The sequence below is a fragment of the Gordonia sp. GONU genome (assembly GCF_024733855.1).
GTDB classification, from domain to species: Bacteria; Actinomycetota; Actinomycetes; order Mycobacteriales; family Mycobacteriaceae; genus Gordonia; species Gordonia amicalis.
The window spans coordinates 1-57,112 of record NZ_JANRHB010000031.1 but is presented as its reverse complement, the minus strand read 5'-3'; the positions used below and the strand labels follow the sequence as shown (position 1 = coordinate 57,112).

The 57,112-nt window shown below is 67.3% G+C and carries 55 protein-coding genes and 1 pseudogene (1 of these 56 cut by a window edge); 17 read left to right on the top strand and 39 right to left on the bottom strand.

What is annotated here, in order from left to right; all coding sequences use genetic code 11:
• Window positions 1-732 carry the 5' portion of a class I SAM-dependent methyltransferase gene (locus tag NWF34_RS20610; RefSeq protein WP_024499792.1) on the bottom strand. The gene continues 15 nt to the left of window position 1, outside the view, so 732 of the gene's 747 nt are visible here — the first part of the coding sequence; its start codon is at window positions 730-732; its stop codon lies off the left edge, out of view.
• Between the two features lie 209 nt (window positions 733-941).
• Here NWF34_RS20610 and NWF34_RS20605 point away from each other — a divergent pair, with 209 nt between their 5' ends.
• The 6 genes from NWF34_RS20605 to NWF34_RS20580 all read left to right on the top strand — a co-directional run bounded on the left by NWF34_RS20605 (window position 942) and on the right by NWF34_RS20580 (window position 5,182).
• Window positions 942-1,541, top strand: coding sequence for a hypothetical protein (locus NWF34_RS20605; RefSeq protein WP_258325984.1), 600 nt, complete (start codon window positions 942-944; stop codon window positions 1,539-1,541).
• A gap of 219 nt (window positions 1,542-1,760) precedes the next feature.
• The gene (locus NWF34_RS20600; RefSeq protein WP_258325983.1) at window positions 1,761-3,008 is read left to right on the top strand and encodes an alkane 1-monooxygenase; all 1,248 of its coding nucleotides are present in this window, start codon (window positions 1,761-1,763) and stop codon (window positions 3,006-3,008) included.
• Complete coding sequence (locus tag NWF34_RS20595; RefSeq protein ID WP_024499789.1) at window positions 3,005-3,172, top strand: rubredoxin; 168 nt, start codon at window positions 3,005-3,007, stop codon at window positions 3,170-3,172. Before NWF34_RS20600 ends, NWF34_RS20595 begins: the two co-directional genes overlap by 4 nt.
• Window positions 3,169-3,348: a rubredoxin gene (locus tag NWF34_RS20590; protein ID WP_006437844.1), complete on the top strand. Its 180-nt coding sequence runs from the start codon at window positions 3,169-3,171 to the stop codon at window positions 3,346-3,348. Before NWF34_RS20595 ends, NWF34_RS20590 begins: the two co-directional genes overlap by 4 nt.
• Window positions 3,345-4,583 carry an NAD(P)/FAD-dependent oxidoreductase gene (locus NWF34_RS20585; protein WP_258325982.1) on the top strand — a complete coding sequence of 413 codons (1,239 nt, stop codon included), beginning with the start codon at window positions 3,345-3,347 and terminating at the stop codon, window positions 4,581-4,583. The genes NWF34_RS20590 and NWF34_RS20585 overlap by 4 nt, the downstream gene beginning before the upstream one ends.
• Entirely contained in the window at window positions 4,580-5,182 is a 603-nt protein-coding gene (locus NWF34_RS20580; RefSeq protein WP_258325981.1) for a TetR family transcriptional regulator, read from the top strand. Before NWF34_RS20585 ends, NWF34_RS20580 begins: the two co-directional genes overlap by 4 nt.
• Window positions 5,183-5,190: 8 nt before the next feature.
• Here the strand turns inward: NWF34_RS20580 and NWF34_RS20575 are convergent, their stop codons facing one another.
• Window positions 5,191-6,678 (bottom strand): phospholipase D-like domain-containing protein, encoded by a 1,488-nt coding sequence (locus NWF34_RS20575; RefSeq protein ID WP_024499786.1) that lies wholly within the window; start codon window positions 6,676-6,678, stop codon window positions 5,191-5,193.
• A 125-nt stretch (window positions 6,679-6,803) separates the two neighbouring features.
• Here NWF34_RS20575 and NWF34_RS20570 point away from each other — a divergent pair, with 125 nt between their 5' ends.
• From NWF34_RS20570 to NWF34_RS20550, 5 genes are all read left to right on the top strand, one after another.
• Complete coding sequence (locus NWF34_RS20570) at window positions 6,804-7,427, top strand: CHAP domain-containing protein (RefSeq protein ID WP_258325980.1); 624 nt, start codon at window positions 6,804-6,806, stop codon at window positions 7,425-7,427.
• A 22-nt stretch (window positions 7,428-7,449) separates the two neighbouring features.
• A complete protein-coding gene (locus NWF34_RS20565) occupies window positions 7,450-8,082 on the top strand; it encodes a DUF2461 domain-containing protein (RefSeq protein ID WP_024497908.1) in 633 nt (210 codons plus the stop codon).
• Between the two features lie 360 nt (window positions 8,083-8,442).
• Window positions 8,443-9,435 carry an antibiotic biosynthesis monooxygenase gene (locus NWF34_RS20560; protein ID WP_024497907.1) on the top strand — a complete coding sequence of 331 codons (993 nt, stop codon included), beginning with the start codon at window positions 8,443-8,445 and terminating at the stop codon, window positions 9,433-9,435.
• 46 nt (window positions 9,436-9,481) lie between these two features.
• Complete coding sequence (locus tag NWF34_RS20555) at window positions 9,482-10,879, top strand: amidohydrolase family protein (protein WP_238063540.1); 1,398 nt, start codon at window positions 9,482-9,484, stop codon at window positions 10,877-10,879.
• 4 nt (window positions 10,880-10,883) lie between these two features.
• Window positions 10,884-11,828: a hypothetical protein gene (locus tag NWF34_RS20550; RefSeq protein ID WP_024497905.1), complete on the top strand. Its 945-nt coding sequence runs from the start codon at window positions 10,884-10,886 to the stop codon at window positions 11,826-11,828.
• Window position 11,829: 1 nt separating this feature from the next.
• On the opposite strand, the gene NWF34_RS20545 is transcribed toward NWF34_RS20550, so the two are convergent.
• Window positions 11,830-12,237 (bottom strand): YchJ family protein, encoded by a 408-nt coding sequence (locus NWF34_RS20545; RefSeq protein WP_024497904.1) that lies wholly within the window; start codon window positions 12,235-12,237, stop codon window positions 11,830-11,832.
• 91 nt (window positions 12,238-12,328) lie between these two features.
• Here NWF34_RS20545 and NWF34_RS20540 point away from each other — a divergent pair, with 91 nt between their 5' ends.
• Entirely contained in the window at window positions 12,329-12,541 is a 213-nt protein-coding gene (locus NWF34_RS20540) for a dodecin (protein ID WP_024497903.1), read from the top strand.
• 18 nt (window positions 12,542-12,559) lie between these two features.
• On the opposite strand, the gene NWF34_RS20535 is transcribed toward NWF34_RS20540, so the two are convergent.
• On the bottom strand, window positions 12,560-13,447 hold the full coding sequence (locus tag NWF34_RS20535; protein WP_024497902.1) for an alpha/beta fold hydrolase: 888 nt from the start codon (window positions 13,445-13,447) through the stop codon (window positions 12,560-12,562).
• A 75-nt stretch (window positions 13,448-13,522) separates the two neighbouring features.
• On the opposite strand from NWF34_RS20535, the gene NWF34_RS20530 reads away from it, so the two are divergent.
• Window positions 13,523-14,143, top strand: a complete 621-nt coding sequence (locus NWF34_RS20530) for a TetR/AcrR family transcriptional regulator (RefSeq protein ID WP_238063532.1) — start codon at window positions 13,523-13,525, stop codon at window positions 14,141-14,143.
• On the opposite strand, the gene NWF34_RS20525 is transcribed toward NWF34_RS20530, so the two are convergent.
• From NWF34_RS20525 to NWF34_RS20505, 5 genes are all read right to left on the bottom strand, one after another.
• Window positions 14,117-14,791, bottom strand: coding sequence for a TetR/AcrR family transcriptional regulator (locus NWF34_RS20525; RefSeq protein WP_024497900.1), 675 nt, complete (start codon window positions 14,789-14,791; stop codon window positions 14,117-14,119). The genes NWF34_RS20530 and NWF34_RS20525 overlap by 27 nt on opposite strands.
• A 95-nt stretch (window positions 14,792-14,886) precedes the next feature.
• Entirely contained in the window at window positions 14,887-16,032 is a 1,146-nt protein-coding gene (locus NWF34_RS20520) for an acyl-CoA dehydrogenase family protein (protein WP_238063530.1), read from the bottom strand.
• A gap of 22 nt (window positions 16,033-16,054) precedes the next feature.
• Window positions 16,055-17,731, bottom strand: a complete 1,677-nt coding sequence (locus tag NWF34_RS20515) for a class I adenylate-forming enzyme family protein (protein ID WP_238063525.1) — start codon at window positions 17,729-17,731, stop codon at window positions 16,055-16,057.
• A 46-nt stretch (window positions 17,732-17,777) separates the two neighbouring features.
• A complete protein-coding gene (locus NWF34_RS20510) occupies window positions 17,778-18,527 on the bottom strand; it encodes an SDR family NAD(P)-dependent oxidoreductase (RefSeq protein WP_238063518.1) in 750 nt (249 codons plus the stop codon).
• A gap of 21 nt (window positions 18,528-18,548) precedes the next feature.
• Window positions 18,549-19,343, bottom strand: coding sequence for an enoyl-CoA hydratase-related protein (locus NWF34_RS20505; protein WP_024497896.1), 795 nt, complete (start codon window positions 19,341-19,343; stop codon window positions 18,549-18,551).
• 232 nt (window positions 19,344-19,575) lie between these two features.
• On the opposite strand from NWF34_RS20505, the gene NWF34_RS20500 reads away from it, so the two are divergent.
• Window positions 19,576-20,985 carry an ethanolamine ammonia-lyase subunit EutB gene (locus NWF34_RS20500; protein ID WP_238063516.1) on the top strand — a complete coding sequence of 470 codons (1,410 nt, stop codon included), beginning with the start codon at window positions 19,576-19,578 and terminating at the stop codon, window positions 20,983-20,985.
• Window positions 20,982-21,791, top strand: coding sequence for an ethanolamine ammonia-lyase subunit EutC (gene eutC, locus NWF34_RS20495; protein ID WP_238063514.1), 810 nt, complete (start codon window positions 20,982-20,984; stop codon window positions 21,789-21,791). Before NWF34_RS20500 ends, eutC begins: the two co-directional genes overlap by 4 nt.
• 21 nt (window positions 21,792-21,812) lie before the next feature.
• Here eutC and NWF34_RS20490 read toward each other — a convergent pair whose 3' ends face one another.
• The 25 genes from NWF34_RS20490 to hisD form a co-directional block, all read right to left on the bottom strand.
• On the bottom strand, window positions 21,813-22,148 hold the full coding sequence (locus NWF34_RS20490) for an SHOCT domain-containing protein (protein ID WP_238063512.1): 336 nt from the start codon (window positions 22,146-22,148) through the stop codon (window positions 21,813-21,815).
• A gap of 40 nt (window positions 22,149-22,188) precedes the next feature.
• On the bottom strand, window positions 22,189-22,638 hold the full coding sequence (locus NWF34_RS20485) for a DUF6325 family protein (RefSeq protein ID WP_238063510.1): 450 nt from the start codon (window positions 22,636-22,638) through the stop codon (window positions 22,189-22,191).
• The gene (locus NWF34_RS20480) at window positions 22,638-24,473 is read right to left on the bottom strand and encodes a long-chain fatty acid--CoA ligase (protein ID WP_258325979.1); all 1,836 of its coding nucleotides are present in this window, start codon (window positions 24,471-24,473) and stop codon (window positions 22,638-22,640) included. Before NWF34_RS20480 ends, NWF34_RS20485 begins: the two co-directional genes overlap by 1 nt.
• A gap of 109 nt (window positions 24,474-24,582) precedes the next feature.
• The gene (locus tag NWF34_RS20475; protein WP_258325978.1) at window positions 24,583-26,562 is read right to left on the bottom strand and encodes an ABC transporter ATP-binding protein/permease; all 1,980 of its coding nucleotides are present in this window, start codon (window positions 26,560-26,562) and stop codon (window positions 24,583-24,585) included.
• 189 nt (window positions 26,563-26,751) lie between these two features.
• On the bottom strand, window positions 26,752-27,216 hold the full coding sequence (locus NWF34_RS20470) for a hypothetical protein (protein ID WP_258325977.1): 465 nt from the start codon (window positions 27,214-27,216) through the stop codon (window positions 26,752-26,754).
• A gap of 10 nt (window positions 27,217-27,226) precedes the next feature.
• On the bottom strand, window positions 27,227-28,105 hold the full coding sequence (locus NWF34_RS20465; RefSeq protein WP_006437818.1) for an acyl-CoA thioesterase II: 879 nt from the start codon (window positions 28,103-28,105) through the stop codon (window positions 27,227-27,229).
• A gap of 52 nt (window positions 28,106-28,157) precedes the next feature.
• Window positions 28,158-29,582: a pyruvate kinase gene (gene pyk / locus NWF34_RS20460; RefSeq protein WP_006437817.1), complete on the bottom strand. Its 1,425-nt coding sequence runs from the start codon at window positions 29,580-29,582 to the stop codon at window positions 28,158-28,160.
• Between the two features lie 193 nt (window positions 29,583-29,775).
• The gene (locus tag NWF34_RS20455; RefSeq protein ID WP_258325976.1) at window positions 29,776-31,281 is read right to left on the bottom strand and encodes a glutamate synthase subunit beta; all 1,506 of its coding nucleotides are present in this window, start codon (window positions 31,279-31,281) and stop codon (window positions 29,776-29,778) included.
• Window positions 31,274-35,845: a glutamate synthase large subunit gene (gene gltB / locus NWF34_RS20450; RefSeq protein WP_258325975.1), complete on the bottom strand. Its 4,572-nt coding sequence runs from the start codon at window positions 35,843-35,845 to the stop codon at window positions 31,274-31,276. The genes NWF34_RS20455 and gltB overlap by 8 nt, the downstream gene beginning before the upstream one ends.
• Window positions 35,846-36,183: 338 nt before the next feature.
• A complete protein-coding gene (gene lgt / locus NWF34_RS20445) occupies window positions 36,184-38,073 on the bottom strand; it encodes a prolipoprotein diacylglyceryl transferase (RefSeq protein ID WP_375295695.1) in 1,890 nt (629 codons plus the stop codon).
• A gap of 178 nt (window positions 38,074-38,251) precedes the next feature.
• A complete protein-coding gene (gene trpA, locus NWF34_RS20440) occupies window positions 38,252-39,061 on the bottom strand; it encodes a tryptophan synthase subunit alpha (protein WP_258325973.1) in 810 nt (269 codons plus the stop codon).
• On the bottom strand, window positions 39,058-40,392 hold the full coding sequence (gene trpB, locus NWF34_RS20435; RefSeq protein ID WP_024498860.1) for a tryptophan synthase subunit beta: 1,335 nt from the start codon (window positions 40,390-40,392) through the stop codon (window positions 39,058-39,060). The genes trpA and trpB overlap by 4 nt, the downstream gene beginning before the upstream one ends.
• A 61-nt stretch (window positions 40,393-40,453) precedes the next feature.
• The gene (gene trpC / locus NWF34_RS20430; protein WP_024498859.1) at window positions 40,454-41,272 is read right to left on the bottom strand and encodes an indole-3-glycerol phosphate synthase TrpC; all 819 of its coding nucleotides are present in this window, start codon (window positions 41,270-41,272) and stop codon (window positions 40,454-40,456) included.
• Between the two features lie 197 nt (window positions 41,273-41,469).
• Window positions 41,470-42,240, bottom strand: coding sequence for a TIGR02234 family membrane protein (locus NWF34_RS20425; protein WP_258325972.1), 771 nt, complete (start codon window positions 42,238-42,240; stop codon window positions 41,470-41,472).
• Window positions 42,237-43,829: an anthranilate synthase component I gene (locus NWF34_RS20420; RefSeq protein WP_258325971.1), complete on the bottom strand. Its 1,593-nt coding sequence runs from the start codon at window positions 43,827-43,829 to the stop codon at window positions 42,237-42,239. Before NWF34_RS20420 ends, NWF34_RS20425 begins: the two co-directional genes overlap by 4 nt.
• Window positions 43,826-44,005: a tautomerase family protein gene (locus NWF34_RS20415; protein ID WP_005196179.1), complete on the bottom strand. Its 180-nt coding sequence runs from the start codon at window positions 44,003-44,005 to the stop codon at window positions 43,826-43,828. Before NWF34_RS20415 ends, NWF34_RS20420 begins: the two co-directional genes overlap by 4 nt.
• A gap of 39 nt (window positions 44,006-44,044) precedes the next feature.
• Window positions 44,045-44,416: a phosphoribosyl-AMP cyclohydrolase gene (gene hisI / locus NWF34_RS20410; protein WP_024498856.1), complete on the bottom strand. Its 372-nt coding sequence runs from the start codon at window positions 44,414-44,416 to the stop codon at window positions 44,045-44,047.
• Window positions 44,417-44,435: 19 nt separating this feature from the next.
• Entirely contained in the window at window positions 44,436-45,209 is a 774-nt protein-coding gene (gene hisF, locus NWF34_RS20405; RefSeq protein ID WP_258325970.1) for an imidazole glycerol phosphate synthase subunit HisF, read from the bottom strand.
• A 110-nt stretch (window positions 45,210-45,319) separates the two neighbouring features.
• Window positions 45,320-46,141 carry an inositol monophosphatase family protein gene (locus NWF34_RS20400; protein WP_258325969.1) on the bottom strand — a complete coding sequence of 274 codons (822 nt, stop codon included), beginning with the start codon at window positions 46,139-46,141 and terminating at the stop codon, window positions 45,320-45,322.
• Complete coding sequence (gene priA, locus NWF34_RS20395; protein ID WP_159405619.1) at window positions 46,141-46,884, bottom strand: bifunctional 1-(5-phosphoribosyl)-5-((5-phosphoribosylamino)methylideneamino)imidazole-4-carboxamide isomerase/phosphoribosylanthranilate isomerase PriA; 744 nt, start codon at window positions 46,882-46,884, stop codon at window positions 46,141-46,143. Before priA ends, NWF34_RS20400 begins: the two co-directional genes overlap by 1 nt.
• A 64-nt stretch (window positions 46,885-46,948) precedes the next feature.
• Window positions 46,949-47,260, bottom strand: a complete 312-nt coding sequence (locus NWF34_RS20390) for a hypothetical protein (protein ID WP_258325968.1) — start codon at window positions 47,258-47,260, stop codon at window positions 46,949-46,951.
• Window positions 47,257-47,898 (bottom strand): imidazole glycerol phosphate synthase subunit HisH, encoded by a 642-nt coding sequence (hisH, locus tag NWF34_RS20385; RefSeq protein ID WP_006437803.1) that lies wholly within the window; start codon window positions 47,896-47,898, stop codon window positions 47,257-47,259. Before hisH ends, NWF34_RS20390 begins: the two co-directional genes overlap by 4 nt.
• Window positions 47,895-48,518, bottom strand: a complete 624-nt coding sequence (gene hisB / locus NWF34_RS20380; RefSeq protein WP_006437802.1) for an imidazoleglycerol-phosphate dehydratase HisB — start codon at window positions 48,516-48,518, stop codon at window positions 47,895-47,897. The genes hisH and hisB overlap by 4 nt, the downstream gene beginning before the upstream one ends.
• Window positions 48,515-49,678, bottom strand: coding sequence for a histidinol-phosphate transaminase (locus NWF34_RS20375; RefSeq protein ID WP_258325967.1), 1,164 nt, complete (start codon window positions 49,676-49,678; stop codon window positions 48,515-48,517). Before NWF34_RS20375 ends, hisB begins: the two co-directional genes overlap by 4 nt.
• The gene (gene hisD / locus NWF34_RS20370; protein WP_024498849.1) at window positions 49,675-51,018 is read right to left on the bottom strand and encodes a histidinol dehydrogenase; all 1,344 of its coding nucleotides are present in this window, start codon (window positions 51,016-51,018) and stop codon (window positions 49,675-49,677) included. Before hisD ends, NWF34_RS20375 begins: the two co-directional genes overlap by 4 nt.
• A gap of 285 nt (window positions 51,019-51,303) precedes the next feature.
• Between hisD and NWF34_RS20365 the strand changes: the two genes are divergently transcribed.
• Complete coding sequence (locus NWF34_RS20365; RefSeq protein WP_035760451.1) at window positions 51,304-51,759, top strand: hemerythrin domain-containing protein; 456 nt, start codon at window positions 51,304-51,306, stop codon at window positions 51,757-51,759.
• 56 nt (window positions 51,760-51,815) lie between these two features.
• Here the strand turns inward: NWF34_RS20365 and NWF34_RS20360 are convergent, their stop codons facing one another.
• From NWF34_RS20360 to NWF34_RS20340, 5 genes are all read right to left on the bottom strand, one after another.
• On the bottom strand, window positions 51,816-52,844 hold the full coding sequence (locus NWF34_RS20360) for an ABC transporter substrate-binding protein (RefSeq protein ID WP_024498847.1): 1,029 nt from the start codon (window positions 52,842-52,844) through the stop codon (window positions 51,816-51,818).
• A 102-nt stretch (window positions 52,845-52,946) separates the two neighbouring features.
• Entirely contained in the window at window positions 52,947-53,318 is a 372-nt protein-coding gene (locus NWF34_RS20355; protein WP_024498846.1) for a ferredoxin family protein, read from the bottom strand.
• A complete protein-coding gene (locus NWF34_RS20350; RefSeq protein WP_024498845.1) occupies window positions 53,315-54,928 on the bottom strand; it encodes an FAD-binding protein in 1,614 nt (537 codons plus the stop codon). Before NWF34_RS20350 ends, NWF34_RS20355 begins: the two co-directional genes overlap by 4 nt.
• Window positions 54,921-55,676, bottom strand: a complete 756-nt coding sequence (locus tag NWF34_RS20345) for an ABC transporter ATP-binding protein (RefSeq protein WP_024498844.1) — start codon at window positions 55,674-55,676, stop codon at window positions 54,921-54,923. Before NWF34_RS20345 ends, NWF34_RS20350 begins: the two co-directional genes overlap by 8 nt.
• Window positions 55,677-55,679: 3 nt before the next feature.
• Window positions 55,680-56,555, bottom strand: coding sequence for an ABC transporter permease (locus NWF34_RS20340; protein WP_024498843.1), 876 nt, complete (start codon window positions 56,553-56,555; stop codon window positions 55,680-55,682).
• A 273-nt stretch (window positions 56,556-56,828) separates the two neighbouring features.
• On the opposite strand from NWF34_RS20340, the pseudogene NWF34_RS20335 reads away from it, so the two are divergent.
• Window positions 56,829-57,112 (top strand): annotated as a pseudogene (locus tag NWF34_RS20335) (HNH endonuclease); the annotation flags it as partial.

The window sequence follows — 57,112 nt, the reverse complement described above, 5'->3', positions numbered from 1 at the left end:
AGCGGCCCACGCGGTGGCCGAGACGGTGAACGGCCCGTCGCCCAGACGACCACGCGCGACCGTTTCGAGTTCGGTTCGGGCACCGGCGTCTAGCGTCGTCACGTACTCGCCCGCAGGACCGACGCCGAAAGTGTAGGGCTCCCACCATTCTTCGAAGGTCGGATGCACGACGTCGACGGTGATCGGCTCCTCGATGACGTTCCGCAGCCCGGCCGTCTCGAACAGTTCGGTGAGGTGACCGCGGTGGGCGCCGGAGAGGAGCGCCTCGTCCTGGGCGTCGGGATCGAGAACGTGCACCGCATCCCAGAAGGGCGCGAGCGCTCCGGTGGGTCCGTCCCACACACATGCCGCGACGATCCCCTCCGGCCGGGTCACCCGCGCCATCTGCGTGATGCCGCGAACCGGGTCGGTCATGAAGTGGACCACCAACTGCGCGAGGGCGTGGGTGAATTCGTCGGCGTCGTACGGCAATTCCTCGGCCGTCCCACGACGAACGTCGACATCGGGGAATCGCTGGTGGATCGCGTCGACGAACGGCGGGGACGGATCGATCGCGGTGACTGCGGCCCCTCGCGACAGCACATGGGCGGTCAGCGCCCCCGGGCCACACCCGACGTCGAGGACACGCGCGTCGGCACCGACCTCCGCGAAGGTCGCGAAGACCTCGGCGAGAGGGTCGGCGTAACGGCCCATGAAGCGCCCGTAGGCGTCGGGCGGGACGACGAAACCCACTCGTCCATGTTAGGACGCGGTGTGATGGGGGTCACCGTTGTCATCCGTTCGTACCAATGGCGCGGGACAGAGCACACATGGTCGTGAGCCGATGCAAGAATCACACCGCTTGAACCCGACAACGCGCTCGGACCGGCAGCAGGCGGCCTGAATGTGGTCACCGGAGGTGACGGCGACCAGTCGCCACACAGACGAAGTGGAGATCAACGATGAGACGTTTCCGCCTTCTCAGCGTCACGACGTTGGCTGTCGCGATGCTCACGGTGTCGTTCGGCACCGCTCACGGAACGCCCGCGCCGGCGGCGCCGTCACATCTGTCGGTGGCATCCGCGGACGGCACATCCATCTCCTCCGCCCTGAAGAACGCCACATTCGTCTCCGCCGGCGACGAGCTCCGCGTCGTCGATCTCAACGGCCGAACGCTCGAGCGTGTCGCCCTGACACTCCCGCTGAACGGGGTGAATGTGCCGTTACAGACGCGGATCAGCGCAGATCGCACCCAGGCGACCTTCACCCCGCTCCTCACACCGGAGGCCCGGGCCGCGATCGCCGCCGGTGTCCGCCCGGCGTCGGCGAAGAAGGACCGCGCCTATCAGCAGATGATCTGGCACATCACCAACGGCTGGAACCGCGGTGGCAACGTGACGACCGCCATCGGCGCGCTCGCCGGTCTGATCATCGGCTGTCTGGTCATCGTCGGATGCATCTGGGGCGCCGGGGTCGGCGCCGCCATCGGTGCGGCCATCGGTATCGGCAACGGCGATCCCGCTGCCGCCCAGTCGATCCTGAACTGGATCAACACCCCATGACCGAGGGGTAGAACCCCCTCGATTCCGGATGCGGCCTTCCCCCGCCGCCCCGGAGTTCCCCCAGGAAGATCCCTCGCGCCCTCCCCCGACAGAAACGCGCGAGGGATCTTCTTTGCGAAAGACTACTTTACAAACCAGTGGATTTGTCTAGACAACGTACATTGTCTCGGTTAGTGTCTAGTGCGGCAAGTCACAGTCCTTCTCGTGAGAGGAGCGTGCATGAGTACCGCACCGCTCGAATCCACCCCTGGCACCCCACCCCTGGAATGGCGCGACAAGAAGCGCCACCTCTGGCTGCTCGGCCTCATCCCGCCGACGTCGGTCTTCCTGGCGATGGCATTCGTCGCCGCCTTCAACGCGATCGGCCACGGTTTCGACGCCGTGGCCCCCGTCTGGTGGTGGATCGGACCGATGCTGGTCTATGTCCTGCTGCCCATCCTGGACGTCTTCTTCGGCCCCGACGGCTCGAATCCGCCGGAAGAGCTGATGGAGCAGCTGGAGAACGACAAGTACTACCGCTGGTGCACCTACATCTACATCCCGTTCCAGATCGCCAGCCTCGTCATGGCCTGCTATCTGTGGACCGCCGACGATCTCAGCTGGCTCGGCATCGACGGCGGACTGGGCCTCGCCTCCAAGATCGGTCTCGCCCTGTCGATCGGCGTGATGGGCGGTATCGGCATCAACACCGCACACGAACTCGGCCACAAGAAGGACGATCTCGAGCGGTGGCTGTCGAAGATCACGCTCGCTCAGACCTTCTACGGTCACTTCTACATCGAGCACAACCGCGGACATCACGTCCGTGTCGCCACCCCCGAGGACCCGGCGAGCTCGCGTTTCGGTGAGACCTTCTGGCGATTCCTGCCGCGCAGCGTGTGGGGCAGCCTGAAGTCGTCGATCGAGCTGGAGCGCAAGCGACTCGACCGTGTCGGCAAGCCGTTCTGGCATCCGAGCAACGACGTCCTCAACGCCTGGGCCATGTCGATCGTGCTGTGGGGTGTGCTCGCGGCGGTGTTCGGGTGGCAGGTCCTGCCGTTCCTCGTCATCCAGGCCGTGTACGGGTTCTCGCTCCTCGAGACCGTCAACTACCTCGAGCACTATGGTCTGATGCGCCAGAAGACCAAGACCGGCCGCTATGAGCGGTGCACCCCGGAGCACAGCTGGAACTCCGACCACATCTGCACGAACATCTTCCTGTATCACCTTCAGCGACACAGTGATCACCATGCCAACCCCACCCGCCGATACCAGACGCTGCGCAGCTTCGACGGCGCGCCGAACCTCCCGAGCGGGTACGCCAGCATGATCACGCTCGCCTACTTCCCACCCATCTGGCGTGCGGTGATGGACAAGCGGGTCCTCGACCACTACGACGGCGACATCGAGCTCGTCAACGTCGCACCGCATCGTCGTGAACGCATCCTCGCCGCGCACGGTGTCGCCGGGAAGGACGGCGACCGATGAGCGCCTACCGTTGTCCGGTCTGTGATTTCGTCTACGACCAGGCGGCCGGCGCACCCCGTGAGGGATTCCCGGCCGGCACCGCGTGGTCCGACATTCCCGACGACTGGGCGTGTCCGGACTGCGGCGTCCGCGAGAAGATCGATTTCGAAGAGGTGGCGAAGTGAAGTTCAAGCTGTTCCGCTGCGAGGTCTGCGGATTCGAATACGACGAAGAGCTCGGGTGGCCGGAGGACGGCATCGAGCCGGGGACCCGCTGGGACGACATCCCCGACGACTGGAGCTGCCCCGACTGCGGTGCCGCGAAGGCAGATTTCGAGATGGTCGAGGTGGCCCGCCCGTGAACTCCGGGCCCGCCCACGCCCCATCGGTGGTGATCGTCGGGACCGGGGTCGCGGGCATCACGGCAGCGGAAACCCTGCGGGCCAACAGGTTCGACGGGACGATCACCGTCTTCGGCGAGGAACCCCACCTCCCCTACCGACGCACCGCGCTCAGCAAGGGCATCCTCGACGGGGACCTCTCCGATCCCAAGATCACCCTGCGGCCCCCGGGGTACTGGGAGGAGCGCGGCATCCACATCGTGCCGTCCGTCCGGGTCACCGGCATCGACGCCGTGTCCCGAACCGTCGAACTCGCCGATGGTTCGGCGGTCGGCTATGACGCGCTCGTCCTCGCGACCGGCGGCACGGCGCGCCAACTGCCCGGCGCGTCGCCGGACCTCCTGTCGCTGCGCACTCGCCGCGACGTCGAACGTCTCCGTGCCCGGATCGACTCGGGTCCGGTCGTCATCGTCGGCGGTGGACTGATCGGCCTGGAAATCGCCGCCGCAGTGTCGTCCTCCGAGCAGCGGGTGGACTCCGCCGGACAGATCACCGTTCTCGAGGCCGCCGCGTCGTTGCTGTCGCGGGTGGTCCCGGACAGCGTTGCGGAGGCCGTCGCCGCCCTGCATCGGGATCGCGGCGTGCGGGTCGTCACCGACTCCCGGATCACTGCCGCCGAGACCGACGCGGTGACGCTGGCAGACGGCACCCGGCTGACCGGAACCGTGATCAGCGCCATCGGGATGCAACCAGATACCGCCCTCGCGGAGGCGGCGGGTCTGTCGGTGAGCCCCGCGGGCATCGTCGTCGACGAGACACTGCACACCTCGACACCCCGGATCTATGCCGCCGGCGACGTCGCAGCACGGCCCCATCCGCTGACGGGTGAGCCGATGCGGGCCGAGCAGTGGCTGACCGCGACCGAGCACGGCAAACTGGTGGCCATGACCATCGCCGCCGATCTCGGCCTCGCCACCGGTCCCTCGACCCCCGTCCCGCGCGTCCCGCTCGCATGGTCGATGCAGTACAGCAGCAACATCCAGATGGTCGGGTGGCCGACCATGGCCGACCGGTTCGACGTGGATCTCGACACCAGCACCGGGACGGGCACCTGCGCCGACGGGTTCGCCACCACCGTCCGCTGTTTCGCCGACGAACGCCTCGTCGGCGCGGTGTGCATGGGTCGCGGCGGTGCCGGACGTGCACTCCGTACCGAGATCGAGAAGACGCTGGAGCCGGTCGGCGCGGCGGGATGACCACGCGTAACTACGCCCAGGACAGCAAGGCGCTGCTGCGTAACTCCCTGCTCGACGGGTTGCACGATCTGCTGATGGACCGGGACTGGTCGGCGATACGGATGTCGGACGTCGCCGCCACCACCGGTGTCAGCCGGCAGACCGTGTACAACGAGTTCGGGTCGAGGTACGGGCTCGCGCAGGGATATGCGGTCCGGCTGGCGAGCCGTTTCGCCGGCCATGTCGCCGACTCCCTCGCCGAGCACGTCGACGACGTGACCGGCGCGCTGCGCACCGCGTTCACCGAGTACTTCACCGGCGTCGCCACCGATCCCCTGATCGCCTCGCTGCTCTCCGGCGAGGCGAAACCGGATCTGATGAAACTCATCACGACCGATGCGGCACCGATCATCGCCACGGCCGGCGACCGGCTCTCCCAGGCGTTCCGCGAGTCGACGTGGTTGTCGATGCCCGACTCCGACATCGAACGCATCGCGCGCGCCATCACCCGCATGGCGCTGAGCTATGTCGCGATGCCGCCGGAAGGCGATCGCGACGTCGCAGCGGATCTCGCCGAGATCATCGCTCCGGCCATCGAGACCGCGCGGCTCTCCGACTGAGGAAACCCTCAGCGCGGCAGTCGTTTCCCGACCCCGCGCCGGATCACCCCGCGGTAGATCCGCTCGACCAGCGGGGTGCGCGCACCCTCCGGGTCGACGAGTTCGTTCTCGGCGATGATCGATGCCTCGTCGTCGATCACGTCGCGGTCGAACAGTTCGAGCGTGCGGCCCGGGGTGGCCAGCGACTCGATCGCCCCGATCAGCGACTGCTTCTCGCGCACGGTGTCGTCGAAGACCTCGGCATCGACGTCGAGATGTTCCGACAGCAGCCGGGTACGCATCGATGTGATGGTGTCGCGAAGTCCCGCGTCGTCGGGGTCGTCGCGGCGTGCCTCGATGGCCACGTCGCATTCACTGTCGAAGCCCAGCGACCGGTTGTTGAGATTCGACGAGCCGATGCGCAGCAGGACGTCGTCGACCACGAGCACCTTGGCGTGCACATAGATCTCGTCACCCTCCGAGGTCACCGGATAGTAGGCACGGAACCGATCGTGGACGTCGGCACGCCACAGCATCCGGAGCAGCTTGTGGCGTGCGCCGTCCATGGCCAGTCGTTCCACCGGGCTGTCGGCGTTGCGTGGGAGGACCACGACGATCTCCGGACCGTCGGGTTCGGCGAGTCGCTCGGCCAGGGCCTCCGCGATCTCGCGGGCGGCCAGATACTGGCTCTCGACGTAGATCGTGCGGCGGGCGGCGGCGAAGGCCGCCCGGTACAACCGGCGGATCTCGTCGATCTCCGGACGGTCGTTGTAATGAGGGATGGTCCGGGCGACCCCGACCTCGCAGTCCGCGAACGTCACGTCGAGACCCTTCGGCCAGATGTCGGGGCCCTCGGTGTCGACGAGGGGTGCCAGACGCTCACCGGTCGCCGCCTCCCACCGGTCGACGGCGACACTCGCGACGACGCGTGCGGCATCCCCGTCCAGTGCGACGGTCACGTCGTGCCACGGACCATGTGGTTCACCGTCGGGGTCGCGACGGAAATCGTTGTGCGACAGATGTTCTGAGGTGTCCCAACGGTCCACGGTCATGTCGATGCCGCCGCAGAACGCGAACTGGTCGTCGATGACCGCGATCTTCTGGTGGTGTGCGGCCGACACCGGATGCGCGGCATCGATCCGGTAGTGCAGACGACGCCCCGTGAGGAGGTCCTGGACGAACGGCGGCGCCACCCCGCGAAGCATCCCGGTGAACGCACCCGTGCTCCAGCGCAGCACGTAGATCTCGAGGCCCGACCGGTGCTCGATGAGCCATTCGAGGAAGTCGCCGAGCCGGTCGGGGATCTCGTGGTCGGATGACCGCGGATCGAGGCTGATCCGGGTGTCGACGTCCCAGCCGATCAGGATGACCCGGCGTCGTGCCTGGAGCAGTGCCGACTTGGCGTGCAGAAAGTAGTCCGCCGCGTCGACGATGCAGGCGACGCGGTCGGCGGTGGCGATCTCCCGACAGGTGTCACCCGCACGCAGGATCGGCTCGTGTCCCGACTCGTCCGCCATGTTGTCCTCTGCCTCGTTCTCGTCACCCGTTGTCGTTGTCAGTCCCCCCGTCAGCCCGTCATTCTGCCAACACGCGTCGGTCGCCATGGCACCCCCACCTCGGGGCGGTCCCTACACTCGTCGAGGTGACACCCGAAGCCGCGCACGACCTCGACGAACAGCCCACCCGACGTCGACGACGCCGGCCGTTCGCCGTGGCTGTCGCGATCGCCGTGGTCCTGCTCCTGGGTGCCGGGCTGGTCGCGTGGCGCACCGTTCCCGAGCGGTGGCTCCCGTGGGACACCGCGGAATTTCCCCAGGTGGACGCCTCGCAGCTGTCACCGGCACAGAACCGGATCGTGGAGTTGCTCCGTGCCGAGCACGCTGCACAGCGGCCGGGCATGTTCTATTCCGAAGGCGTCGACGAGCCGTGGTGCGCGAACTTCGTCAGCTGGATCATGCGCGAAGCCGGGACCCCGTTCGCCAACCCCCACTCGGGGCACTGGCGAATCCCCGGAGTGTTCACCCTGCAGGAGTACTTCCAGGACACCGGGCGCTTCGAACCCGCCGGCGACTACACGCCCCGCGTGGGCGACGTCGTGATCTACGACCGGTCGTCGGCGCTGGGCCAGCACACCAACATCGTGGTCGGGGTCGACGGTGACGAGGCGACCACGGTCGGGGGCAACGAGATGCGCAGGATCCGGGTACACGATCTGGACTGGAGGTCCGACGGCGGCGTCGTCGGATTCGGACGGAGCATCGGATGACCAGTGCCGGCATGGTGACGTCATGAGCTTCGACGGATTTCCCGAAGCCGCCCTCGACTTCTACGACGATCTCGAGATCGACAACTCGAAGTTCTTCTGGGAGCAGCACAAAGAGACGTATCGCACGGCGGTCGCGGAACCGATGTCGGCACTCGCCGAGGAGCTCGCCGACGAGTTCGGCACCGCCAAGCTGTTCCGGCCGTATCGCGACGTCCGGTTCTCGAAGGACAAGACGCCTTACAAGACACATCAGGGAGCTTTTGTTGCCGTGGCCCCGGCCACCGGCTACTACATCCAGATCGGCGCTCCCGGTGTCCGCGTCGGGGCCGGGTTCTACGAAGCCACCCCGGCACGGCTCGCCGAGTTGCGCAAGGCCATCGACCATGACCGGCACGGGCCCGAACTGGAGAAACTCGTCCGTAGGCTCACCAGAGCCGGATGGGAGATCGGCGGCGACCGGTTGAAGACCGCTCCACGCGGCTACGACGTCGATCATCCGCGCATCGACCTTCTGCGTCACAAGTCGCTCTTCGCCGGCCGTGACTACGGCTTCGACGAGGTCATCCACACCCCGGCACTCGTCGACCGGGTCCGCAAGGACTGGCGCGCGACGACCCCGCTCGTGGAGTGGATCGCGCGGCACGCGGCCACCTGAGCTGCCGGCATCGGCGATACGGCACCGCTGTGGTCTCCTGAAACGAATTCTGGGACCACTTCCCGGTCTTTCGGCGCGCGCCTGAATCCGCCGTGGTCATACTGGCGCGGTCCAACGTCGACAACGACCTCGAATGACCGAGACAGCCGATGACAGCGCTCGACCACGGTATCGCCGAACTTCTCGAGGCCGCCATACCCGGCCGTGTCCACCCACCGGATTCGGCGGATTACCGGGATTCGTTGGCACGCATCTTCTTTCCCGACGCTTCCCGACGCCATCCGCCGTGCGTCGTCCACCCCCGGGATTCCGCGGACGTAGCGCTCGTGCGCCGACACGTACCGACTCCAGGAGTAGTCCATGACCAACGAGACATCTCAGCACACCGGTCGGTCGGCCGGGATCGCCGACGGCGCTGCGACGCTCATCTTCGGGCAACGCGTCCGTGAGGGATTCGACGAGTCGTTTCGCACGTGGCATGCCTCGATCTCCGGCGCTGCCGCCGACTTTCCGGGCTTCCTCGGCGTCGAGTTGCGGCCTCCGACGGACACCCATGCGGACTGGCTCACCATCTACGGCTTCGACTCCGTCAGCCATCTCCAGGACTGGCTGAACAGCAGTGTCCGTCTCGAACACGTGCGCGCCGGCGCGGATCTCATGGACGGCCCCGCCACCGCGCAGGTCCTCGCACACGACGCCAAAGAACCCGACACACTGGTCACGGTCGTGATCACCCACCGTGTCGCCGACTCCAAGGTCGACGAGTTCCTCGCGTGGCAGAAACGGGTGGATGACGCCGAGCACCTATTCGCGGGCTTCCGCGGGTCCGAACTCTTCCGGCCCATCGAGGGGGTGCAGGACGAGTGGACGATCTCCTACCGCTTCGACACCGCCGAGCATCTCGAGGCCTGGCTGACCTCGCCGGAACGTCGTGCGCTGCTCGCGGAGGCGGAGGAGTTCGGCGAGTTCACCCTGCAGACGATCGACCACTCGTTCGGCAACTGGTTCTCCCACGGCGACCCCGATGCCCCGCCTCCGTCCAACTTCAAGACCTCGGTGGCGGTGTGGGTCGGCCTCTACCCCACCGTGGTGTTCCTGACGTTGATGACCGCACCGTTGGGCATGCCGCTGTGGCTGGGCATGTTGATCGGTAACCTGTTGTCCAGCTTCGCGATGAGTTATCTGACGATGCCGTACTACGTGAACAGGGTTCTCGGTTGGTGGCTGCAACCGAAATCCACCGCGCCACAGCCCCGCACGAACGTGAACGGAGGCCTGTTCATCCTCGCCCTGAACGCGGTGTGGGTGGCGATCTTCTACCTCGTGACCGTCCAATTCTGGTCGTTGCCATGACGATCCGTCCATCACCGACAAGCTCACCCCGAACCGAGGAGCACCGATGACCGACCACGTCCATCACGGCCACATCTTCCACCTGGCCGGACGTCCGAAGATCACCGAGGCCGTCGACGCCTTGGTGTCGATCCCCGACGGCGCGCTCGTGATCGGGGATGACGGGAAGATCAAGTACGCGGGTGAACGGTCCGGGCTACCGACCGAATTCGCGTCGGCCGAGAAGCACGATCATCCCGGCGGGTACCTGATCCCCGGCTTCGTCGACACCCACATCCACTTCCCACAGACCTATGCGGGTGACTCCTACGGCGGCGGACAGCTTCTCGAATGGCTGAACCTCTGCATCTTCCCCTCCGAATCGAAGTTCGCCGATCCCGAGTTCGCCCAGGCCGCGGCGGTCGAGTTCACCAGACGCCGCGTCGCCGCCGGCACCACGGCGATGATGGTGTTCGGTTCGGCCTATCCCCACGCGCAGGATTCGCTGTTCACCGAGACCCGCAAGGCGGGTCTGCGCATCGTGGCCGGTCGCGGTATCCAAACCGTCGGCGGCGACACGGCCAAACCCCTCCTCACCTCCGAGGAGGAGGCGATCCGCCTGACGCGGGCGGAGATCGAGAAGTGGCACGCTGCCGACACCGGCGACTTCCGCACCGCGCTGCTGCATGTCGCGATCATCCCGCGATTCTCGTTGTCGGTGACCACCGAGACGTTGCGCAATCTCGGCGAACTCTACGACGAGTACCGCGATCTGGGCGTCTACGTCCACTCGCACCTCAACGAGAACAACCGTCCGGGCACGGGCGAGATCGACACCACCAAGGAGGTCTACCAGGTCGATTCGTACCTGGACACCTACGACGGCAAATTCCTCCCGGGTTCCCAGGTCGGGGGCAAGAGCCTTCTGGGTCCACGAACGATCCTGGCCCACAGTGTGCACTGCCAGGACGTCGAACTGGCCCGGATGGCCGAGACCGGTACGTCCATCTCCCACTGTCCCGTGTCGCAGCTGTTCCTGGGTTCGGGGACCATGCCGTGGAAGCGCACTGTCGCGTCGGGGGTGAACATCTCGGCGGGAACCGATTTCGGCGGCGGCGACGAGTGGCTCATCCCGCGGGTGCTCGGCGACGCGTTCAAGCAGCACATCACCGAACCAGGAGACGCGGGGGTGTCGATGCATCCCGCCGAGATGCTGTTCATCGGAACCCTCGGTGGCGCCCGTGCTCTGGACATGGAGGCCCGCTTCGGCAACTTCGACGAGGGCAAGGAAGCCGACTTCCTCGTCATCGAACCGGCTGACGCGCTCAAGGGAGTGCTCGAGAACGCGGTCCGCGCCGAGGACGACGACCTCGCCCGCGACCAGACACTGTTCGGACTTCTCATGGGGTTGCGTGAATCCTCGATCGCCGAGGTCCATGTGCAGGGCCGGCGAGTTTCCCTCTGATGCCGTGATCACGACCGTGTCGGTGTTCCACCCCGTCTCACAGACCGGGTTCGCCGACTGGGCCGCACTGCTCGCCGCGTCGGCGGCCGACAGCGAGGGCTGCCTGAGCGCGCGTGTCTCGACCGTCGCGGATGGCCGTTTCGAACCGGCGGTGGCCGCGACCTTCGTCGACGAGAAGGCCTGCGACCGCTGGGTCGACAGCCCCCGGCGGGCCGAGATCCTGCGGGACGGGCGTGTTCACGGTTGGATGGCATCGGCGCCGATGCTCGAACTGGTCGACGGCGTACCGCCCCCGCCCGGCGTCGGCGCCTTCCGCCACGACATCGTGTCGGGCAAGGTCGACGCTTTCATCGACGCGCAGCGCGACTTGACCGGCGCCGCAGGAGAATTCAGCGGTTACGAGGGCACGTCACTGTTCGTCGACGAGGACCGCGAGACGGCGTTGTCGGTGCTGCGGTTCCGTACCGACCGGCAACTCTCGGCGTGGGTGTCGTCTCGCGAACGCAGCGCCGCCCTCTCCGGACTGCGTTCGAGTCTGACCCACGACTTCGAGACGATGTCGAGCACCACCGCGTTCGGCACCACCGTGCGGAACGACCACGGCCGTATCCGCCAGACGCCGAACTGGAAGTCGGCGATGATGGTCCTGCTGGTGCTCTACCCGACGGTGATGGTCCTGTCCCGTTTCCTCGGGCCGGTTCTCGACCGCATCGGAGCCCAGCCGTGGCTGGCGTTGTGGCTGAGTCAGGTCGTGAGCGTCGGATTGATGCAGTGGTGGCTCATGCCGTGGGCGGCGAAACCGTTCCGCCGCTGGCTGGATCCGGTGGACGGCAACAGCCTCCGCAGCAATCTCGCCGGCGCCGGGGTGATCCTGCTGGTGTACGTCGGATGCCTGGCGATCTTCGCGAACGTCACCTGGCTCCAGTTCTGGGATTACGTGGACTCCTGAGTCAGCCGACGACACCGTCGAGGTAGACCCAGCGCCCGTCGTGTCGGGTGAAGCGACTGCGTTCGTGCAGCGTGCCACGCTCCGAGCCGGTCTTGTAGTACGCGGTGAAGGTGACCTCGCCCTCGGTGTCGAACGGCGATCCGCCGTTCGTCGATTCGATGTCGAGGCGGTACCACCGCATCGCATCGTCGAGTTCGAGATCGTCGGGACGCGTGTCGGGGTGCCAGCTGAGCAGCAGGTGATCTCGATCACCGAGGGCGAAAGCGGTGAAGCGCGATCTCATCAGCGCCTCGGCGGTCGGCGCGTCGCGCTCACCGGCGAGGATGGTCCCGCAGCATTCACCGAACGGCAAGCCGGACAGACACGGACACCGCGCGCCGGGATCACGGTTTGCCGATTCGATGTTCATTCCCCGCATCTTAGGCGTAGACAGAAACGAGGTCACCCATGAGGCGGTCCGGTCACCCATGGCCGGACCGGCGCCAACGGAGGGAGAATCGTTGTCCGACAACGTGTATCGAGTCATCGAGGTGGTCGGTTCAGCCGCGACCGGCACCGACGACGCCATCCGGAACGCGATCGCGCGTGCGTCGCAGACGGTCAATCATCTCGACTGGTTCGAGGTGACCGAGACCCGCGGACACCTCGAGGACGGCCAGATCGCACACTTCCAGGTCACCCTGAAGGTGGGCTTCAAGATCGAAGGTTCCTGACCCTCGCGGTCGACATGACTATCCGCGGGACGCGGTCGCGGTGAGAAACGCGCCGATCTCGCGGGCGACGGCTTCCGGCTCGTCGAGCATCGACAGCACCGCCGCACCGGGGATCTCGGCATAGCGGCCACGCGGCGCCAGCTCGGCGAGCCGAGGGCCGTGCGCCGGCGGCATCACCCGGTTGTCGGGCGACCACAGCACGAGCACATCCCCGTCGAACCCCCTGAGCGCCTCCGTCTTTCGAACGAGCTCGGCGGGATCGAACGATGTGGTCGCGTATTTGGTGACGTCCCGCCGGATGCGCGGGTCGGCGAGGACGGGGTCGGTCCATCGGCGCATCCGCTCGTTGTCGACGGGCTTGTTGATCATCCAGCCCCAGAGAATGGGAAGTCGTCGCAGCCACCCGATCCGCAGCTGACGTGCGGCGAGGGTGATGCCCCCGGGCAGGCGCACGGCCAGCGTTGCCATCTTGCCGGGAAGTCCCGGCGGGAAGTTCTCGAAGGCCTCACACGGCAGGATCACCATGCGGGCGACACGCTCGTCGCGGCCGAGCGCGGTCAGGAACAATGAGCCGCCCCAATCGGAATGGACGAGGGTCACGTCGCGCAGGTCGAGGGCGTCGAGGACGTCGGCGACGAGACCCACCATCCCGTCCATCGAGAGATCCGCATCCTCGTGCAGCGGAATTCGGTGAGACCCGAGCGGGAGCACCGGCCGGATGTAGCGGAAACCCTTCGGCAACAACGGGATCACGTCGTCCCACACCGTGTGGTCCATGAGCAGGCCGTGCAGGAGGACCACCGGCGGCCCGGTTCCGTCCTCCGCGTACTCGACAGTGCCGGCCGGGGTCTCGATTCTCTTGACGGCGCCCGCCTGCGGGCTTCCCATCTGGTTGAGCTGGGTCATGTCACGCGCTCCTCACCTCGGCCGGGAGACCGCAACCGGCCTCTAGAACGATCACTCTAGAATATCTGCTCTAGAATGGCCAGGGTGAAGACCGACGAACGCATCGTGGTGGCGATGGCCGAGCTCCTCCGCAGGCAGGGCTATGCGGCGACCGGGATCAAACAGGTAGTCGAGACGGCCGACGCCCCCATCGGATCGATCTATCACCACTTCGGCGGTGGTAAGCGCGACGTCGCGGCCGCCGCTCTCCGGCAATCGGGCGCCGCCTACGGCGAGTTGATCGGCTTGCTACTCGCGCCGTACGACGACCCCGCGGAGGGAATCGAGGCGGCGTTCGTCGCCGCGGCGGGCACCATCGAGCAGGGTGGTTGGCTGAACATGTGCCCCGTCGGGACCGTCGCCGGCGAGGTCGCCGATGCCGAACCCGCCCTCCGAGAGGTCGCCGACGAGGTCATGTCCGCGTGGATCGACGCCGGCACCGCACTCTTCGCCGCGCGCGGACTGACCGACGCGGATGCCCGCTCGCTGATGTACGCGGTGGTCTCGGCACTCGAGGGCGCGTTCATCGTCGCCCGGACCCAGCGCTCCACCGATCCGATCCTCGCCGCGGGTCGCGCGATGGGCAGCTATGCGCGGGCACTCACCTCCCCGGTACGGGCAGGGGCACCCTCAGAGCCGGGCGAGATACGTCGGTAGGGCGTCCTCGACGACGAGGGACTGCAAGGCGAACCGAAGCTGGGCCGACACGTATCGGTCCAGGTCGTACCCGGGCGCGAAATGCCAGTGCTTGAGCGCCCATCCATGGGCGAGCATCATCAGGTCGAAGACCACGAGGTCGGCGTCGACGTCGACGATGAGTCCGGCTGCCGTCCCAGCGGTGACCGCCGCCCGCATCGGTGCGGAGGTCTCGACCTCGAGTTCCTTGATCCGCTCCCGTCCAGCGGCGTCGAGCGTCCGGCTCTCCCGATACGTCAGCACGACGGCGTCACGGTTCTCGTCGACGATGGTCGCGTACTGACGGAAACCCGCGATCAACTGCTCGACGGGATCGTCACCGGCGCGGTCCATGGCGGGCTGGAGCTGATCGCGGAAGGCCTCGAGGATGTCGACGATCGCGGCCAGCAGGATCTCTTCCTTGCCACCGAAGTACTTGTAGAACAGGCCGACGCTGACCTGGGCCTCCTCGGCGAGTGCCTGCATCGACATCTGGTGAAAACCGGTGCGTTGCATGACCTTCACGGCGGCGTCGAGCAGCTGCCGGCGGCGGGTGGAGACACGCACCGCGCGCACCGCTTCCTCGACGGCCAGGTCGGCCGACGACCTCGCCGTCGCAGATTTCGCCATCCCACTTACTTCCTTCTGATCCGTTCGTGCCTGTGTTCATCGAGACCGCCCCACGACCGCCTCGACGAATCAGCGCTGGAGTCACTCTACAAGTCCTATAGACCGAGGTCCTTGGCGACGATCGTCTTCATGATCTCGGTGGTGCCGCCGTAGATGGTCTGGATGCGGGCGTCGACGAACGCCCGCGACACCGGATACTCACGCATGTAGCCGTAGCCGCCGTGCAGTTGCAGGCACCGGTCGGCGGTGCGCACCTGCAGCTCGGTGGCCCACCATTTGAGTTTCGCGGCGCGGGCCGGCGTCAACCGACCGGCGATGTGTTCGGCGATGCAGTCGTCGAGGAACGTGCGGGCGATGTCGAGTTCGGTCGCCAGTTCGGCGGCGACGAACTGCGTGTTCTGGAACGACGAGATCGGCGACCCGAATGCCGTGCGCTCCTGCACGTACTCCAGGGTGCGCGCGAAAGTGCCCTCGGCAGCCGCAACAGCACCGATGGCCAGTGACAACCGCTCCTGCGGGAGGTTGCGGACGAGCTGATAGAAGCCTTCGCCCTCCCCGCCGAGACGGTTGGCCGCGGGGACGCGCATGTCCTCGAAGGACAGCTCACCGGTGTCCTGCGCGTGCAGTCCGATCTTGTCGAGTCGGCGGCCCCGGACGAACCCGGGCGTGTCCGCTTCGACGACGAGAAGCGTGAGCCCCCTGTGCTTCTCGGACCCCGTCCGGGTGGCGACGACGAAGAGGTCACCGTTGCGACCGTTGGAGATGAAAGTCTTCGCGCCGTTGACCACGTAGTGGTCGCCGTCGCGGACCGCCGAGGTGCGGATACCGGTCAGGTCGCTGCCCGCACCGGGTTCGGTCATCGCGATACCCAGCACGGTGTCGCCGCCGACGACCCCCGGCAGCCAGCGAGCCTTCTGCTCGTCGGTCGTCAGCTCCGTGAGGTACGGCAGTACGACATCGTTCTGCAACGAGAAGGCGATGGCCTCGGCGGCGGCACCGGTGCGCGCCACCTCGTCGATCAGGATGGCGTTGTACCGGAAGTCGTCGACGCCGGGACCACCGAACCGTTCGGGCACGGGGAAGCCCAGGAGTCCGTTCTTGCCCGCCTCGACGAAGAGGTCGCGATCCCATTGCCCGGCGTTCTCCCAGTCGGTGTGCACGGGGGTGATCTGTTCGGCCACAAAGCGTCTGACCGTCTCGCGAAAGTGCTTGTGTTCGAGGTCGTGCGTGAGTGAGGACATCGATTCTTCCGTTCGGGGTGAGTCAGCCGTGGACGCGGTCGGGGGCCGGTGCGCGGAACGCGCCGTCGGCCATCTCGCGCGCGGCGGACTCGGTGGCTTTGTAGTGCAACTTCTTCCCGGTCGCCGAGACGGGGAGCGACTCGACGATGCGATACGCGCGAGGACGTTTGAAGCTCGACAGCATCGGGTGCGAGCGACAGTAGGCGTCGAGGTCCTCCGGCGTCGGGGCCGCCCCGTCGGCGGGCACGACGTAGGCGACGACGAGACTTCCCCACTGTTCGTCCGGGACACCGACCACGAGCGAGTCGACCACGCCCGGATGGCCGTTCAGTGCTTCCTCGACCTGAACCGGGTGGACGTTCTCGCCGCCGGACAGCAGCATGTCGTCCTTACGACCGACGATGGTGACGAACTCATCGGCGTCCCAGGTGGCCAGATCACCGATGTGCAGCCAGCTGCCGTTGTACTTGGCCTTCTCCTGCCGGGGGGAGTCGTAGTAGGCGGCCGCGCATTTCGGCGACCGGATGATGACCTCACCGACTTCCGCACCATCGTGTGCGACGACCTCGTCCGGGCTCGCCAGATGCCCGTCGTCGTGGACCCGGACCACGCGGACGTCGTCGTCGATGCACGCGCGTCCGGCAGTTCCGGCGTGTTCGGGGAGATCGTCGGGTCGCAGAAAGGTGTTCCAGAATCCCTCGGTGCTGCCGTAGCCGTTGAAGATCCGCGGGGTGAGCACCTGCTGGTAACGCAGTGCCGCCTCGCGTTCGAGCGGTGCCCCCATCGTGACGATGCCGCGCAGACTGGAGAGATCGCGCGGGTTCGCCGACTGCGCGCCGGCAAGCATCGCCAGGTTGGTCGGCGCACCGATGAGAAAGGTCAATCGATATCTCTCCACCCAGTCGAGGGTCAGCTCGGGATCGAAGGTGCGCATCGGGACGACCGTGGAACCAAGGTAGAACGACGGATTGGGACCGGCGCAGTAGAGTCCGCCGCGATGGAACCACGGCGTCATGTTCAGTGTCCGGTCGTCCGGGGACAGCGGGAAGTGCATGATCACGTCGTGCGCCGAGAAGATCTCGATGGCCGAGTTCATCGGCACCGCCTTGGGCATGCCGGTCGTACCCGAGGTGTACAGCCGAGTGGTCTCGTCGAAGACGCCGCGCGACACCGTCGGCGGCACACCGCGGGCGACGGGGAGGTCGGCGAAGCGGATCGACCCGGCGACGAGGTCTCCCTCTCCGACGCCCACCAGTACTTCGGGAGTGTGCCCGGCAAGCGAGATGGCCTCGTCGACCGTGGCGCTGAGACTGGTGTCGTAGACGTAGACCTTCGGCCGGCTGATGTCGAGGATGACGGCCGTCTCCCCCGCCGCGAGCCGGAAGTTCACCGGGGATCCGACCGCTCCGGCCGCCTGGGTCGCCAGGTAGAGCTGCGCGAACTCCGGGCCGTTCAGCAACTGATAGCCCACCACGGCGCCGTCGGTCACCCCGCGATCGGCGAGACCGGCCGCGAGTTCGTCCACCGCCGAACCGAGTTCGGCGTATGTCCACTGCCGTTCGGCGAGGGGGTCGATCATCGCCACCTCGCCGCCGTAGCGGGCGACGTTGCGGCGGAAACCGTTCAGATAGGTGAACTCGTGCTCGAAGAAACTGCGGTACGCGTGCGCGTCGTAGACGTAACTCGTGTCTGAGGTCATGTCGGTTCCCTGACTCATCTCGGTCCGGAGGGGTGGCGGCGGCCGGTCAACCGGCCATGGTGAGACCGCCGCTGACGCTGATCACCTGACCGGTGATGAACGACGCCGCGGGTGAGGCGAAGAACAGGACCGGTGCGGCGACCTCGTCGGGACGTGCGAGTCGCCGGAACGGGATCGCCTTCACCAGAGCTTCTTTCAGCTTCTCGGGTTGCGCCTGGAACAGCGGGGTGTCGGTGGGTCCGGGGCAGACCGCGTTGACGGTGATCTGATACCGGGCCATCTCGCGTGCGAGCGACTTCGAGAGGGCGATGACGCCGCCCTTCGCGCCGGCGTAGATCGTCTCACCCGCCGAACCGACCCGCCCGGCGTCGGAGGCCAGGTTGATCACGCGGCCACCCCGCCAGCCGTCGGACTTCGACGCCTCCACCATGCCGGGCAGGAACGCGCTGGCCATGTGCACGGGGCCGAGGTAATTGATGGCCACCACTTTCTCGGCGAATTCGGTGGTGGCGTTCAGGAACTGATCGGTGCGGTCCCAGCCGGCGGCATTGACGAGGATGTCGGGGACACCCACCTCCGCCTGCACCGCGTCCCGCAGCTCGTCGACCTTCGCACGGTCGGCAACATCGACGACCATCGGCACGATGGAACCCGCCTCTCCCGCGGTGCGCTTGGCGGCATCGAGATCGAGATCGGCGGCGACCACGGTGGTCCCCTCGGCCGCGAAGCCCAAGGCGATCGCCTTCCCGATGCCTGATCCGGCGCCCGTCACGACGGCGATACTGTTGGAGCTCATTGGTTTCGGTGTCCTTCCGAATCAGATGGCGGCGAACTTGTTGAATTCGGGCATGCGCTTCTCGGCGAAGGCCCGCGCACCCTCGGCACCTTCTTCGGTGTGGTGGGTGAACAGGTCGAGGGCGCTCATCGCGAGATTGGACAGACCGGCCTGGTGGTCGGTATCGGCGTTGAAGCTCTGCTTGAGGAAGCGCAGTGTGGTGGGCGACTTCTCGGCGATCTCGGCGGCGATCTTCTTCGCCTCGTCGAGCAGATCGGCCGCCGGGACGACCCAGTTCACCAGTCCCCACCGTTCGGCGGTCTCGGCGTCGTACTGGCGGCACAGGTACCAGATCTCGCGGGCACGCTTCTCCCCCACGACGCGGGCCAGGAACGCCGAACCGAATCCGGCGTCGAAGGACCCGACCTTGGGCCCGGACTGACCGAAGCGTGCCGTGTCGGCTGCGATGGTGAGGTCGCACAGCACGTGCAGGACGTGTCCGCCGCCGATGGCGAGTCCGTTGACCGCGGCGATGACCGGCTTCGGGATGTCGCGAATGGTCTTGTGCAGGTTGCCGATCTCGAACATGCCGCTCTCGCTGGGCCCGTAATCGCCGGTCTCCGCACGCTGTTTCACGTCACCACCGGTGCAGAACGCCTTCTCCCCGGCTCCGGTCAGGATCACCGTCTGGACTCCGTTGTCGGCCCAGGCACGACGGAAGGCGTTGATCATCTCCTCGACCGTCTTGGCCCGGAAGGCGTTGTACCGATGCGGCCGGTTCATCGTGATGATCGCGGTGGGGCCCTCGACCGTGTAGTCGATGTCTTCGTAATCCATCTTGATCTCCTTCTGCTGGGAATCGCCTCCAGGCACATCCATATGGGCGTGTCTGCAGTGGTCAGCGATGATTTCTTGCTCGAGCGGAGCCCCGCTGTGAACATCTATTCCGGTACGAGTGAACGTACATTCATTCATCTGGATGTGTCAAGGGTCACTCCGTTGCCGGCGTCAGTGCAGGTGGTTCGTTCGTCATGCGCGGCGGATCGGCCGAACCTAGACTTCGGGGACCATGAGATTCACCCAGACCATCTCCGGCACGTCCTATGAGTTCGACGGCCTCGTCGAACTCATGGCGAAGGCCACCCCGCGCCGCTCGGGTGACGAATTGGCCGGTTGCGCCGCCACGTCCGACGCCGAACGTGCCGCTGCGGCATGGCAATTGGCCGACGTTCCCCTGTCATCTTTTCTCGAGGATCTCCTGGTCCCCTACGAGTCGGACGAGGTCACCCGACTCATCGTCGACACGCACGATCGCGCAGCCTTCACCGAGATCTCACACCTGACCGTCGGCGGGTTCCGCGACTGGCTGCTCGAGATCTCCACCCGCTCCGACGCGGCCGAACGCATCGCACGCATCTCCCCCGCCGTGACGCCGGAGATGGCGGCCGCCACGTCGAAGATCATGCGCAACCAGGACCTCATCCTGGTGGCATCGGCCATTCGGGTGACCTCGGCGTTCCGGACCACCATCGGGCTCCCGGGCCGCATCGCCACCCGCCTGCAGCCCAACCATCCCACCGACGATCCGCGCGGGATCGCCGCAGCCACCCTCGATGGTCTGCTGATGGGCTGCGGCGACGCGGTGATCGGGATCAACCCGGCGTCGGACTCACCGCAGGCGACCACCGACCTGCTCCACATGCTGGACGAGATCCGTCAACGCTTCGAGATCCCGATGCAGTCCTGCGTGCTCTCGCACGTCACCACCACGGTCGACCTGATCGGTCAGGGCGTCCCCGTGGACCTCGTGTTCCAGTCGATCGCCGGGACCGAAGGAGCCAATGCGGGATTCGGTGTGAATCTCTCGATCCTGCGTGAGGCCAACGAGGCCGGCCGGTCCCTGCGCCGCGGCACGGTCGGCGACAACGTCATGTATCTGGAGACCGGACAGGGATCCGCGCTGTCGGCGGGCGCGCACCTCGGCACCGGTGGCAAAGCCGTCGACCAGCAGACCCTCGAGACGAGGGCCTACGCGGTCGCGCGCGCCCTGGACCCGTTGCTGATCAACACCGTCGTCGGATTCATCGGCCCCGAATACCTCTTCGACGGCAAGCAGATCATCCGCGCGGGACTCGAAGACCACTTCTGCGGGAAGCTCCTCGGACTCCCGATGGGCGTCGACGTCTGCTACACCAACCATGCCGAGGCCGACCAGGACGACATGGACACGCTGCTGACACTACTCGGCGTCGCCGGAGCGGCCTTCGTCATCGCGGTGCCCGGCGCCGACGACGTCATGCTCGGCTACCAGAGCCTGGCCTTCCACGACGCGTTGTACGTGCGACAGGCACTCGGATTACGTCCCGCACCCGAATTCGAGGCGTGGCTCGCCCGACTCGGGATGTGCGACGCCGACGGCCGAATCCTGCCGGTCGATCCGGCGACTTCGCCCCTCCTGCCGTTGGCGGCCGGCCGATGAGCACATCGGAGCAGTCACAGCCGGCGGAACTCGCCGACGGCGACGACATCTGGGCGTCGATGCGTCGAACCACGCAGGCGCGCATCGGTCTGGGGCGTGCCGGTAACTCGCTGCCGTCACGTCGCGTCCTGGAGTTCCAAGCCGCACACGCAGCAGCACGGGATGCCGTCCACGAACCCCTCGACGCCGACGCCATCGCCGAGTCGCTCGCCGAACTCGGCCTCGGTCGTCCGGTCATCGTCACGAGCCGGGCCTCGGACCGCGGCGAGTATCTGCGCAGACCCGACCTCGGCCGGACACCCGAGGACCTGTCGGCGCTCACCGAATCCGCCACCGACATCGGCATCGTCATCGCGGATGGCCTGTCCCCGCGCGCGGTCGCCGGTCACGGACACGGTCTGGTGGCCGCACTCGTCGATGCCCTCGACGGCCGCTACACGATGGCGCCGCCGGTGATCGCCACGCAGGCGCGCGTCGCGCTCGGCGACCACATCGGCGAGGCCCTCGGTGTGACGACCCTCATCGTGATCATCGGTGAGCGACCGGGACTCTCGGTTGCCGACAGCCTCGGCATCTACCTGACCCATCTACCCCGGCCCGGACGCACCGACGCCGACCGCAACTGCATCTCCAACATCCACCCGCCGGACGGATTGCACTACGACGTCGCCGCGCGGATCACCGCGGCCCTCGTCGACGGCGCCCGGAGACTCGGCCGATCAGGGGTGGCTCTCAAGGACACCTCACGTCCGGGCGCACAGGAGAACATCGGCGACGCAGACGATCTCACCATCGAGACCTCGTGATCCCGCGATCGCTCCCCGCCCTCACATCCCGAGGATCTTCGCCTTCTGCGCGGCGAACTCCGCCTCCGTGAGGATGCCCTGCTGGTAGAGCGCACCGAGTTCCTTCAGCGCCGCGATCGTGTCCATACCGGTCGACTGCGCGGGCGGTTGCGGTGGTTGCGGCGGTGGCGGTGATTCGGGATACGGCGTCGGGGCGTACTGCGGTTCGGGATATCGCTGCGCACTCGGGTCCTGCTGGGTGACAGTCCCCTGTTGCGCCCAGCGGCTAGCCTGACGCCGCGACACCCGGTTGCTCACCGCGGTGGCGGTCCCGGAGATGACGGCCGTGCGCGCGACCCCGCGGATCAGACCTGGCATGACACTGTTCCTCTCTGACCCGTCAGGGCTGTCGAGACGATCACGATCGCTCGATCGCGTCGAGCGATTCGAGGAGCGCGTCGACCGGAATCCGGCCCGATGCGACCACGCGCCCACCGTTGTTGCGCAACGCCGTGGCGAACGGAGCGGCCCACAGGTTCTCCCACACGAGAACCGCTGCACTGGAACCCGGTTCGATCGCAGTGGCCGCCTCGGCGATGTCGGTCTCATCGAGAATCGACGTCGCCGCTCCGTCGAAGATCGCGAACTCCACACCCAGTTCCCCGATCTCGACCTCGGCGACGGCTCCGTCGGCCCCCTTGGTCAGGAAGACGATGTCGATGAGACGCACGATCCCGCGGTCGATCAGGTCCATCAGGTAGGGCAACGCCTCACCGGTGGGTTCTCGCCCGGCCCATTCGACGACGACGTAGTCGACCGGACCCAGTTCACGATCAGGGGCCTGATCACGATCGGCGGCGGCGGTCATTACCGCAGATCCACTACGGCGTCACCCGGCTGCGGTTCGTACAGGGCACCGATCTCGGCCGCGTACTTCGTGGCGATCGGAGCGCGGCGCAGCTTCATCGTCGGTGTCAGTTCATCCCCGCCCGGATCCCACGTGACGGGGACGATGGTGAACCGCTTGACCTGCTCCACGCGGGACAGCCTTTTGTTGGCAGTACGAATGGCGGTCGAGACCTCGTCCACGACCTCGGGATGCACGGACAGTTCGGTGAGGTCGGCGTCGGGCAGATTCAGCTTCTCGGCGCGCGCCGCCACGACCTCCGGGTCGAGCACGACCAGCGCGGAGACATACGGCTTCGCATCGCCGATCGCGGCCACCTGACTGATCAACGACGACGCCGCCTTCATCGCGTTCTCGATATTGGTGGGCGACATGTTCTTTCCGGACTCGTTGATGATGAGTTCCTTCTTACGGTCGATGATGATGACGTTGCCGTCGTCGTCGATCTTCGCGATGTCACCGGTCGACAACCAACCGTCGGCGTCGATCGCCTCCGCCGTCTTCTCGGGTTGGCCCCGGTATCCGCGCATCACCACGGGGCCGCGGACGAACAGCTCACCGTCGTCGGCGAGTCTGACCTCCATGCCACGTATCGGTGGGCCGACGGTGCCGATCTTGAGGTTGTCGGGCGTGGTCATCGTCGACACACCGGTGGTCTCCGACATCCCCCACACCTCGAGAATCGGGATTCCCAAGCCCAGGAAGAACTTCAGCACCTCTGGTGGGATCGCTGCGGCACCCGAGCCGGCGAACTTGATCTGGTCCAGTCCGAGCGCGGCACGCACCTTGTGCAGCACCAACCGGTCGGCGAGGCCACGCTGAGCCCTGGCGAGGACACCCAGCCCCTTGCCGTCGATCTGTGCCTGAACACCGGCTGCTCCCACGCCGAAGGCCCAACCGGCGAGCACTCTCTTCACCGGACTGGACTCCTCGGCGACCTTCGCCTCGATGCCGGCCCGGATCTTCTGCCACACCCGCGGGACCCCGAAGATGAACGTCGGGTGCACTTCGGGCAACGCCGCGGCGATCTCGCGCGGGTCCGACACCGTGGTGATCTGCATGCCGCGCATGATGTTCGCCGCATGCGACGACACCCGATCGGCGATGTGCGCGGACGGCAGATAGGAGATCGAGCGGTCGTCGAACCCCACGTCGACCTTCTCCGTCAGCGCGGCCATCTCCGCGACGATGTTGCGGTGGGTGATCTCGACGCCTTTCGGAGGTCCCGTGGTCCCGGAGGTGTAGATCAGGGTCGCCAGGTCTTCGGGTTCCACCGCCCGCCACGACGCGGTGAAATCGAACCCATCGGGCGGCGGCGTGCGGGCGACGTCGTCGAGCGAGATCGCGTCGGCGGCCACCCCATCGACGACGATGATGCGTTCGACGCCGGTGTTCGCCGATGTGATCACCGGCAGGAACTTCTGCTCGGTGATCACCACCGAGTTCCCGGCGTTGCCGAACAGGTACTCGATCTGGTCGGACGAGCTCGTGTTGTAGATCGAGAACGGGACCGCACCGAGGTGCACTGCCGCGGTGTCGACCAAGTGGAACTCCGGCCGATTGGTCAGCATGAGGCCGATGGTGTCGCCGCGCCCGATGCCGAGCGCCGCGAGTCCACCGGCGATGGCCTCGACCCCGGTGGCGTACTGCGCCCAGGTGATCTGCCGACCGCCGCCGGCGGTACGGATGGCCACGGCGTCCGGACGGACCGTGACCGTCTGCTGGAACGCGGCCGGGATCGTCGACACGTCGACGCCGGTCTCATGGGGAAAGGTGATCAGGTCTGGAGCGCTCATCTGGTCCTCTAATCGCCAGTGCGATGGTTGTGCTGCACATCACACTAGCGAGGGTAACCGTGGCGAGGATCGGTTCACGCCAAACGGTGACCAGATCGAAAACTGCAGGTCAATACTGTTTGTCTAGCGAAAGACTCGAGTCGACCGGCGACAGCGTCCACGCCCCTCCACCGGTCAGTTCCAGCACTTCGGTGTGGTGCTGGTCGGTGGTGCTCCGGTGGCTGACCGACACCAGGATCGTCTCTGGGAGCTCGGTCCGGATCAGTTGGTACAGCGCGTATTCGAGGCCCTCGTCGACCGCCGAGGTCGCCTCGTCCATGAACACCGCCTGCGGCTTCGTCAGCAGGATGCGAGCGAACGCGACGCGCTGCTGCTCGCCCGGCGAGAGCACTTTGGCCCAGTCCTCCTCATCGTGCAGACGGTCGACGAGATGCGGCAGGAACACCTTCTCCAGGGCCCGCTTGACGGCGTCGTCGCCGACGTCGTCGGGAAGCGCCGGATAGGCGACCGCGGTCCTCAGATCACCCAGCGGGATGTAGGGCATCTGCGAGAGGAACAGGGTGTGGTCACCCGGCGGACGGGCGAACTCGCCGTCGATGAACGGCCACAGGCCGGCCAGTCCCCGCAGGAGAGTGGTCTTGCCCGAACCCGAACGACCCTTGATGACCAGCGCGTCACCGGGATCGAGAGAGACGTTGAGTGCGCGGATCAGCTCGTCGCCGCTCGGGGTGTTCACGTCGATGTCGGCGAGACGCACTGCGCGTTCCCGATCGGTGGTCGTGATCTCGGGCATGGCTCGCGACTTGACGTCGGCGTCGGCCAACCCGTCGAGACGGATGATCGACGCGCGCAGACCGGTGAAGTCGTCATACGCGGTCCGGAAGAAGGAGAGTGCGTCGTGCATCTCGCCGAAGGCCGACGCCGTCTGCTGCATGTCGCCGAGCTTGATCTGGCCGTCGAAGAACCGCGGGATCTGCACCAGATACGGGAACACCACCGCGAGCTGGCTGACGCTGAAGTTCCAGCCGACGAAGGCCATCCGGACATGGACGATCTGCCAGTAGTTCCTGATGACCGCCGCGAACCGGGACATCAGTCCGGAGTGTTCGACCCGTTCTCCGCGATAGAACGCGATGTTCTCCGCACTGTCGCGGACCCGGACGAGCGCGTAGCGGAAATTCGCGGTGAGCCGCTCGTTCCAGAAGTTGAGACGGATGAGCGGTCGACCGATGGCGAACGCCACGACGCTCGTCACCAGCACGTACACGAAAACCAGCCACATCATCATCCGTGGGATCTCGACACCGAGGAGCGTCACCGGCCCCGACAGATCCCAGAGGATCTTCGAGAAGGACACGATCGAGGCGACCGCCGTGAGCACACCGTTGGTCGACGAACCGCCACCGCCCCAGAGCAACGACGATCCGACGGACGCGACGTTGGTGATGTCGGCCTGGATGCGCTGGTCGGGGTTGTCGACCCCGGGATGGATGTCGGTCGGCCTGCTCGAGGGCTCCGATGTGCGGCGGAACCACCTCCGCCGCATGAGTCCCGCACTGAGGTCGACGAAGCGATTGCGGTAGAAGGCGCGTCCGTTCATCCAGTCCGCCGATGCCCCGGCGGTCATCCAGCGGCGGAGGTTGATCTCGAATGCGGCCCCGACGTAGATCTCGATCATGGTGCGCACCACGTGGAGCGACGCGAGGATCGCGAACACCATCATGGAATGCCAGAACGCATCCTTGCCGGCCTGAAGCAGGTCGGCACCCTGCGGACCGCCTGCCAATCCCTCGGCAGCGGTCTGCAGGCCGGTGAAGAGGTCATTGCTGAAGTACGAGAACAGCACCGTCACCCGCACACCCATCAGTGCGAGCAGGGTGAGCGCCGCGGCCAGCCCCCAGGCCCGCAGTCGCGTGCCGGGCTCGGTGAAGAATCCGCCGATGACGCGCCACAGCGGCCTGCCCCACCGGCTGAAGCGGGCGAGCAGGAATCCGATGACGAGAATCGACGCCGCGGAGATCCCGAATGCGATGGCCAGCCACTTCAGGCTGGCCCACACCTCGTTGCCCCAGTCGATGCTGTACTCCACGCACACTCCCTTACCGTCGGACGTCGCAGCCGGGAACGCCGGGCGACATCGCGGCCCGTCTGCACGCGGAGCGTCGGAGATGCAGTCGACACAACGGGTCCGGGCCCAACAATGATCCGGCGCAGTTTAACCCGGCGTTCACCGGCTGTCCGGACAACTGCGGCCCATGTCGCGACGGGTCGGCGGAACTCAGGCGAGGGACCGGAGCACCGCACCCTGTTGGAGGGCGGACGTGGAGACCGGTTGGGAGAAACGATCGCCGATCCGGACGACATAGCCGGCGTCGGTGAACGTCACGCCGTCGACCTCGAAGGTCAGTTGGCACCCGTCATCCGCGCGCAGGAAGCGGTCGAGCGAGGTGACGGCGACCTCACCGCCGGCGGCGTCGTAGATCGCGACCTGCGCGCCGCGGACGATGCGTCCGCCGTCGGGCAGCGCCGCGACCTCCGTTGCGCAATCGGCGACGACGCCGCCCTTGGCCGTGAACGTCTGGGTGGTCAGGAGTCCGACCAGCAGGGCGCCGATCACAACGGCGGCGAACAGCACCATCGCAAGCGTGGTTCCGACGATGACCGGTCGACGCGTCCTGCGCTGCCAGGTCCGGCGTGGGAGGGGCGGGCCGGGATCGAGCCACATCTCCTGGGCTGCAGTCATTTCGAAGAAGTCACTTCTTGGGCGGGAAGTACTTGATCAACGCTTCCTGCACGACCGACGTCGCGAGGGTGCCGTCCCGCATCCAGAATCGTCCCGACCCCATGCCGCGCGAACCCGTCGCCACCGGCGAACGCGTCGCGTACAGCAACCAGTCGTCGAATCGGAACTCGCGATGGAACCACATCGAGTGGTTCACGGTCGCCGCGAACAGCCGGTCGATGCCCCACGACAGTCCGTGAGTGGTGATGATGGAGTCGAGGACCGTGGTGTCGGAGGCGTAACACATTGCGGCGACGTGCATCACGGGGTCGTCGGGCATCACGCCGTCGGCCTTCATCCACACCCGGTTGTCGGTGAGCTTGTGCCCGGCCTCCTTGGCCTTCCAGCTCGGATCATTCGCGAAGCGGATGTCGACCGGATGCAGGGCGTTCACGAAGGTGGCGATCCGGTCCTCGAATCCCTTGAAATGCTCTCCGAGAGTTGGCAATTCCTCCGGGTAGGGCACCTGCGGAATCTCCACCGCGTGCTCGAGTCCGGCGGCGTTGTCCTGGAAGGCCACCAGCATCGTGAAGATCTCTTCGCCGTTCTGCTTGGCGGTGACCTGACGATTGGCGAAGGACTTGCCGTCGCGGAACCGGTCGACGTGGTACTCCATTGGTTTGGTGACGTCGCCGCCGCGGATGAAGTGTGCGTGCAACGCGTGGATCGGCGGGTTGCCGCGCGTCAGGCTGCGGGATGCGGCCACCACTCCCTGCCCGAGGAGCTGCCCGCCGAAGGTGCGTGCGGTGACCTGCTCCGGGTGGTGTCCGATGAACACGTCCTCGTCGCGACGTTCCACGTCGAGCAGTGCGAGCAGCTTGCCGAGATCCCCGGTCTGTTCCACGGTCATGGCCTTCACCCTAGTGACAGACCGGGGACCTCGGTGTCGGTGGTCGTGCTTGTCAGTGGTCCTGCTCGCCGATGCGGTGGACGTGGATGAGGTTGGTGGAGCCGACGGTGCCGGGCGGGGCGCCGGCCACGATGACCACCACGTCACCCTCGGACAGTCGCCCGATGCGCAGCAACTGATGGTCGACCTGGTCGATCATGTGGTCGGTGGTGTCGACGTTGTTGACGATGAACGTCTCCGTGCCCCAGCTCAGTGCGAGCTGACTCCGTACCTCCTGCGTCGGCGTGAAGGCCAGCAGCGGCAGCCGCGAATGCAGCCGGGCGAGGCGCCGGACGGTGTCGCCGGACTGGGTGAACGCGACGAGTGCCTTCACCTCGAGGCGTTCGCCGATGTCCCGGGCCGCGTAGGAGATGACGCCTCGCTTGGTGCGGGGCACATGCGACAGCGGCGGCACGTCACGCGGACCGGACTCGACGGCCCGGCAGATGCGGTCCATCGTGCGGACGGTCTCGAGCGGGTACTTCCCCACCGAGGTCTCGCCGGAGAGCATCACCGCGTCCGCACCGTCGAGAACGGCGTTGGCCACGTCGGACGCCTCGGCGCGGGTGGGTCGCGAGTTCTCGATCATCGAGTCGAGCATCTGGGTCGCGACGATCACCGGCTTGGCGTTCTCACGGGCCATCTGGATGGCCCGCTTCTGCACGAGCGGCACCTGCTCGAGCGGCAGTTCGACGCCGAGGTCGCCGCGGGCGACCATGATGGCGTCGAAGGCCAGGACGATGGCCTCGAGGTTCTCGATGGCCTCCGGCTTCTCCAGCTTCGCGATGACCGGCACCCGGCGGCCCACCCGATCCATGACCTCGTGGACGAGTTCGATGTCGGACGGGCTGCGCACGAACGACAGCGCGATCATGTCGACACCGAGACCGAGTGCGAACTCGAGGTCCGCGATGTCCTTCTCGGACAGCGCGGGCACCGAAACGCTCATACCCGGCAGCGACAGACCCTTGTTGTTGCTGACCGGGCCACCCTCGGTGACGGTGCAGACCACATCGTTGCCGTCGATCGACGAGACCGTCAGTCCGACCTTGCCGTCGTCGACGAGGAGCCGGTCGCCCGGGCTCGCATCCTCCGACAGCTGCTTGTAGGTGGTGGAGACGCGATCGTGGGTGCCCTCGACATCGTCGACGGTGATCCGGATCTCCTCACCCGTCTCCCAGACGGTCGCCCCGTCGCAGCCGTCGAAACGACCGAGCCGGATCTTGGGTCCCTGCAGGTCGGCGAGGATGCCGACGGCCTTCTCCGCCGCATCGGAGGCCTTGCGGACGCGCGCGTAGACGGCAGCATGGTCCTCGTGCTTGCCGTGGCTGAAGTTCATCCGGGCCACATCCATACCGCTGGCGACGAGTTCCTTGAGGCGTTCGTCGCTGGAGGTGGCCGGACCCATGGTGCAGACAATCTTGGTTCGCCGAGTCACACCAACACCTTAGTCCCGTCGGTGGAGCATCTCCACGCGCCGTCACAGACGTCATCCAGTGGTCACGTGGTGTTGTCGCAGGTGACGGTCCACTACTTCCCGGTACGCAGTTCGAGTCACACAGGCAGCTCGCGCGTGTTCGCCGTCCCCGCCGTTTCGGTCGGCGACCGCGATGCTCCGTTGGCTCCACTCCTCAGCGCACGGAGAGCGGCAGGGCCGCGGGCCGGACCGGAGAGGGTAGGTCGGATTCACCGACGAGGTACTCGTCCACCGCCCGCGCCGTCGACCGGCCCTCGGCGATCGCCCACACCACCAGCGATGCACCGCGATGTGCGTCCCCACACACGAAAACGCCGGGAGCGTCTGTCTGCCAATCACTTCCGCACGAGATGGCGCCCCTCTTGTTGGGTTCGATCGCCAGTCCCGACAGCAGTTCGCCGCGCTCCACACCGGCGAAGCCGATCGCGAAAAGTGCCAGCTCACAGGGGATCTCGAACTCCTCCCCGACCGGTTTGATCTCGCGTCGACCGTCGGCGTCTCGTCGTACCTCGACCTCCGCGAGGACCATGGTGGTGACGTTGCCCTCCTCGTCGCCGAGGAAACGCTGGACGGCCACCTGGTACCTGCGTTCACCGCCCTCGGCGTGCGCACTGGAGGTCCGCATGACCAGCGGCCAGGTCGGCCACGGCGAGCGCGTGTCGTCGCGTTCGTCGGGGAGTTCGGGGTTGTAGTCGAGCTGGACCACCGAGGCCGCGCCCTGCCGGTGGGCGGTGCCCAGGCAGTCCGCGCCGGTGTCGCCGCCGCCGATGATGACGACGTGCTTGCCGGCCGCGGTGATCGGCGACGGGCCGTCGCCCTCGCACTCCCGGTTGGCGGGCACGAGATGTTCCATTGCCAGGTGGACCCCGTTGAGCTCGCGACCGGGCACCGGGTTGTCGCGGGCCTGCATCGCGCCGATGGCCAGGACGACGGCGTCGTGTCGCGCCTGCAGGTCGCCGACGGACAGGTCGGTGCCGACGTCGCAACTGGTGGCGAACTCCGTTCCCTCGGCGCGCATCTGGGCGATACGCCGATCGATGTCGGACTTCTGCAGCTTGTACTCGGGGATGCCGTAGCGCAGCAAGCCACCGAGCCGGTCGTCGCGCTCGTAGACGGTCACGTCGTGCCCGGCACGCGTGAGCTGTTGCGCCGCGGCGAGTCCGGCCGGACCGGAACCGACCACCCCCACCGACTTCCCGGTCTTGGACGCCGGCGGTTCGGGTCCGATGACGCCCTCCGCCCACGACTCGTAGGCGATGGTCTTCTCGATGCGTTTGATGGTGACGCTGCCGCCGGTCGCGGACTCGGAGATCGACAGGACACAGGCGGCCTCACACGGCGCCGGGCACACCATCCCGGTGAACTCGGGAAAGTTGTTGGTGGCGTGGAGCCGGCTGCTCGCCGCGTCCCAGCGGCCGCGACGGACGAGGTCGTTCCACTCCGGGATCAGGTTGCCCAGCGGGCAACCCGCGGAACCGGAGTGGCAGAACGGGATACCGCAGTCCATGCAGCGGCGCGCCTGGGTACTGACCTCCTCGAGCACCTTCACCGGGTTGTCGGCGTGGACGTAGACATCGTCCCAGTCCTGGACGCGCTCGGCGACCGGACGGTACTTCGCTTCTTTCTTCGGGACTTCCAGGAACCCGCGCGGATCAGCCACGTGCCGCCTCCATGATCGCTGAATCGACGTCGCGTCCCTCGGCCTCGGCCATCCTGGCCGCGTCGAGCACGCGCTTGTAATCGGTGGGCATCACCTTCGTGAACGCCAGGCAGCGGCGGGGCCAGTCCGCCAGGATCGAGGCGCCCATCGCCGACCCCGTCAGGTCGGTGTGTCTGGCGACGGTCTCCTTGAGCCATGCCAGATCGTCGGGGTCCGGGCGCATGAGCTTGACCATCGCCATGTTGACCTTGGTCCGGTCGAGGTCGTGCACGTAGGCGATACCACCCGACATCCCCGCCGCCAGGTTGCGTCCCGTCGGTCCGAGGATCACCACGCGCCCGCCGGTCATGTACTCGCACGCGTGGTCACCGACACCCTCGACCACCGCGGTCGCACCCGAGTTGCGAACCGAGAAACGTTCGCCCACGCGGCCTCTCAGGTACACCTCACCCGAGGTCGCGCCGTAGAGGATGGTGTTGCCGGCGATGACCTGGTCCTCGGCCACGAACCACGAGTCGGGATGCGGGGCGACGACGATCTTGCCGCCGCACAGCCCCTTCCCGACGTAGTCGTTGGTGTCACCGGTGAGCTTGATCGTCACGCCGGGCGGCAGGAACGCGCCCAGCGACTGGCCGGCCGAACCCTCCAGCTTCACCACGATCGTGTCCTCGGCCAGGCCCTCGGCGCCATAGCGTCGCGTGACCTCGGCCCCGAGCAGGGTGCCCACGGTCCGGTTGACGTTGCGCACCGGCAGTTCGAGCGTGACCGGGTGGGCGTCCTCCAGCGCACCCTCGGCGAGCTGGATGAGCGTCTGGTCCAGTGCACGGTCGAGTGCGTGGTACTGCTCCCGCACCCGACGGCTCGGACCCTTGTCCTCCACCTTGCGGAAGATCGGGGACAGATCGAGTCCTTTCGACTTCCAATGCGCGACCGCGGCGTCGGTGTGCAGACGCTGCGACTGCCCGATGGCCTCGTCGAGGGTCCGGTACCCCAGCTGCGCCAGATACTTCCGCACGTCCTCGGCGATGAAGCGGAAGAAGTTGACCAGGTGATCGACCTGGCCGGTGAACCGCGACCGCAGCTGCGGGTTCTGGGTGGCGACACCCACGGGGCACGTGTCGAGATGACAGACGCGCATCATGATGCACCCGGCCACGATCAGGGGCGCGGTCGAGAAGCCGTACTCCTCGGCGCCGAGCAACGCCGCCATGATGACGTCTCGGCCGGTACGCAGTGCACCGTCACACTGGACGGTGATCCGGTCGCGAAGTCCGTTGAGCATCAACGTCTGCTGGGCGTCGGCGAGTCCGATCTCCCACGGGGTGCCGGCATGCTTGAGCGAGGTCAGCGGCGACGCACCGGTGCCGCCGTCGTGTCCGGAGATCAGCACGACGTCGGCATGCGCTTTCGACACGCCCGTCGCGACCGTCCCCACGCCCACCGCGCTGACCAGCTTGACGTGGATGCGCGCTTCGGAGTTGGCGTTCTTCAGATCGTGGATCAGCTGGGCGAGGTCCTCGATCGAGTAGATGTCGTGGTGCGGCGGCGGCGAGATCAACGCGACACCCGGCGTCGAATGCCTGGTCTTGGCGATCCACGGGTACACCTTGTACGCCGGAAGCTGGCCTCCCTCACCGGGTTTCGCGCCCTGGGCCATCTTGATCTGGATGTCGGTCGCGTTGATCAGGTAGTCGCTGGTGACACCGAACCGCCCGGACGCGACCTGCTTGACGGCGCTGCGGCGTTCCGGGTCGTAGAGACGGTCGACGTCCTCGCCACCCTCACCCGAGTTGGACCGGCCGCCGATCCTGTTCATCGCCATCGCGATGGTCTCGTGGGCCTCGGCAGAGATCGAGCCGTAGCTCATGGCACCGGTGTTGAAGCGCTTCAGGATCTCCTCGACCGATTCCACCTCCTCGAGCGGGATCGGTTCGCGCGCATCGAGATCGAATTCGAAGAGACCGCGGAGCGTGCCGCCTTCGCGAGACAGCCGGTCGACCTCGTCGGAGTACTTCTGGAAGATCTCGGCCCGCCCGGTCTTGGTGGCGTGCTGCAGCAGGAAGACGGTTTCCGGGGTGAACAGGTGCAGTTCCCCGTCCCGGCGGTACTGGTACTCGCCGCCGGAGTCGAGACGGCGGTAGACCTGTTCGGTGGGATTCTCCGGGAAGGCGCGGTGGTGACGTATGCGCACCTCCTCGGCCAGTTCGTCGAGTCCCACGCCCTCGATGCGCGACACCGTGCGGGTGAAGTACTCGCGCACCACCTCCGACGACAGGCCCACGGCCTCGAAAGCCTGTGCGGCGGTGTAGGAGCTGATCGTGGAGATACCCATCTTGCTCATCACCTTCAGCACACCCTTGCCGAGCGCCTCGAGGTAGTTGCGGATCGCCTTCGACGGTGTGACGCCGGTCAGTTCACCCTCGGCGATGAGGTCCTCGATCGTCTCGAGCGCCAGGTACGGGTTGACCGCGGCCGCCCCGAAACCGATGAGCGTCGCGATGTGGTGGACCTCGCGGGCGTCGCCGGATTCGACGACCAGTGCGACCCGGGTTCGCTCCTTGGTGCGCACCAGATGGTGGTGGACGGCCGAGGTGGCCAACAGCGACGGGATCGGCGCGTGGTCGGAGTCGGTGAGCCGATCCGAGATGACGAGGGTGGTGTGTCCCTCGGCGATCGCCTGGCTCGCCCGCTGACGCAGATCCTCCAGCGCGGCCGCGAGACCGGCTCCGCCCTCGGCCACCTCGTACAGCGCACGGAGCAGCTTGGCCGACGACCCCGGATGATCGCCGTCGTCGTTGATGTGGACCAGCTTGGCGAGGTCGGCGTTGTCGAGGACCGGCCAGTGCAGCATGATCTGACGGCACGACGCGGCGCTGGGATTCAGCAGGTTCTGCTCAGGACCCATCACGCGGCCCATCGAGGTGACGATCTCTTCGCGGATCGCGTCCAGCGGCGGGTTGGTGACCTGCGCGAACAGTTCGACGAAGTAGTCGTAGAGCAGCCGCGAGCGCTGTGACAGGACCGCGACCGGGGTGTCGGTGCCCATCGAGCCGAGCGGTTCGTACCCCGACGCCGCCATCGGCGTGAGCAGCACCCGCAGGTCCTCTTCGGTGTATCCGAAGGACAGCTGCCGGCGGACGACGGTGTCGTGGTTGGGCTGGAAGACCGGGCGTTCGGGCAGCGTGGCGATGTCCACGAGCCCGGCGTGCAACCACTCGTCGTACGCCTCGGCGTTCATCAGCTCGCCCTTGATCTCCTCGTCCGGGATGATCCGCCCCTGCGCCGTGTCGACGAGGAACATGCGGCCCGGCTCGAGGCGGCCCTTGCTGATGACATCGTCGATCGGGACGTCGAGGACACCCGCCTCGGAGGCGAGGATGATCCGGCCGTCGCGGGTCTGCCACCATCGCCCGGGGCGCAGGCCGTTGCGGTCGAGGACCGCGCCGACGACGGTGCCGTCGGTGAAGGTCACGCACGCCGGCCCATCCCAGGCCTCCATCAGCGACGCGTTGAACTGCAGGAACGCGCGGCGCTTGGGATCCATGTCGGGGACGTTCTCCCACGCTTCGGGGACCATCATCATGACCGCGTGGGGCACGCTGCGACCGCCGAGATGCAGCAGTTCGAGCACCTCGTCGAGCGAGGCCGAGTCCGAGGCCTCGGGGGTGCAGATGGGGAAGGCACGCTTGAGGTCGCCGGGGATGAGCTCGGTCTCGAGCAGGGCCTCCCGGGCGCGCATGCGATTGCGGTTGCCGCGCACCGTGTTGATCTCGCCGTTGTGCGCGACGAACCGGAACGGATGCGCGAGGGGCCACGACGGGAACGTGTTCGTCGAGAACCGCGAATGGACGATCGCGATGGCGCTCTGGCACCGGTCGTCGCGCAGATCCGCGTAGTACAGCGGCAACTGCATCGTGGTGAGCATGCCCTTGTAGACCATGGTGCGGCTCGACAGCGACGGGAAGTACAGGCCGGTACCCGCCTCCTCGACCTCCGGCGTGACCCGCTCGGCCTGCTTGCGGAAGGGGTAGATGAAGCGGTCGAGGGCCACGCCGCCGATGCGTTCGGCACCCGATTCGGGATCGACGGTGACGAAGATCTGCATCATGTACGGCATACACGCGACGGCGGTCCCGCCGATGTCGGCGTGCTCGTGATCGACGGGCACATCGCGCCAGCCGAGGACCGTGATTTCTTCGTCGGCGGCGAGCGCCTCGACCCGTGCGATCGCCCGCTGTCGCAGGTCCGGGTCCATCGGCAGGAAGCACGTGCCCGCCGCGTAGGTGTGGGAGCCGTCGGCGGCCGGCGCGGGAAGCTCGAAGTCGGTGGTGGCACGCAGCAATTCGTCGGGCAGCTGGATCAGGATGCCGGCGCCGTCACCGCTGTTGGTCTCGGCTCCGGCGGCCCCGCGGTGCTCGAGGTTCTCCAGTGCCAGAAGACCGTCGGCGACGATCGAATGCGAACGCCGGCCGTGGATGTCGGTGACCATCGCGACGCCACACGAGTCGACCTCGGCCTCCGGGTCGTACAGGCCCTGCTTGGCCGGGAGCGCAGAAAACAGCATCACTACCTCCACTCGATCCGGAAACGGATCGCTGCTGAGTGTCCACTGGGACAGCACTGGCCCGAGGAGTATTGCGCGGCGAGCGAGTGACCGTGCCGAGATCGGTACCGGGCTGATTCGAAACCGTCGCGACCCCGAGGGTCGTGGTGGTCGGTACCGGGCGGTCGGAGATCGCGCGTCGTGAGATTCGATCGTATCCGAACACCACGGGGCACGCCGGTGCTCGAGTCCTGTGATCCTCACGACCGGAATCCGCCCCGGAAAACCACCCTCGACAGAGGCGCCGACGACAATATGTCGTCGGCGGCTCTCTGGAGGGCGCTTTACTGGGGTCTATTTCAGGGGCGACGACGACCGAATCTGGAGGCGACCCGGCGACGGAAACTGCTCGTGGAGTCGGTCTCCCCGGCGTCTGGCCGGTCTGCGTCGGTCGCTTCCACGTCGGCTTCATCTGGGGCAGCAGATTCTGCGTCACCGGTTTCGGCAGACGACGACCCGCTTTCGGCGACGTCGCTTGCTGCGTCCTCGGATTCGGCGACGCCGCCCACCTCGGATTCCGTGATCCCGGACCCCGTGGTCTCGGAGTCGGTGGTCTCGGAGTCGGTGGTCTCGGAGTTGGTGACCCCGGAGTCGGTGGTCTCAGTCTCCGGCTCGGGTGCGTCGGACTCCCCTGCGTCCGAGTCGACCGTGTCGGATTCGGCGGTGTCGGACTCCCCTGCGTCCGACTCGACCGTGTCGGTTTCGGCGGTGTCCGACTCGACGGTGCCCGACTCGACGGTGCCCGACTCTTCCGCGTCAGACCCGACCGCCTCCGAATCAGCCGTGTCCGAATCAACTGTGTCCGACGCAGCTGTGTCCGGCTCAGCTGTGCCAGGCGCCGTGTCGCCGGTTGGCTGCACGTCGGCGGTTGGCTGCACGTCGGCGGACTCAGCGTCGGCTTCCGTGACCGCGGTTTCGTCGAGCGCGGTTTCGTCGAGCGCGGTTTCGTCGAGCGCGGTTTCGTCGACCGCCGATTCGGCAGCCTCGGTGTCGTCGCCGTCCGCGGTCTCGGTGTCGGCCTGCGAGTCGTCCACCGTGCTCGGCTCGGCGTCCTCGGCCGCCTCATCGGCAGATTCGCCGTCCTGTGCTGTCGCTGTCTCGGCCACCACCGGTTCGGCACTTCCGGTGGTCTCGGTCGTCTCCGCGTCCTCCACCGCCTCGGCCTCCTTTGCCTCCTCGGCGATCTCGTCGTCGAGGACGTCCAGGGTGGTAGAGCCTGCTGCCGGCTCGGCCTTCTTGCCGTCCAGGTCGTCGAGATCTTCGTCGTACCAGTCGTCGACGTATCCGGCGACGCCCTGCTCCTCGAGTTCGGCGGCACGTTCGGGGTGGTACATCTCCAACCCTTGTTCACGTCCCTTGGGCGCGACCACGAAGTAGACGATGGCGCACACGAACACGAGCGCGGCCGTGAAGAGGTTCGGGCGGATCCCGGCGATGTCGTTGGCGACGGCGGCACGGTCGTCGCGCAGCATCTCGATGAAGAACCGGCCGAGGCAGTAGCCCGCGATGTAGAGCGCGAACAGGCGACCGTGACCGATGCGGAACTTGCGGTCGATGACCACCAGCAACACCACGATCAGCACGTTCCACAGGAGTTCGTAGAGGAACGTCGGCTGGACGATGGCGACGACGACGCCGTTGGACTTGCCGTCGATCAGGCCCGCGTCGGAGTAACCGGCCTCGTTGACGCGCTCATAGATCTTGAGACCCCAGGGCAGCGTCGTCTCACGGCCGTACAACTCCTGGTTGAAGTAATTGCCGAGCCGGCCGATGGCCTGCGCCAACAGGATCGGCGGGGCGATCGCATCGCCGAAGGCGGGCAACCGGATGCCGCGGCGTCGGGCGCCGATCCACGCCCCGACCGCACCGAGGGCGACCGCACCCCAGATTCCGAGACCGCCGTCCCAGATTCGCAGGGCGTCGAGCGGTTCTTTGGGGGCGTCGGCCCCGAAGTAGGTCTTCCAGTCGGTGATCAGGTGGTAGAGACGACCGCCGAGGAGACCGAACGGCACCGCCCAGATCGCGACGTCGAGGACCTCGCCTTCCTGTCCCCCGCGGGCGATCCACCGGCGATTGCCCCACCAGACCGCGACGATGATCCCCGCGATGATGCACAGCGCGTAGGCGCGCAGCGGGAACGGTCCGAGATCCCACACGCCCTGAGGCGGACTGGGGATGTAGGCGAGCATCGTCGAGGTCGGCGCGTTCACGGTGCAACCCTATCCGACCGGGCCACTCACGCCCGTCCGGTCCGGGTGCCGGGTGACGCGCCTGGCCTCGATACGGCCCTCGGGTGGCCCCCGGCCTCACTCGACCAGCAGGACACGCAGGAGACGGCGGCGAACGACTCGCGCAGCAGGTCCGGCGTCAGACGGCGGCGTGGCGCGACCGCACGCCCTCGGCGAGTTCTGCGGTGAGCGACGCCAGTCGGTCCTGGCCGGCCTTGGCCGCGGTCACGAGTGCCGACCCGACGATGACGCCGTCGGCATAGGACGCGATCTGGGCGGCCTGTTCGCGGTTGCGGACACCGAGGCCGACGCCGATGGGGATGTCGGAGTACTCACGGACGCGGGCACACAGCTCGGGAGCCATGTCCGACACCGCGTCACGCGCACCGGTGACGCCCATGGTGGATGCGGCGTACACGAATCCGCGGGATGCGTCGACGGTGTATGCGATGCGTTCGGTGGTCGACGACGGCGCGACCAGATAGATGCGGTCGAGCCCGTGCTCGTCGGAGGCCGCGTGCCATGCGGCCCCTTCCTCGGGGATCAGGTTCGGCGTGATGAGACCGGCGCCGCCGGCGTTGGCGAGATCGCGTGCGAACTTGTCGACGCCGTACTGCAGCACCGGATTCCAGTAGGTCATCACGACCGCGTTGCCGCCCGCCGCGGTGATCGCCTCGACTGCCGTGAACACGTCATGGACGCGGACGCCGTCGGTGAGGGCGAGATCGGCGGCTTCCTGGATCGTCGGACCGTCCATCACCGGATCGGAGTAGGGCACGCCGACCTCGATGATGTCGCAACCGGCGTCGACCATCGTGCGGAAGGACGTCAGCGAATCGTCGACGGTCGGATAACCCACCGGGAGGTAGCCGATCAGGGCAGCGCGGTTCTCCGCGCGGCACTTGGCGAACACCGGTCCGGTTTTCGACGGGATCGTGTCTGCGCTCATGCCTGCTCTCCCGGTTGCCCGCTGGTGGTCTTCGCCTCGTCCTGTGACGGCGGGGGGTCGAAGAGGCCGAACCAGCGCGCCGCGGTGTCGACGTCCTTGTCGCCGCGTCCGGAGAGGCTGACGACGATGATCGAGCCCTCGCCGAGTTCCTTGCCCAGCTTGAGCGAACCGGCGACTGCGTGGGCCGACTCGATGGCCGGGATGATCCCTTCCCGGCGGCTCAACAGCGCCAGTGCGTCCATCGCCTCGGTGTCGGTGATCGGACGGTACTCGGCCCGGCCGGTGTCCTTGAGATAGGCGTGCTCGGGGCCGACGCCCGGGTAGTCGAGACCGGCGGAGATCGAGTGGGATTCGATCGTCTGACCGTCCTCGTCCTGCAACAGGTATGAGTACGCGCCCTGGAACGCCCCCGGCGTCCCGCCGGTGAAAGTCGCTGCGTGACGGCCGGATTCGACACCCTCACCGGCTGCCTCGAAACCGACGAGGCGAACGTCCTTGTCGTCGATGAACGGGTGGAATATCCCGATCGCGTTGGAACCACCACCGACACAAGCGGTCACCGCGTCGGGCAGGCGTCCGGCCTTGTCCAGGATCTGGGCGCGAGCCTCGAGACCGACGACGCGCTGGAGGTCACGGACCATGACCGGGAACGGGTGAGGTCCCGCGGCAGTGCCGAAGCAGTAATACGTGTTGTGCGCGTTGGTGACCCAATCGCGCATCGCCTCGTTGATCGCGTCCTTGAGGGTTGCCGAACCGTTGTCGACGGCGATGACCTCGGCGCCGAGCAGGCGCATCCGAGCGACGTTCAGCGCCTGACGGTCGGTGTCGACGCGACCCATGTAGATCACGCACTCCAGACCCAGCAGCGCACACACGGTGGCGGTGGCGACACCGTGCTGACCGGCACCGGTCTCCGCGATGATGCGGTTCTTGCCCATCCGCTGAGCCAGAAGCGCTTGTCCCAGAACGTTGTTGATCTTGTGCGAGCCGGTGTGGTTGAGGTCCTCGCGTTTGAGGAAGATGCGCGCTCCCCCCGCATACTCGGCGAGACGCTTCGCTTCGTACAGCGGCGACGGCCGTCCGGCGTAATCACGCTGCAGACGGTCGAGTTCGGCGAGGAAGTCGTCGTCGGAGCGGATCTTGTAGAAGGTTGTGGTGACCTCGTCGATGACGGCCATCAACGCCTCCGGCACATGCCGTCCGCCGTAGACGCCGAAGTGACCGCCCTCGTCGGGTTCGATCGACGTACGCGTGGTCAGTCCGGTGCTGGCCGGCGGAAGCACCGTGCTCGCGGAAGAATCAGGATGGGCCGAATCAGGATGGGCGGTCACTACATCTCACAGTCGATCGGGCCGACGACGACATGGACCGAACACGGCCCGAAGGCGTATGTCAGCGAACTGGTTTCGGGCACGACGGATGGGTACCCGCAGTGACCAGCTCACGCACGGCGGCGCGGGGGTCACCACTTGTCACGAGTCCCTCACCCACCAGGACGGCGTCGGCGCCCGCTCCGGCATAGGCCAGCAGGTCGGCGGTTCCACGTACGCCGGACTCCGCGATGCGGATGATCTCGGTCGGCAGGCCGGGGGCGATCCGCGAGAAGGTGTCCCGCTCGACCTGCAGGGTCTTCAGGTTTCGGGCGTTCACGCCGACGACCGACGCGCCGGCCTCGAGGGCACGGTCGGCTTCTTCCTCGGTGTGGACCTCCACGAGGGCGGTCATGCCCAGGCTCTCGGTGCGGTCGAGCAACGAGGCGAGGACGTTCTGTTCGAGGGCCGCCACGATGAGCAGGATGACGTCGGCGCCGTGGGCGCGGGCCTCGTGGATCTGATACGGCCCGACGATGAAGTCCTTGCGCAGGACCGGGATGTCGACCGCTGCACGAACGGCGTCGAGGTCGGCGAGTGATCCGTGGAAGCGACGCTCCTCGGTCAGGACGCTGATGATGCGGGCGCCGCCCTGTTCGTAGGCCTTGGCGAGCTCGGCGGGATCGCCGATCGAGGCGAGCTCCCCCTTCGACGGACTGGCGCGCTTGACCTCGGCGATCACACCGATGCCGGGCTGGCGGAGCGCCGCCATGACATCTCGGGGAGCGGGAGCCTTCGCCGAGGCGGCCTTGACAGCAGCGAAGTCGACCACCGCTTCACGTGCGGCGACGTCGGCTTTGACTCCCTCGATGATCGACTCGAGAACGTTGGGCATGCTCACAGCGACTCCGCTCCCTTCCGCTCGTCGTGTGGTCTCAGGGTAGACCGATCGTCTCGGCGGCCTGTCGTCGGGTTGGCCGAATCTCCACAAACCTGCAACGGTCCTCGACTGTTACGCATGTCTCAGTACGCATATCTCGGCCTGTCGGGTGCGTCTCACGGAGAACTTCGGTTCGGGTCATTGCGCGCCCGGAGCGGTCAGCGCTCGTCCGGATCGGACGACTCTGTCGGGTCGATCCCGGTGTCGAGCGCGTCCCACATCATGCGCTCGTTCGCGTCGGGATCGTCGCCGGACCGGCCGTCCTTCCCGCCGGTCTCGACCTCGCCCGTGGCCGGGGCGTCCCCGGTCGTGGCGTCCGCCGCGGCCGCCTTCTTCCTTCGCTCGTAGTCGGCGAAGATCTCGGTCTCGAGCTCCTCCCGCCGGGCGGCGGGAGTCTTGTACTTGGACGACATCCTCGCACCCTTGGCCACCCGGAGCAGCACAACGGCGGCGGCGACCGCGCACACCGTGCCGAGCAGCACGAGCGCTGCAGGCGGCCACTTGGTGTCGGTGTAGAGCACGATGTACCGGTCCGGGATGTCGCCCGCGTCGGCGGCGTACTCGGAGTCGGTGCCGCCGGTGATGAGTGAGATCGCCGGGAACGCGGCCAGCACACCGCCGGCAGCGACCAGTAGTGCGACGAGGCGCAGGCCCCAGCCCCGCACGGACAGCACCGCGGCGATACCGGCGAGATAGACCAGGGCGAGCGGCGTCAGCCAGGGGCTCCAGTCCGATCCCTTGACGTCGAACGCGCGCTGGGGAGAGAGGCCGTCCTCGGCCGAGACCGTCGCCCACGTCAGCCGGCTCGCACCCCAGAACGCGGCGGCGGTGGCCGCCATCAGGATCGCGGCGATGATCTGCGGACGGCGCGACGACTTCGGCCGGGACTTCGGCGCGGCGCCGGCGGCCGGCTGTTCGGCTGAGGTCACGACGTCTCCCCTCCAGGTGTCTCCCCGACCCTGCTCATCGTCGACGCGGCGGCGACGGCATTGAGCACCGCGGTGGCCTTGTTGCGTGCCTCGTTGTACTCGTATTCGGGTTCGCTGTCGGCGACCACGCCGCCACCGGCCTGCACGTAGGCGTGCCCGCGCGCGAGGAGCGCGGTGCGGATGGCGATGGCGGTGTCGGCGTTGCCGGCGAAGTCGAGGTAGCCGACGATGCCGCCGTACAGGCCGCGTCGTGTCTTCTCGTGTTCGTCGATCAGTTCCATCGCGCGTACCTTGGGCGCTCCGGTGAGGGTTCCGGCCGGGAAGCAGGCGGTGACCGCGTCGAGCGCATGCTTGTCCGTTCGGAGGGTTCCCGAGACCGTCGACACCAGGTGCATGACGTGGCTGTACCGCTCGATGTGGCGATAGTCGCTGACCTTCACCGTGCCCGGGACGCAGACGCGACCGAGATCGTTGCGGCCGAGGTCGACGAGCATGAGGTGTTCGGCGTTCTCCTTCTCGTCTTCCAGAAGGCCCTTGCCGAGCAGCTGGTCCTCTTCCTCGGTGGCGCCACGCCAGCGCGTTCCCGCGATGGGGTGCGTGGTCGCGACCCGGTCGGACACGGTGACCAGCGCCTCCGGGCTGCTGCCGACGATCGTGAACGGCTTGCGTGCGATCGCATCGGGGGCAGCGGTGTCGCTGTTCGCCTCGGTCCCCGGCATCCGCAGCAGGTACATGTACGGGCTGGGGTTCGACGCGCGGAGCACGCGGTAGACGTCCAGCGGATCGGCGTCGGTGTCCATCTCGAAACGCATCGAGGGGACGACCTGGAAGGCCTCGCCCGCCTCGATCTCGCCGACGAGGCTCGTGACGATCTCGCTGTACTCCTCCAGGGAGCGCTGCGCGGTGAAGTCCGGCTTGGGCCGGTCGAAGGTCGAGACGGTCGAGGACGCCGGTGCGGCGAGCGCCTCGGTCATCCGGTCCAGCCGCGCCACGGCGTCGGCGTAGGCCTCCTCGACGCGTTCGTCGGAGCCGTCCCAGTTCACCGCGTTGGCGATCAGCGTGATCGTGCCCTCGTGATGGTCGACGGCGGCGAGGTCGGTGGCCAGCACCATCATCATGTCCGGCAGGCCGAGGTCGTCGACGGTGGTCTCGGGGAGGCGTTCGAGACGCCGGACCATGTCATAGGCCATGAACCCGACGAAGCCACCGGTCAGCGGCGGCATACCCGGCAACGGGTCGGTCCGCAGGACGCGCAGCGACTCGGCCAGCACCTCGAGCGCGTCTCCGCCTTCGGGCGCGCCCACCGGCACCGATCCCCACCAGTGCGCCTGACCGTCGACGACGGTCAGCGCCGATGGCGCTCCGGCCCCGATGAAGGACCAGCGCGACCAGGAGCGGCCGTTCTCCGCCGATTCCAGCAGGAAGGTGCCGGGACGGTCGCCGGCCAGCTTGCCGTACGCCGACAGCGGTGTCTCGGAATCGGCGAGCACTTTACGGGTCACCGGCACCACGCGATGGTCGCGGGCGAGGTCGAGGAATTCGGTGAGGGACGTCGTGTGCGCCACGGCCGCCGAGTTCACGCCGCTCATCCGAGGGGCTCGCCGCCGACGCCCCACTGGGTGCGCGGTACCTCGGTGATCGTCACCCAGACGGAATCCGGGTTCTTGCCGGTTGCCTTGGCGTACGCCTCGGTCACCGCCGCGATGGTCTCGCGCTTGACGCGGTCGGAGAGTCCGGGGGTCTGCGAGATCTGGATGAGGGGCATGCAGCGTCACCGCCTTTCGGGTGTGATCACGATGGAAATCTACTGTGCGGAATCGACGGGACGGGCTTCTGTTCCGAACGGCAGCGAGTCGGTGTCGAAACAGCTGTGGTTGCCGGTATGGCAGGCCGCGCCGACCTGGTCGACGACGAGCAGCACCGTGTCGCCGTCGCAGTCGAGGCGTGCGTCGTGCACGTACTGGGTGTGGCCGCTGGTCTCGCCCTTGACCCAGTACTCCTGGCGCGAGCGCGAATAGTAGGTCGCCGTGCGCGTCGCGAGGGTGCGCTCGAGGGCGGCGTCGTCCATCCACGCGACCATCAGTACGTCACCCGTCGAGCGTTCCTGGGCGACCGCACTGAACAACCCGTCGGCGTTGCGCTTGAGACGTGCGGCGAGCTCCGGATCGAGTGCCATCAGCGTTCTCCTGCCTGTGTCATCGGACGGTGACCCCGGCGTCCCGCATGGCCGCCTTCACGTCGTGGATGGTGAGTTCACCGAAGTGGAACACCGAGGCGGCCAGCACCGCGTCCGCACCGGCCTCGACTGCGGGGGCGAAGTCCTCGACACGGCCGGCACCGCCGCTGGCGATGACCGGAACCTGCACGGCCTCGCGCACCGCCTTCAGCATGCGCAGGTCGAAACCCTGCTTGGTGCCGTCGGCGTCCATCGAGTTCAGCAGGATCTCGCCGACCCCGAGCTCCTGACCGCGCCGAGCCCACTCGATCGCGTCGATACCGGTGCCCTTGCGGCCGCCGTGTGTGGTGACCTCCCAGCCGGACGGCGTCGGCTGGGAACCCTCCGGCACGGTCCGCGCGTCGACCGACAGGACGATGCACTGCGAACCGAACCGCCGGCTCATCTCGGCGAGGACCTCGGGACGTGCGATCGCGGCGGTGTTGACGCTGACCTTGTCCGCGCCCGCGCGCAGCATCGTGTCGACGTCCTCGACGGTGCGGATGCCGCCACCGACGGTGAGCGGGATGAACACCTGGTCGGCGGTCCGCTTGACGACGTCGATCATCGTCGAACGTCCCGAGCTCGACGCGGTGACGTCGAGGAAGGTCAGTTCGTCGGCACCCTCGCGGTCGTAGCGTTCGGCCAGTTCGACCGGATCTCCGGCGTCGCGCAGGTTCTCGAAGTTGACGCCCTTGACCACTCGACCGTCGTCGACGTCGAGGCACGGGATGACCCGGGTCGCCAGCGTCATCGTCGTGACTCCTTCAGCTCGTTGACCTGTGGTGCTTCCATGGGATGTTCTCGCACCTCTCTCATCGGTGGCTGCCTCATCGGTGGCCGCCACGTCTCGGTTCTGCGGGGTCACGCCGACCAGTCCTCGACCGTTTCGTCGATCACCGCCATCAGCCCTGCGTGCACCGTGGGTGCGCCGGCCACCAGCGACGGGGACGCGACCGTCCAGCGCTCCCCCGCCAGGTCGGTGGCCACGCCACCCGCGGCGCGGACCAGTGCGGCGCCCGCCGCGTTGTCCCAGGGATGACGTCCGAAGGCAACAGCTCCGCCGAACACGCCCGAGGCGGTGAACGCCATGTCCACGCCGGTGCTGCCGGTCATCCGGATCCGTGCGACACGTGAGCTCAGCGCGCGCAGCAGGTCGGCCCGCTTGGCTCCCGCATAGCGACCGCGCCCGGCCGCGTTGAACGGCCCGAAGGCGATCGCCGACTCGTCGAGGGCCGGATCGGGCGGTGATTCCACGGCCACACCGTTGACCATCAGTGGTCCGTCCGCGTGGGCGGCGTACTTCCGGTCCAGGAGCGGCAGCCAGGTCAGACCCAGCGTCGCCTCGCCGTCGACGACGAGACCGAGCAGGATGCCGGTCAGGGGCATACCCGCGGAGTAGTTGAAGGTCCCGTCGACCGGATCGAGCACCCAGACGGGGCCGTCGATCGGGTCGGCACCGCCGAACTCCTCACCGTGGACGGGTATCTGCGTCCGGTCCTCGAGTTCGGCGGAGATCTGTCGTTCCAGGTCGAGGTCCACCTGTGTGGCGAAGTCCGTCCCGCCCTTGTGCACGGCGCTCGGCGCGCCCAGCCCTTCGACGAAGGTCTCCACGGCGGCGTCGAGGACCGATCCCGCGGTGTCGAGCAACCGCGGGAGGTCGAGCGAACTCTGGGCTGCGCTCATCAGACCCCGGCGACGGCCGTGAGCGCCTCGGGCAGGGTGAAGCGGCCGGCGTAGAGCGCCTTGCCGACGATCGCACCCTCGACGCCCTGGTCGACGAGACCGGCGATCGCGATCAGATCGTCGACCGCCGAGACACCGCCGGAGGCGACGATCGGTGCGTCGGTGGCCGCGGCGACCTCGGCGAGCAGTTCGAGGTTCGGGCCCTTGAGGGTGCCGTCCTTGGACACGTCGGTCACGACGTAGCGCGAGCAACCGTCGCGGTTGAGGCGCTCGAGGACCTCCCACAGGTCGCCGCCGTCGGTGACCCAGCCGCGGCCGCGCAGCCGGTAGGACTCGCCGTCGCGGATGACGTCGAGGCCGACGGCGATGCGGTCTCCGTGGTCGGCGATCGCGCGGGCGCACCATTCCGGGTTCTCGAGGGCCGCGGTACCGAGGTTGACGCGGGTACAACCGGTGGCCAGCGCCGCGGCGAGCGACTCGTCATCGCGGATGCCGCCCGACAGTTCCACCTTCACGTCGAGTTCGCCGACCACACCCGCGAGGAGCTCACGGTTGTCACCACGGCCGAACGCGGCATCGAGATCGACGAGGTGAATCCACTCCGCACCGTCGTTCTGCCACGCCAGCGCCGCGTCGCGCGGCGAGCCGTAGGAGGTCTCGGTGCCGGCCGCGCCCTGGACCAGGCGGACCGCCTGCCCGTCGGCGACGTCGACGGCGGGAAGGAGTTCGAGGGTGCTACCCATGGGTGGAGTTTTCCTGTCTGTTCTCGGGTCGGACTGTTGTGTCCTGGCTGTCGTGGAAGAGGGGTCAGGCCGGCGGGTGGTCGTCACGGGCTGCGATCAGATCGGCCCGCGCACGGTTGACCATGCGGTTTGCCACCGTACCGATCGCCGCGATCATCGCGACCACCGCCGCCAGCGCGGCGATCAGACCGGCGACCGGCGACCAGTTCGCCAGCAGGACGATGATCGGGATGGACACCGCCAGAACCAGCACACCGGCGCCGAGAGCGTAGAACGCGAGCTTGGCGATCGAGAAACCGCCGCCCGCCGACGGGGTGTCGGCAGAGTTCCCGCCGGCCCCACCGCCTGCACCGCCAGCCGGCGTGCCGCCGGTCATGAGAGACCCTTCACCCAGTTCTCCAGGAGTTGGGCTCCGGCATCGCCGGACTTCTCCGGATGGAACTGCGTGGCCGAGAGCGGTCCGTTCTCGACGGCAGCCAGGAAACGTCCGCCGTGTTCGGCCCAGGTCAGCTTCGGGGCCGCGAGCGGCGAACCGACGTTGTCCATCTCCCAGCTCTGTGCGGCATAAGAGTGCACGAAGTAGAAGCGGGTGTCGGCGTCGAGTCCGGCGAACAGCACCGAGTCCTCCGGGGCCTCCACGGTGTTCCAACCCATGTGCGGCAGGACCGGAGCCGGCAGCTGGGTGACGCTTCCGGGCCACTCCCCGCAACCTTCGGCCTCGACCCCGAACTCCACACCGCGTTCGAACAGGATCTGCATGCCGACGCAGATGCCCAGGACCGGGCGTCCGCCGGCGAGGCGCCGACCGATGATCCGGTCGCCCTTCACCGCGCGCAGACCTTCCATGCATGCGGCGAACGCACCGACACCGGGCACGACGAGACCGGTCGCCTCGAGTGCGGTGTTGAAGTCGGAGGTCACGGTCACCTGGGCGCCCGTGCGCTCGAGCGCCCGCTGCGCCGAGCGCAGGTTGCCCGAACCGTAGTCGAGGATCGTGACGTCGGCCGCGCTCACAGGGCACCCTTCGTCGACGGCACACCGGTCACGCGTGCGTCGTATTCGGTTGCCGTGCGCAGGGCACGCGCAACGGCCTTGAACTCGGCCTCGGTGATGTGGTGCTGATCGCGGCCGTAGAGCACCCGCACGTGCAGGGCGATGCGGGCGTTGAGGGCGATCGACTCGAAGACGTGCCGGTTGATGATCGTCGAATACGGTACGCCCGGGTATCCGCCGATCACCGCGGTGAGCAGGTGGTCCGGTTCGCCGGTGTGCACGCAGTACGGACGGCCGGACACATCGACGACGGCCTGCGCGAGGGTCTCGTCCATCGGGATCCAGGCGTCGCCGAAGCGGCGGATGCCCTTCTTGTCGCCGAGGGCCTGACCGAGCGCCTGTCCGAGGACGATGGCGGTGTCCTCGATGGTGTGGTGTCCCTCGACCTCGATGTCGCCCTCGGCCTTGACGGTGAGGTCGAAGCTGCCGTGCTGGCCGAACGCCGTCAGCATGTGGTCGTAGAACGCGATACCGGTGGAGATGTCGGTGATGCCGGTCCCGTCGAGATCGAGTTCGACCGAGATCGAGGATTCCTTGGTGGTCCGTTCGACCTTCGCGATGCGAGGCGCGGGGGTGCTCACTGAGAGTTCTCCAGATCTGTTGTTGCGAGCGTGCGGCTGACGTCGAGGAAGGCGTCGTTCTCGGGTGGGAGTCCGATGGTCACCCGCAGGTGGCCGGCGATCCCGACGTCCCGGATGAGGACACCGGCATCGAGGTAACGCTGCCAGGACGCGGGAGCATCCCGGAAGCCGCCGAACAGCACGAAGTTCGAGTCCGAGTCGACGACGCGGTAGCCGAAGCCGGTGAGCGCCGTCACCACGCGTTCGCGTTCGGCGATGATCTCGGCGACACCGGCGAGGGTGTCGTCGCTGTGACGCAGTGCGGCGCGTGCGGCGGCCTGGGTGAGCACCGACAGGTGGTACGGCAGGCGGACGAGCTGGATGGCGTCGACGACGGCCGGTGCTGCGGCGAGGTAGCCGAGGCGTCCGCCGGCAAAGGCGAAGGCCTTCGACATGGTGCGGCTGACGACGACCTTGGTCGGGAACTCGTCGATCAGCTCGGTCGCGCTCGGTGCGGACGAGAACTCGGCGTACGCCTCGTCGACGATCACGATGCCGGGTGCGGCCTCGACGATGCGCCGCAGATCGGTGAGCGGGATCGAGCCACCGGTCGGGTTGTTGGGCGAGGTCACGAAGACCACGTCGGGTTCGCGGTTGGTGACCTCGGCGACCGCGTAGTCGATGTCGAGACCGAAGTCGGGTGAGCGCGCGGCGACGAGCCAGGCGGTGTCGGTGCCGTCGGAGATGATCGGGTGCATCGAGTACGACGGCACGAAGCCGAGCGCACGACGCCCGGGACCGCCGAACGCCTGCAGCAGCTGCTGCAGGATCTCATTGGAACCGTTTGCGGCCCAGAGGTTCTCGGCACCGAGCTGCACTCCGGTGGCTCGGGTCAGGTACGCGGCGAGGTCGGTACGCAGGGCGATCGCATCGCGGTCGGGGTAGCGGTGCAGTTCCGCCGCGGCGTCACGGGCCGAGGCGGCGACGTCGTCGATCAGGGCCTGCGACGGCGGGTGCGGGTTCTCGTTGGTGTTGAGGATCACCGGCACCTTGAGTTGCGGTGCGCCATAGGCGGACTTACCGCGCAGGTTCTCGCGCAGCGGCAGGTCGTCGACGGTGATCCCCGAGCCCGGGACGTCGCTTCCCGTGAGGTTCGTGACAGGCGCCTCCGATGCCGTCACGAGCGCACGCTCCCCGCGAAGCGCTGCTTGACCGCGTCGCCGTGACCGGGCAGGTCCTCGGCGTCGGCCAGGGTGACGACCTTGTCGGCGACCTCACGCAGTGCGGCCTCGTCGTAGTCGATGACGTGGACACCCTTGAGGAAGGTTTGCACCGACAGGCCCGACGCGAAGCGCGCCGAACCCGAGGTCGGCAGAACGTGATTGGAGCCCGCGCAGTAGTCGCCAAGACTGACCGGCGCATACGGGCCGACGAAGATCGCACCCGCGTTGTGCACGCGGTCGGCGATCGCGGCGGCGTCGCGGGTCTGGATCTCGAGGTGTTCGGCGGCGTAGGCGTCGACGACGGCGAGACCGGCTTCGAGGTCGTCGACGAGGACGATGCCGGACTGCTCCCCCGACAACGCGGTCGTGACGCGCTCGCGGTGCTTGGTCGCGGCGACCTGCTGGTCGAGTGCGACGTCGACGGCATCGGCGAGCTCGGTGCTGTCGGTGACGAGCACCGAGGCGGCGAGGACGTCGTGTTCGGCCTGGCTGATGAGGTCGGAGGCGAGGATGCCCGCGTCGGCCGAGTCGTCGGCGAGGATCGCGATCTCGGTGGGTCCGGCCTCCGAGTCGATGCCGACCACGCTGCGGCACAACCGCTTGGCGGCGGTGACGTAGATGTTGCCCGGGCCGGTGATCAGGTCGACCGGGTCGAGGACGGCGCCCGGCTCGTCGGCGGCATCGGTATCGGTTCCTCCGTAGGCGAGCAGCGCGACGCCCTGTGCACCGCCGACCGCCCACACCTCGTCGACGCCGAGAAGCGCGCAGGCGGCGAGGATGGTCGGGTGTGGCCAGCCACCGAAGTCCTTCTGCGGAGGCGACGCGACGACCAACGAGCCGACGCCGGCCTCCTGCGCGGGGACGACGTTCATGATCACCGAAGACGGATAGACCGCGTTGCCGCCGGGAACGTAGAGCCCCACGCGACGCACCGGAATCCACTTCTCGCTGACGACACCGCCGTCGACGACCTGGGTGTGGGTGGTCTCGCGCCGCTGGTCGGAGTGCACCTTGCGCGCACGGGTGATGGATTCGCGGAGCGCGTCGGCGACCTGGGGGTCGAGACCGGCGAGGGCATCGGCGATGACCTGGGCGGGGACCCGCACCGAGGCGGGCCGCACACCGTCGAACTTCTCCCCGAATTCCAGCGCCGCGGGCGTGCCGGTCTCGGCCACCGCATGCACAACCGGCGTCACCGTGTCGAGTACGGCATTGACGTCGGTACCCCCGCGGGGCAGCGCGCGACGCAATTCGGCGAGCGTCGGCGTGCTACCGCGCAGGTCAATTCGGGCGAGCATGATCTCTCCTGGTCGGTGCGGGAATTTACCCGTCCAGGATACGGGTCGGTGGCCAGCGGGTTTCTGGTGCGGGTGGGGAGGGTGTGCCGACGTCTCGCGTACTCGTCGTTCCCGACCACCGCCGACCGGCGAGAGACACGCGACAACCCATCATTCCTCGTACCGTGGGATGTGGGTGGAGGGCTCACATTCCCGCAACCGGACCGAACGAGCGGACCGTCGAGGGACGGCGGGGTGAGTGGACAGAGAGGTGAGAGAGTGTGCCAATACTGCGGTTGCCGGGACATGCCGCTCCTGCGGGATTACACCGCCGAACACGAGCGGGCCGTGAACCTCGGCGGCGATGCGGTCCGCGCACTCGATGCGGGTGACGTGGATCGTGCACGTGACCTCGCCGGAAGGCTGACAGTCGAACTCCGGTCGCACTGGCGTGGCGAAGAAGACGGCCTGTTCTCCCAGCTGCTCGACTCCGAACACGACCTCTTCGCCGAATACATCGACCCGCTCGTCACCGAGCATCGCGAACTCGGCACCTTCCTGGACTCGATGGACCTGTCAATCCCGGAAGACCGGGACCGATTCCGACGCGAGGTCTTCGCCCTGCACCGGCACATCGCGAAGGAGGAGGACGCCCTCTTCCCCGCGTCGGTCACCACCCTCGACGGCGACCAGTGGGACGCCGCGATCGCCGCGTGGGAAGCCGCCCACCCCGGTGAGCGACTACTGGGCACCGGGATCTAGGCGGCCGGGACCCTTGACCGGCCGCGGGAGCCGCATGAGTACGGAGGCACCTCCGATCAGGGGTTCTTGTCGATCGGCGACCGCTGGAACCAGCTCTCGAGGTCGAAGTCGGACTTGATGCTGCCCTGCTCGACGAGGAACGCCTTGGTGCCGGTGAGCAGTTCGACGGCATCCGCGGGGAACGGTTCTTCGGAGTACCCGTCGGGATTCGCTGCGGCACGGACCGCCGCCTCGGGAGCCTTGGAGTTGCCGAGTTCGAACTGCAGATACTCGTCCCAGTGGTCCTTGGCGTAGTCGACCGCGGAGGCGTGCAGCTTCTGCCAGATGGGCGCGAACTCTGGGTTCTTGGTGAGGAACTCCTCGCTGCTGACGGTCACACTGGTCCCGGCGAGATTCGGACGGTCCCGGTAGACGGAGTCGACGAGGTGGAACCCCTTCCCTTCGAACGTCTGCAGGGCGACCGACGGGATGACGCCCGGGAGGGCCGCTGCATCGATCTCGCCCGAGTTGAGTGGCGCCTCTTGATCTGCCGGGTACAGATGGATCAGGTTCGCCGAGATCCCCTCCTCGGCCAGGGCTCCCTGCAGGTACCGGTCGATGTAGGACCCCTTCGGGACTCCGATGTTCTTGCCCGCGAGGTCCGAGAGTGTCTTGATGGACGGGTCCTTCGCGACGACGCCGGCGTCGTTGTTGAACTGCTGAACCGCGACCAGTCGCGTCTGCAGGCCGGATCCGCGGGCCACCAACGCGGGCGTGTCGCCGTAGTTGGCCACGTCGAGTCGCCCCCCGACGAGGGCCTGGTTCAGATCGGGACCGTTCGGGAAACTGAACACCTCCACCTTGCTGACCCCGAGAGGCGCGAACGCCTCGAGGAGTTCGCCGCGGCTGTGTGCGAACCCGACCGGGCCGGCGATGACGTTGCTGGAACCGATGACACCGATACGGAGGGTGTCGATGACGTCGCGCTGGGCCGAGGACGTGTCGTCGGATCCGCATGCGGCGACGGCCATGACCGCAGATGCGGCCGCAAGGACGGCGACCGTGCGCGTGAATCGGCGGATCGGATGACGGCGGTCGATGTTCATGGGTGAGTTCTCTGTTCGTGGCGCGATCCCGGCAAAGGCATGACGAGAGCGCGCGGGTTCGGTGAACCGGTTGCGGTTCAGGTGATTTCGACTGAGGTGTGTTCAGCCGATGGAGGGAGAGGGTTCGTCGAGGATTCGCTCGACGAGCCGTGGCGGCGGATCCCCGTGCGGAATGGGCGGTCCGACGGCCGTTCGGCTTCCCGGCTGACGCCCCTTCCCCCAGCCCAGCTTCTCGCGGTAACTGCCGATCAGTTCCTCGCGGACCGTGTCATCGGAACCGATCGGCGTCGATTGAGGACTGACATAGAGCGCGTCGGTCGGGCAGTACGCCTCGCACATGAAACACGTCTGGCAGTCCGACTGTCGCGAGATCACCGGGATACCGTCTGTGCCCGTGTCGAAGACGTTCGTCGGGCAGACGTTCACGCACTTGTCGCAGGCGATGCAGGCGGACGCGACGACGAGTTCGATCATGCCGGAATCCTCGCGAGAGTCCCGGTTCCGACGTGGCCGGTCGGGCGAGGGCCGGAGACCCACACCTCGTCGAGTCCACCGGTACGCACATGTGCCTGCTGGGCGGGATCGAGACCCGGGATGTCGTCGCGCTTGCTCATCCCGCGGGATTCGGTGCGCGCCAGCGCCGATCGATAGATCCAGCGTCCGACGGCGGTGATCGCGGCGGCCTCTCTCGTCCGGATGCGACCTGCCGGCGTCGGCGCTCCATAGGAGCTGTCGGCGACGCCGTCCCACAGGGAATCGAGCCCCCGCAGAGCAGCGGCCATCCGATCACCGGTGCGAATGTAGTTCTTGTCGAACGGAGTCAGCTCGGCCTGCGCCGCTGCCACGACCTCGTCGGCGCTGAGCGAGCCGTGGGTGAGCGACAACCCGACGGTCCCCGCGCCGCGGAGCCGGTCGATCGGCACCGCGCCGCCCGCGCTGCGGGACGCTCGGGCGGCCGCCGCACCGGCGAAGCTGCCGGAGGACATCGCCCACGCCGAATTGTGGCTGCCACCACCGGTGAAGCCGCCACAGATGCGCTCGCGGGTCGCCGCGTCGCCGGCCGCGTACAGGCCGGGTACTCCCGTCCAGCAGTCGTCGTCGACGACGTCGATGCCGCCGGTTCCCCGCACGGTTCCCTCGGCGAGCAGGTCGACCTCGAAACGCTGTGTGAACGGGTCGATTCCACGGCGATCGAACTGCAGGAAGAAGTTGGGTTGCCCCTTCCGCATCTTCGCTGCGACCGTCTCGTCGGCACGGTCGAGTTGGGCGAAGACGGGTTCGTTCAGCAACGTCCGGGCGATCATCGACCTCCCCTTCATCGACCCCGCGCCCTCGACGATGCGTCCGTCGGCGTGGAAGAAGGTCGCGTACCCGTAGTACGCGGTCTTCGTTACCGTCGAGCCTTTGGGGACGATGGCGTAGGCGTTCGCGAACTCCATGCCGGAGAACGACGCCCCGACCTCGGCTGCCATGAGTGCACCGTCACCGGTGTCGACGTTGGTGCCCAGCGCTGTGGACAAGAACGCGCAGCCACCGGTGGCGAGGACGACCGCCCCTGCCGTGACGCGGAAGTCGCGATCGGCCTGGCGCTGGTAGCCCACCGCGCCGCCCACCGCGCCGGACGCGTCGGTGAGGAGTTCGAGAACCGGCGAATGGTCCAGGATCTGCACACCGCGGCGCTGGACCCAGGCCCGCATCCGTCGCATGTACTCGGGGCCCTGGACGCCGGTACGGATGGGTTCGCCGGTTCGGTCGTCGACCGGGAACGGATACCGGCCCTCGGTGCCCAGCCGGTGCATATTGGCGTAGGTCTGGTCGAGCACCCGGTCCATCCACGCGTGGTCGGCGAGGTTTCCGCCCAGCGTCTCGCGGCTCGCCTTGGCCTTGGCGCGCTCGTCAGGATCGGGAGCCACGTACCAGACACCGGTTCCGGCGGGCGCCGTCGTGCCCGAGGTACCGCAGTATCCCTTGTCGACGATGATGACCTCCGCACCCGCGTCGCGGGCATGGATGGCCGCCCAGGTGGCCGCCGGCCCGCCGCCGATCACGAGCACATCGGTGGACAGCGTCAGTTGCTCAGACATGTGTGTACTCCTGATCAGTGGTGGTCGTTCGGATGGGTTCGCCGTCGCCGACACCGAGTCCGGCGAGCAGACGCGAACGTAGGGCGACGAACTCGGGATCGGTCACCCGGCGAGGACGGGGAAGGTCGACGACGATCTCCTCGTCGATGTGGCCGCCCCGCAGGATCAGGGCGCGATCGGCGAGCAGCAACGCCTCTTCCACGTCGTGGGTGACGAGAAGAGTTGCCGGGCGATGTGTTTCCCACAGTCGCGCGACGAGCTTCTGGGCGTTGATCCTGGTCAGTGCGTCCAGTGCACCGAACGGTTCGTCGAGCAACAGCAGTTCGGGCTCGCGGACGAGGCCGCGGGCCAGTGCCGTCCGCTGCGCCTCGCCACCCGACAGGGTCGAGGGCCACGCGTCGGACTTCGAGGCGAGACCGACCTCCTCGAGCGCGCGTCTTGCACGGTCCCGCGTGTTGCCGCCGCGTAGGCCGAGAGCGACATTGCGCCATACGGACAACCACGGCATGAGCCGGTGTTCCTGGAACACGATGGCCTTGGCGGCCGGGGCCTCGATGATGCCGGTGAATCCACGGTCGAGGCCACCGATCCCCCGCAACAGCGTGCTCTTGCCCGAGCCACTCGCCCCGAGGAGGGCGACGAACTCTCCCGGTTCGATGGTCAGATCGACGTCGGCCAGGACCGTCCGCCCGTCGAACTCGCGGCCTGCTCCGGCGACCACAACCCTGTTCTCGTTACCGATGACCATCTGTCACCGACCTTCGAATCCGTTGCGCCAGGACAGGAACCGGCGTTCGAGCACACGCACGGCGATGTCGGTCAGCAGACCGAGGATCGCGTAGATGACCAGCACCAGGAAGATCTGGTCGGTGCGGAGGTATTCCTTCGCGTCGTTCATCAGGAAGCCGAGACCGACGGGCGTCGTCTGCATCTCCGCGACGACGAGCACCAGCCAGCCGATACCCAGCGCCTGGCGGAGGCCGACGAAGATCTGCGGCAGTGCACCGGGAAGGACGACGTATCGGATCAGCTCGAACCGTGTCAGTTCCAACGACTCCGCGGCCTCGATCAGTTTCTGGTCGACCCCACGGATGCCGGCGACGACATTGAGATAGATCGGGAAGATCGGCGCCACGATGATGAGTGCGATCTTGAACTCGTCGCCGATCCCGAACCAGATGATGAACACCGGCACCAGTGCGACAGCCGGCATCATGCGCAGTACCTGGACGGGCGCGTTGACCACATCCTCGGCGACCTTGAACAGTCCGGCGGCGGCACCCAGGACGGCACCGATGACGATACCGATGGCCAGGCCGATGGCCACTCGACGCCCGGAGGCGGCGAGGTGGGTCCACAGTTCACCGGTGCGAACGAGTTCCCAACCGGCGGTGACCACCTCGGTCGGCGCAGGCGTGGTGGCACCCAACCAGTCTCGTGCTCCGAGCTGCCAGACACCGACCACGAGGATCAGGCCGATGGACTGGCGCAGGACACGAATCGAATTGGTACGCAGGAGCGGGAGTCGGCGCGAGCGCGACGTGGACCGCACCGGCGTCGCCGCGGTCGCTGGTGCCGCGGGCACGGCACCGACGACACCCGGAGGCGTCGAGAGCTCGAGAGTCATGAGAGATCCGCCTGAGAAGTGGGCTGGCCAGGACGTTTCGGACGCTACTGACACGTCCCACCGTGAGGGACCCTTTGGCCCAGAGTGATTCAGAACACCCCACCGCCCGAACGACAGAGTGATCTGCGGTCATCATGCACCGAAGTCCCGCGCGTCCTAGCACGCCGTACCGACAATTCGCGACGGATAACTGATGATCGGTTTTCATTGCACGGCAACGCGATAGCGCGTACTGTCGAACATACATTCGCAGGACGGACGGGGGTGTGCAGCATGTCCAGCAGTGAAGCCATCATCACTTCAGACGTGCCGCCGTCGCGGGCCACCGAACTCGTTCGCAGTCTGCACGCCCTCATTGATGGGATCCAGACTGTCGATCTGGCCTCGTGCACCGATTCCGAACTCGTGGAGGTCGCCGCGGAGACCGAACGTGCCGTCGCGCGACTGAGTTTCGCCGGGGACCGTCAGGTCGTCGAAGCCACCGAACGTGACCTACCCCGTAAGACCGGGCACCGCAGCGTCATCCAGTTCATGACCCACCGCCTCCGGATCGCCGA

Excerpts from the sequence above, each read along its gene's own strand:
- NWF34_RS20390 (WP_258325968.1), bottom strand. The coding sequence starts at position 47,260 with ATGACCGGCGGCACGCCGGCTGGCGGTGCAGGCGGTGGGGCCGGCGGG.
- lgt (WP_375295695.1), bottom strand. The coding sequence starts at position 38,073 with ATGCTCGCCTACATCCCCAGTCCGCCTCAGGGCGTGTGGGATCTCGGA.
- NWF34_RS20355 (WP_024498846.1), bottom strand. The coding sequence starts at position 53,318 with ATGATCGAACTCGTCGTCGCGTCCGCCTGCATCGCCTGCGACAAGTGC.
- hisF (WP_258325970.1), bottom strand. The coding sequence starts at position 45,209 with ATGACGCTGGCGACCCGGGTCATCCCGTGCCTCGACGTCGACGACGGT.
- trpA (WP_258325973.1), bottom strand. The coding sequence starts at position 39,061 with ATGAGCGCAGACACGATCCCGTCGAAAACCGGACCGGTGTTCGCCAAG.
- eutC (WP_238063514.1), top strand. The coding sequence starts at position 20,982 with ATGAGCACATCGGAGCAGTCACAGCCGGCGGAACTCGCCGACGGCGAC.
- NWF34_RS20490 (WP_238063512.1), bottom strand. The coding sequence starts at position 22,148 with ATGCCAGGTCTGATCCGCGGGGTCGCGCGCACGGCCGTCATCTCCGGG.
- NWF34_RS20535 (WP_024497902.1), bottom strand. The coding sequence starts at position 13,447 with ATGACCCAGCTCAACCAGATGGGAAGCCCGCAGGCGGGCGCCGTCAAG.
- NWF34_RS20580 (WP_258325981.1), top strand. The coding sequence starts at position 4,580 with ATGACCACGCGTAACTACGCCCAGGACAGCAAGGCGCTGCTGCGTAAC.
- NWF34_RS20470 (WP_258325977.1), bottom strand. The coding sequence starts at position 27,216 with ATGACTGCAGCCCAGGAGATGTGGCTCGATCCCGGCCCGCCCCTCCCA.
- NWF34_RS20605 (WP_258325984.1), top strand. The coding sequence starts at position 942 with ATGAGACGTTTCCGCCTTCTCAGCGTCACGACGTTGGCTGTCGCGATG.
- NWF34_RS20500 (WP_238063516.1), top strand. The coding sequence starts at position 19,576 with ATGAGATTCACCCAGACCATCTCCGGCACGTCCTATGAGTTCGACGGC.
- NWF34_RS20345 (WP_024498844.1), bottom strand. The coding sequence starts at position 55,676 with ATGGTCATCGGTAACGAGAACAGGGTTGTGGTCGCCGGAGCAGGCCGC.
- NWF34_RS20565 (WP_024497908.1), top strand. The coding sequence starts at position 7,450 with ATGAGCTTCGACGGATTTCCCGAAGCCGCCCTCGACTTCTACGACGAT.
- NWF34_RS20485 (WP_238063510.1), bottom strand. The coding sequence starts at position 22,638 with ATGACCGCCGCCGCCGATCGTGATCAGGCCCCTGATCGTGAACTGGGT.
- NWF34_RS20350 (WP_024498845.1), bottom strand. The coding sequence starts at position 54,928 with ATGTCTGAGCAACTGACGCTGTCCACCGATGTGCTCGTGATCGGCGGC.
- NWF34_RS20595 (WP_024499789.1), top strand. The coding sequence starts at position 3,005 with ATGAGCGCCTACCGTTGTCCGGTCTGTGATTTCGTCTACGACCAGGCG.
- NWF34_RS20515 (WP_238063525.1), bottom strand. The coding sequence starts at position 17,731 with ATGACCTCAGACACGAGTTACGTCTACGACGCGCACGCGTACCGCAGT.
- NWF34_RS20575 (WP_024499786.1), bottom strand. The coding sequence starts at position 6,678 with ATGGCGGACGAGTCGGGACACGAGCCGATCCTGCGTGCGGGTGACACC.
- NWF34_RS20465 (WP_006437818.1), bottom strand. The coding sequence starts at position 28,105 with ATGACCGTGGAACAGACCGGGGATCTCGGCAAGCTGCTCGCACTGCTC.
- priA (WP_159405619.1), bottom strand. The coding sequence starts at position 46,884 with ATGGGTAGCACCCTCGAACTCCTTCCCGCCGTCGACGTCGCCGACGGG.
- NWF34_RS20525 (WP_024497900.1), bottom strand. The coding sequence starts at position 14,791 with ATGGCGAAATCTGCGACGGCGAGGTCGTCGGCCGACCTGGCCGTCGAG.
- NWF34_RS20400 (WP_258325969.1), bottom strand. The coding sequence starts at position 46,141 with ATGAGCGCAGCCCAGAGTTCGCTCGACCTCCCGCGGTTGCTCGACACC.
- NWF34_RS20560 (WP_024497907.1), top strand. The coding sequence starts at position 8,443 with ATGACCAACGAGACATCTCAGCACACCGGTCGGTCGGCCGGGATCGCC.
- NWF34_RS20480 (WP_258325979.1), bottom strand. The coding sequence starts at position 24,473 with ATGAGCGCTCCAGACCTGATCACCTTTCCCCATGAGACCGGCGTCGAC.
- NWF34_RS20600 (WP_258325983.1), top strand. The coding sequence starts at position 1,761 with ATGAGTACCGCACCGCTCGAATCCACCCCTGGCACCCCACCCCTGGAA.
- hisD (WP_024498849.1), bottom strand. The coding sequence starts at position 51,018 with ATGCTCGCCCGAATTGACCTGCGCGGTAGCACGCCGACGCTCGCCGAA.
- NWF34_RS20520 (WP_238063530.1), bottom strand. The coding sequence starts at position 16,032 with ATGTCCTCACTCACGCACGACCTCGAACACAAGCACTTTCGCGAGACG.
- NWF34_RS20505 (WP_024497896.1), bottom strand. The coding sequence starts at position 19,343 with ATGGATTACGAAGACATCGACTACACGGTCGAGGGCCCCACCGCGATC.
- NWF34_RS20510 (WP_238063518.1), bottom strand. The coding sequence starts at position 18,527 with ATGAGCTCCAACAGTATCGCCGTCGTGACGGGCGCCGGATCAGGCATC.
- hisI (WP_024498856.1), bottom strand. The coding sequence starts at position 44,416 with ATGGCACTCGATCCGGAGCTCGCCGCACGTCTCAAGCGCAACGCCGAC.
- gltB (WP_258325975.1), bottom strand. The coding sequence starts at position 35,845 with ATGCTGTTTTCTGCGCTCCCGGCCAAGCAGGGCCTGTACGACCCGGAG.
- NWF34_RS20365 (WP_035760451.1), top strand. The coding sequence starts at position 51,304 with ATGCCGCTCCTGCGGGATTACACCGCCGAACACGAGCGGGCCGTGAAC.
- NWF34_RS20420 (WP_258325971.1), bottom strand. The coding sequence starts at position 43,829 with ATGAGCGGCGTGAACTCGGCGGCCGTGGCGCACACGACGTCCCTCACC.
- NWF34_RS20415 (WP_005196179.1), bottom strand. The coding sequence starts at position 44,005 with ATGCCCCTCATCCAGATCTCGCAGACCCCCGGACTCTCCGACCGCGTC.
- NWF34_RS20530 (WP_238063532.1), top strand. The coding sequence starts at position 13,523 with ATGGCCAGGGTGAAGACCGACGAACGCATCGTGGTGGCGATGGCCGAG.
- NWF34_RS20360 (WP_024498847.1), bottom strand. The coding sequence starts at position 52,844 with ATGAACATCGACCGCCGTCATCCGATCCGCCGATTCACGCGCACGGTC.
- NWF34_RS20545 (WP_024497904.1), bottom strand. The coding sequence starts at position 12,237 with ATGAACATCGAATCGGCAAACCGTGATCCCGGCGCGCGGTGTCCGTGT.
- NWF34_RS20555 (WP_238063540.1), top strand. The coding sequence starts at position 9,482 with ATGACCGACCACGTCCATCACGGCCACATCTTCCACCTGGCCGGACGT.
- NWF34_RS20340 (WP_024498843.1), bottom strand. The coding sequence starts at position 56,555 with ATGACTCTCGAGCTCTCGACGCCTCCGGGTGTCGTCGGTGCCGTGCCC.